Annotated in this window: 45 protein-coding genes and 1 pseudogene (2 of these 46 cut by a window edge); 31 read left to right on the forward strand and 15 right to left on the reverse strand. The window is 72.7% G+C overall.

Annotation, left to right across the window (positions count from 1 at the left end; all coding sequences use genetic code 11):
- The 3 genes from WME98_RS21650 to WME98_RS21660 form a co-directional block, all read right to left on the reverse strand.
- Positions 1-356: the 5' end (the start) of a class I SAM-dependent methyltransferase gene (locus WME98_RS21650; RefSeq protein WP_437953001.1), read on the reverse strand. Its footprint begins 460 nt before the window's first position; only the first 356 of its 816 coding nucleotides appear in the window; its start codon is at positions 354-356; its stop codon lies beyond the left edge, outside the window.
- A 199-nt stretch (positions 357-555) separates the two neighbouring features.
- Positions 556-1,293, reverse strand: coding sequence for a type 1 glutamine amidotransferase domain-containing protein (locus WME98_RS21655; RefSeq protein ID WP_437953002.1), 738 nt, complete (start codon positions 1,291-1,293; stop codon positions 556-558).
- A 264-nt stretch (positions 1,294-1,557) separates the two neighbouring features.
- Entirely contained in the window at positions 1,558-2,556 is a 999-nt protein-coding gene (locus WME98_RS21660; RefSeq protein WP_437953003.1) for an SDR family oxidoreductase, read from the reverse strand.
- Between the two features lie 620 nt (positions 2,557-3,176).
- Here WME98_RS21660 and WME98_RS21665 point away from each other — a divergent pair.
- The 4 genes from WME98_RS21665 (at position 3,177) to WME98_RS21680 (ending at position 5,219) form a co-directional block, all read left to right on the forward strand.
- Complete coding sequence (locus WME98_RS21665; protein ID WP_437953004.1) at positions 3,177-3,554, forward strand: hypothetical protein; 378 nt, start codon at positions 3,177-3,179, stop codon at positions 3,552-3,554.
- 756 nt (positions 3,555-4,310) lie between these two features.
- Positions 4,311-4,541, forward strand: coding sequence for a hypothetical protein (locus WME98_RS21670; RefSeq protein ID WP_437953005.1), 231 nt, complete (start codon positions 4,311-4,313; stop codon positions 4,539-4,541).
- 94 nt (positions 4,542-4,635) lie between these two features.
- Positions 4,636-4,797: a hypothetical protein gene (locus WME98_RS21675; protein ID WP_437953006.1), complete on the forward strand. Its 162-nt coding sequence runs from the start codon at positions 4,636-4,638 to the stop codon at positions 4,795-4,797.
- On the forward strand, positions 4,794-5,219 hold the full coding sequence (locus tag WME98_RS21680; protein ID WP_437953007.1) for a hypothetical protein: 426 nt from the start codon (positions 4,794-4,796) through the stop codon (positions 5,217-5,219). Before WME98_RS21675 ends, WME98_RS21680 begins: the two co-directional genes overlap by 4 nt.
- A gap of 42 nt (positions 5,220-5,261) precedes the next feature.
- On the opposite strand, the gene WME98_RS21685 is transcribed toward WME98_RS21680, so the two are convergent.
- Together WME98_RS21685 and WME98_RS21690 are read right to left on the reverse strand one after the other, a co-directional pair.
- Complete coding sequence (locus WME98_RS21685) at positions 5,262-6,545, reverse strand: adenylosuccinate synthase (protein ID WP_061624336.1); 1,284 nt, start codon at positions 6,543-6,545, stop codon at positions 5,262-5,264.
- A 112-nt stretch (positions 6,546-6,657) separates the two neighbouring features.
- Positions 6,658-7,965: an ATP phosphoribosyltransferase regulatory subunit gene (locus tag WME98_RS21690; protein ID WP_437953008.1), complete on the reverse strand. Its 1,308-nt coding sequence runs from the start codon at positions 7,963-7,965 to the stop codon at positions 6,658-6,660.
- A gap of 345 nt (positions 7,966-8,310) precedes the next feature.
- On the opposite strand from WME98_RS21690, the gene WME98_RS21695 reads away from it, so the two are divergent.
- Positions 8,311-8,967, forward strand: a complete 657-nt coding sequence (locus WME98_RS21695) for an RNA polymerase sigma factor (protein WP_437953009.1) — start codon at positions 8,311-8,313, stop codon at positions 8,965-8,967.
- A 119-nt stretch (positions 8,968-9,086) separates the two neighbouring features.
- Here WME98_RS21695 and WME98_RS21700 read toward each other — a convergent pair whose 3' ends face one another.
- Positions 9,087-9,782, reverse strand: a complete 696-nt coding sequence (locus WME98_RS21700) for an HAD family hydrolase (RefSeq protein ID WP_437334903.1) — start codon at positions 9,780-9,782, stop codon at positions 9,087-9,089.
- 149 nt (positions 9,783-9,931) lie between these two features.
- Positions 9,932-10,831, reverse strand: coding sequence for an Rpn family recombination-promoting nuclease/putative transposase (locus tag WME98_RS21705; RefSeq protein ID WP_437953010.1), 900 nt, complete (start codon positions 10,829-10,831; stop codon positions 9,932-9,934).
- A 128-nt stretch (positions 10,832-10,959) separates the two neighbouring features.
- On the opposite strand from WME98_RS21705, the gene WME98_RS21710 reads away from it, so the two are divergent.
- Together WME98_RS21710 and WME98_RS21715 are read left to right on the forward strand one after the other, a co-directional pair.
- Positions 10,960-12,045, forward strand: a complete 1,086-nt coding sequence (locus WME98_RS21710; protein ID WP_437953011.1) for a hypothetical protein — start codon at positions 10,960-10,962, stop codon at positions 12,043-12,045.
- A 201-nt stretch (positions 12,046-12,246) separates the two neighbouring features.
- Complete coding sequence (locus WME98_RS21715; protein WP_437953012.1) at positions 12,247-13,485, forward strand: phosphatase domain-containing protein; 1,239 nt, start codon at positions 12,247-12,249, stop codon at positions 13,483-13,485.
- A 72-nt stretch (positions 13,486-13,557) separates the two neighbouring features.
- On the opposite strand, the gene WME98_RS21720 is transcribed toward WME98_RS21715, so the two are convergent.
- The 3 genes from WME98_RS21720 to WME98_RS21730 form a co-directional block, all read right to left on the reverse strand.
- A complete protein-coding gene (locus tag WME98_RS21720; protein ID WP_437953013.1) occupies positions 13,558-14,148 on the reverse strand; it encodes a hypothetical protein in 591 nt (196 codons plus the stop codon).
- Positions 14,149-14,243: 95 nt separating this feature from the next.
- A complete protein-coding gene (locus WME98_RS21725) occupies positions 14,244-15,416 on the reverse strand; it encodes an aminotransferase class V-fold PLP-dependent enzyme (RefSeq protein ID WP_437953014.1) in 1,173 nt (390 codons plus the stop codon).
- A gap of 200 nt (positions 15,417-15,616) precedes the next feature.
- The gene (locus tag WME98_RS21730) at positions 15,617-16,369 is read right to left on the reverse strand and encodes a helix-turn-helix domain-containing protein (RefSeq protein WP_437953015.1); all 753 of its coding nucleotides are present in this window, start codon (positions 16,367-16,369) and stop codon (positions 15,617-15,619) included.
- A gap of 42 nt (positions 16,370-16,411) precedes the next feature.
- Here WME98_RS21730 and WME98_RS21735 point away from each other — a divergent pair, with 42 nt between their 5' ends.
- Positions 16,412-17,605, forward strand: coding sequence for a cytochrome P450 (locus tag WME98_RS21735; RefSeq protein WP_437953016.1), 1,194 nt, complete (start codon positions 16,412-16,414; stop codon positions 17,603-17,605).
- 387 nt (positions 17,606-17,992) lie between these two features.
- Complete coding sequence (locus tag WME98_RS21740; protein ID WP_437953017.1) at positions 17,993-18,763, forward strand: hypothetical protein; 771 nt, start codon at positions 17,993-17,995, stop codon at positions 18,761-18,763.
- A gap of 57 nt (positions 18,764-18,820) precedes the next feature.
- Here the strand turns inward: WME98_RS21740 and hisC are convergent, their stop codons facing one another.
- A complete protein-coding gene (gene hisC / locus WME98_RS21745; RefSeq protein WP_437953018.1) occupies positions 18,821-19,903 on the reverse strand; it encodes a histidinol-phosphate transaminase in 1,083 nt (360 codons plus the stop codon).
- A gap of 937 nt (positions 19,904-20,840) precedes the next feature.
- On the opposite strand from hisC, the gene WME98_RS21750 reads away from it, so the two are divergent.
- The 6 genes from WME98_RS21750 (at position 20,841) to WME98_RS21775 (ending at position 29,598) form a co-directional block, all read left to right on the forward strand.
- The gene (locus WME98_RS21750) at positions 20,841-24,782 is read left to right on the forward strand and encodes a protein kinase domain-containing protein (RefSeq protein WP_437953019.1); all 3,942 of its coding nucleotides are present in this window, start codon (positions 20,841-20,843) and stop codon (positions 24,780-24,782) included.
- A 318-nt stretch (positions 24,783-25,100) separates the two neighbouring features.
- Positions 25,101-26,447 (forward strand): phenylacetate--CoA ligase family protein, encoded by a 1,347-nt coding sequence (locus WME98_RS21755; RefSeq protein WP_437953020.1) that lies wholly within the window; start codon positions 25,101-25,103, stop codon positions 26,445-26,447.
- A complete protein-coding gene (locus WME98_RS21760; RefSeq protein ID WP_437953021.1) occupies positions 26,444-27,634 on the forward strand; it encodes a glycosyltransferase family 4 protein in 1,191 nt (396 codons plus the stop codon). The genes WME98_RS21755 and WME98_RS21760 overlap by 4 nt, the downstream gene beginning before the upstream one ends.
- A gap of 271 nt (positions 27,635-27,905) precedes the next feature.
- A complete protein-coding gene (locus tag WME98_RS21765) occupies positions 27,906-28,178 on the forward strand; it encodes a hypothetical protein (protein ID WP_437953022.1) in 273 nt (90 codons plus the stop codon).
- Positions 28,172-28,573: a hypothetical protein gene (locus WME98_RS21770; RefSeq protein ID WP_437953023.1), complete on the forward strand. Its 402-nt coding sequence runs from the start codon at positions 28,172-28,174 to the stop codon at positions 28,571-28,573. Before WME98_RS21765 ends, WME98_RS21770 begins: the two co-directional genes overlap by 7 nt.
- Complete coding sequence (locus WME98_RS21775) at positions 28,570-29,598, forward strand: hypothetical protein (RefSeq protein ID WP_437953024.1); 1,029 nt, start codon at positions 28,570-28,572, stop codon at positions 29,596-29,598. The genes WME98_RS21770 and WME98_RS21775 overlap by 4 nt, the downstream gene beginning before the upstream one ends.
- A gap of 191 nt (positions 29,599-29,789) precedes the next feature.
- Here the strand turns inward: WME98_RS21775 and WME98_RS21780 are convergent, their stop codons facing one another.
- Entirely contained in the window at positions 29,790-31,229 is a 1,440-nt protein-coding gene (locus WME98_RS21780; protein WP_437953025.1) for a sigma 54-interacting transcriptional regulator, read from the reverse strand.
- 485 nt (positions 31,230-31,714) lie between these two features.
- Here WME98_RS21780 and WME98_RS21785 point away from each other — a divergent pair, with 485 nt between their 5' ends.
- The 3 genes from WME98_RS21785 to WME98_RS21795 all read left to right on the forward strand — a co-directional run bounded on the left by WME98_RS21785 (position 31,715) and on the right by WME98_RS21795 (position 38,527).
- A complete protein-coding gene (locus tag WME98_RS21785) occupies positions 31,715-34,264 on the forward strand; it encodes a glucosyltransferase-I (RefSeq protein WP_437953026.1) in 2,550 nt (849 codons plus the stop codon).
- A gap of 300 nt (positions 34,265-34,564) precedes the next feature.
- A complete protein-coding gene (locus WME98_RS21790) occupies positions 34,565-37,489 on the forward strand; it encodes an nSTAND1 domain-containing NTPase (RefSeq protein ID WP_437953027.1) in 2,925 nt (974 codons plus the stop codon).
- Positions 37,490-37,522: 33 nt separating this feature from the next.
- Entirely contained in the window at positions 37,523-38,527 is a 1,005-nt protein-coding gene (locus tag WME98_RS21795; protein ID WP_437953028.1) for a hypothetical protein, read from the forward strand.
- 24 nt (positions 38,528-38,551) lie between these two features.
- Here the strand turns inward: WME98_RS21795 and WME98_RS21800 are convergent, their stop codons facing one another.
- Positions 38,552-39,745: a hypothetical protein gene (locus tag WME98_RS21800; protein ID WP_437953029.1), complete on the reverse strand. Its 1,194-nt coding sequence runs from the start codon at positions 39,743-39,745 to the stop codon at positions 38,552-38,554.
- 269 nt (positions 39,746-40,014) lie between these two features.
- Between WME98_RS21800 and WME98_RS21805 the strand changes: the two genes are divergently transcribed.
- The gene (locus tag WME98_RS21805) at positions 40,015-42,249 is read left to right on the forward strand and encodes a substrate-binding domain-containing protein (protein ID WP_437953030.1); all 2,235 of its coding nucleotides are present in this window, start codon (positions 40,015-40,017) and stop codon (positions 42,247-42,249) included.
- A gap of 149 nt (positions 42,250-42,398) precedes the next feature.
- The gene (locus WME98_RS21810; RefSeq protein ID WP_437953031.1) at positions 42,399-43,610 is read left to right on the forward strand and encodes an L-dopachrome tautomerase-related protein; all 1,212 of its coding nucleotides are present in this window, start codon (positions 42,399-42,401) and stop codon (positions 43,608-43,610) included.
- Here the strand turns inward: WME98_RS21810 and WME98_RS21815 are convergent.
- On the reverse strand, positions 43,568-44,509 hold the full coding sequence (locus tag WME98_RS21815) for a LysR family transcriptional regulator (RefSeq protein ID WP_437953032.1): 942 nt from the start codon (positions 44,507-44,509) through the stop codon (positions 43,568-43,570). The genes WME98_RS21810 and WME98_RS21815 overlap by 43 nt on opposite strands.
- Before the next feature lie 119 nt (positions 44,510-44,628).
- Here WME98_RS21815 and WME98_RS21820 point away from each other — a divergent pair, with 119 nt between their 5' ends.
- Positions 44,629-45,336, forward strand: coding sequence for a FadR/GntR family transcriptional regulator (locus WME98_RS21820; RefSeq protein WP_437334924.1), 708 nt, complete (start codon positions 44,629-44,631; stop codon positions 45,334-45,336).
- Positions 45,333-46,712: an FAD-binding oxidoreductase gene (locus WME98_RS21825; RefSeq protein ID WP_437953033.1), complete on the forward strand. Its 1,380-nt coding sequence runs from the start codon at positions 45,333-45,335 to the stop codon at positions 46,710-46,712. The genes WME98_RS21820 and WME98_RS21825 overlap by 4 nt, the downstream gene beginning before the upstream one ends.
- Here the strand turns inward: WME98_RS21825 and WME98_RS21830 are convergent.
- Positions 46,699-47,781, reverse strand: a complete 1,083-nt coding sequence (locus tag WME98_RS21830; RefSeq protein WP_437953034.1) for a glycoside hydrolase family 11 protein — start codon at positions 47,779-47,781, stop codon at positions 46,699-46,701. The genes WME98_RS21825 and WME98_RS21830 overlap by 14 nt on opposite strands.
- A 293-nt stretch (positions 47,782-48,074) precedes the next feature.
- Between WME98_RS21830 and WME98_RS21835 the strand changes: the two genes are divergently transcribed.
- The 9 genes and pseudogenes from WME98_RS21835 to WME98_RS21875 all read left to right on the forward strand — a co-directional run.
- Entirely contained in the window at positions 48,075-48,329 is a 255-nt protein-coding gene (locus tag WME98_RS21835; RefSeq protein ID WP_437953035.1) for a hypothetical protein, read from the forward strand.
- A gap of 71 nt (positions 48,330-48,400) precedes the next feature.
- A pseudogene (locus WME98_RS21840) lies at positions 48,401-49,165 on the forward strand (STAS domain-containing protein); the annotation flags it as partial.
- A 108-nt stretch (positions 49,166-49,273) separates the two neighbouring features.
- Entirely contained in the window at positions 49,274-50,374 is a 1,101-nt protein-coding gene (locus WME98_RS21845; RefSeq protein WP_437953036.1) for a hypothetical protein, read from the forward strand.
- Positions 50,375-50,668: 294 nt separating this feature from the next.
- The gene (locus WME98_RS21850; RefSeq protein ID WP_437953037.1) at positions 50,669-51,940 is read left to right on the forward strand and encodes a YciC family protein; all 1,272 of its coding nucleotides are present in this window, start codon (positions 50,669-50,671) and stop codon (positions 51,938-51,940) included.
- Between the two features lie 991 nt (positions 51,941-52,931).
- A complete protein-coding gene (locus tag WME98_RS21855; protein WP_437953038.1) occupies positions 52,932-54,050 on the forward strand; it encodes an NAD-dependent epimerase/dehydratase family protein in 1,119 nt (372 codons plus the stop codon).
- Positions 54,047-55,147 carry an SDR family NAD(P)-dependent oxidoreductase gene (locus tag WME98_RS21860; RefSeq protein ID WP_437953039.1) on the forward strand — a complete coding sequence of 367 codons (1,101 nt, stop codon included), beginning with the start codon at positions 54,047-54,049 and terminating at the stop codon, positions 55,145-55,147. Before WME98_RS21855 ends, WME98_RS21860 begins: the two co-directional genes overlap by 4 nt.
- Positions 55,144-56,436 (forward strand): TIGR04295 family B12-binding domain-containing radical SAM protein, encoded by a 1,293-nt coding sequence (locus tag WME98_RS21865; protein WP_437953040.1) that lies wholly within the window; start codon positions 55,144-55,146, stop codon positions 56,434-56,436. The genes WME98_RS21860 and WME98_RS21865 overlap by 4 nt, the downstream gene beginning before the upstream one ends.
- Entirely contained in the window at positions 56,423-57,613 is a 1,191-nt protein-coding gene (locus tag WME98_RS21870; protein ID WP_437953041.1) for a glycosyltransferase family 4 protein, read from the forward strand. The genes WME98_RS21865 and WME98_RS21870 overlap by 14 nt, the downstream gene beginning before the upstream one ends.
- Positions 57,604-57,671, forward strand: the beginning of a protein-coding gene (locus WME98_RS21875; RefSeq protein WP_437953042.1) for a CgeB family protein. The gene runs 1,132 nt beyond the window's last position; 68 of the gene's 1,200 nt are visible here — the first part of the coding sequence; it begins with the start codon at positions 57,604-57,606; its stop codon lies off the right edge, out of view. Before WME98_RS21870 ends, WME98_RS21875 begins: the two co-directional genes overlap by 10 nt.

Here is a 57,671-nt window from a genome sequence, read left to right on the forward strand (position 1 = left end):
ATGAGCACGTAGCGGGCGTGCACCAGATCGAAGCGCGCCGCGTGAAAGTCGAGCTGGCGGATGTCGCCTTCGATGATCCGGACGCCCGGCAGCTGAGAAGCATCCATGAACCCGACATCGAGGTCGACCGCGACCACCTCGCCTTCCTGGCCGACGCGCTCTGCCATCCAGGAGGCCATGGACCCGGCGCCGGCGCCCACCTCGAGGCAGCTCCAGCCGGGACCCATCCCGGACGCCTTGAGCAGGCGCCAGCTGGCGGGGTCGAAGAACCCCTCGATCCGCCGCAGGCGCTCCAGCTCTCGCGCGCGCTCCGAACCCGCAAACGTGTAGCTGTCCTCGGCCATAGGGATGGACATAATAGTCCATTCCGCCGAGGAAGAAGCGAACTTCTCCTCGCCCGGCCCTCCGCCGATTCGTGGAGTGACCTACACGGGGAGCTGTTCGGCCCAGGCTGGACAGCCGCGCTCGTCGCGGCGATATGTCCAGGCGTGAGCCTCCCCGCGGACGCCGCAGGAGGTGGTGGGCCCGCCGACCCGTACGTCCGCCTCGCTCACGTCACGCGAGCGCCCGGCGCAGCGCGAGCACCGCCAGCCCGCCCACCCCGAGCGTGGCCGCGGTGCTCAGGAACTTCCTTGCCGTGGAGGGCGGCGGCAGGAACGCCGTGGCGCTGAGCGCCGCGAGCGGGGGCGACGTGCGCGCCGGCGCCGACTCGGCGGCCAGCGGCGACGTCGCGGCGTGGATCGGCGCGGTCTCGGCGAACAGATCGAGCATCTCGCGCACGAAGGCGGGCAGATCCTGCGGCCCACGGCTCGACAGCCAGTTGCCGTCGCGCACCGCCTCCTCGTCGCGCCAGACGCCGCCCGCGTGCACGATGTCGTCGCGGATGCCGGGCCAGGACGCGAGCTGCCGCCCGCTCACGAGCTCCGCCGACGCGAGCACCCAGGGGCCGTGGCAGATCGTCGCGATCGGCTTGCGGAGGTCGTCGAACGCGCGCACGAACCGGCGCGCCTCCTCGCTCTGGCGCAGGAGATCCGGGTTGATGAACCCCCCCGGCAGGAGCAACCCGTCGTACTCGGCCGGATCCGCCTCGCCGAGCGTCCGGTCCACGCGCACCCGCGCGCCGGGCTCGTGGAGGTTCATCCCGCGGATCTTGCCGTGACGGAGCGAGATGACGTCCACCGTCGCGCCCGCGGCGCGGAGCGCCTTCATCGGCACGGTCAGCTCGATCTGCTCGAACCCGTCCGCCACGAGCGCCGCGATCCGCTTCCCTGCGAGCTTCTTTCGTTCCTTCATGCTGCCCTCAACGGTTGTCGGGTGGGTTTCATGGCAACAGACCATGGCAACAGGCGCGCCAGGACGTGCCTGTTCCTGCTGCCCTGTTGGTCGTCCGGAGACATGTCCCCTCCCACGCACCTAGAGCCGGCGCCCCGCTCCGCAACCGAGGCCAGCGCAGATCCCGTGGGGGCCGCGAGCCCAGCTGCCCGTGTCGCCGCGGCCGACGATGAGGGTGTGTCGTTTTGCGACAGGCGGCCCATGGCGCAGGGGCGGGGCGCGCCGTCACCTCGACGGGAGCAGCCTCGGGCGGAGCCACAGCAGGCCCAGCACGGCGGGCGCGAGGGCGGAGAGGCCGACGATCACGGCGCGCAGGAGCCGCTTCTTGCCGCGCGGCTTCCATCCGCCGCTCACGGCGGTCCCTTCCGGCAGCGGGGTGAACAGGTTGCCGTTCGTCGCGTAGGCGGTGCGGTCGTGCTTCAGGTGCAGCCGGTCGACGCCCCGCGCGAGCAGGCGCTCGGCGAGGCCCGGCGCGACGAGCGACAGCAAGGACAGCTGCCGGGCCGCGCTGCCCACGAACACCTCGCGCCGCGGCCTCCGCGCCAGACGAACGATGGCGCGCGCCACGCGCTCTGGCGGGTACACCGGCGGCATGGCCTTCGGCGTGCGCCCCGTGTAGTTGCCCGCGTGCTGGAAGAACGGCGTGTCGATCGTCGCGGGCAGCACGGTGGAGACGTGGATGTCGCGGGCCCGGAGCACCTGGAGCTCCTGCCTCAGGCTCTGGGACAGGCCGCGGATCGCGTGCTTCGAGGCGACGTAGGCGCTGACGTAAGGCTCGGACAGCCTCGATACCATCGAGCCGACATTGATGAGCACGCCGCTGCCCTGCCGCCGGAACTGGGCCAGGGCGGCGCGGGCGCCGTGGATGTAGCCGAACAGGTTGGTCTCGATGACGCGCCGGTAGGGCTCGGAGGGCGTCTGTTCGAACAGGCCGAAGAGCGTCACCGCCGCGTTGTTGACCCACACGTCGATCCGGCCGAAGGCCTCGGTGGTGCGCCGCGCGATCTCCAGGACGGCGGCCTCGTTCGTCACGTCGGCGGGCACGACGAGCGCCTTGCCCCCGGCCTGCTCGCACTCGGCGGCGAGGTCGCGCAGCGGCTGCTCCCGCCTGGCAGCGAGCGCCACCGCGGCCCCGCGCCTGGCGAACTCCAGCGCCGTCGCGCGGCCGATGCCGCTCGATGCGCCCGTGATCACGACGATCGTATTCCGGAACTTGTCGCGCATGCCTCACCCCCTCTTCTGCGCCCACCCGCGTTGCACGTATGCCCACGCCGTGTTGCGAGCGGCCGCGCGCGGGCGTGGCGTGCGCCGCGGTCACAGGTGGTCGTGGCCCCATGCAAGCGCCGGGCGCGCCGCGTCGAGCCGTGAGGGTGCTTGTGCCGCGCGAGCACCGACGCGCCCGCCTGCGCGGTCGCGTGCCGTCGAGCGCGCCCGCGAGCGCCGGCCGGCGTGAGGAGGCCAGTCTGCGTCCGAGCGCGCAGCGGTGCTCGATCGGGCGCGGCCCGATGCGCCGTTCCGGCGGCGTCTCGATCCCGGCGGCTGGATACGGCTCCAGCATGTCGAGGGTGGGACGCTACGCCGCAGGACCCTCGGGGGCCTCGTGCGCACGGACGCGTCCGCATCGCCGGCGGCTCGGCACGGGCCGCGAACGCAGACGACCTGGGGGACACATCATGCGAAGCATGTTTCTGGTAGTGGTGGCCGCGGTGCCGCTCATGGCTTGCGGGGGCAGCCACGGTCGCGGACAACAGACCTCGCCGGGGACCGGGCACACCGGCGGAGAGACCCCCGGCGGTACCGAGGGAATGGGAACTCCCGGCACGGAGACGACGCCTGGAGGGGAGATGGGAGCTCCGGGAGGAGGCGCCCATGGCGGGGCAGGCACGCAGGGCGGCACGCATGAGTGGGGCAGCGGCACTGGGACGCCGGGCGGGACGACGGGCGGAACCGGCGGGACGCCGGGCGGAACCGGCGGGACGACGGGCGGAACCGGCGGGACGACCGGCGGCTCGGGCACCCACGGGGGCGGCTCTTTTGCGCCGCCGAGCGGCGGGACCGGCACGCCGGGCGGCAGCGGCACCCACGGCGGCAGCGGCACCCACGGCGGCAGCGGCACCCACGGCGGCAGCGGCACCCAGGGAGGCGGCACCCGCACACCGGGCAGCGGCACCCAGGGAGGCAGCGGCACCCAGGGCGGTACGCGCACGCCGGGCGGCGGATGAGCTCGGTGAGCCGGCGCGCCCGCTAGCCCGCACTCCGCCGCACCTGTCGCGGACCGAGACGCCATAGCGCGCTGCTATGCGAACGTGCTCGCTCCGCACGAGGGTCGCGCCGCGATCGCGCCGGCCGATATCGCGTCCGCGGGCACGCCCTTCTCCATCCTCGACCAGAGTAGTGGTCAAATTTGAACATGAAGGCGGGAAGGCGGGAAGACAACATTGATGATCTTCCCGCCTTCCCGCCTTCCCGCCTTCATGTGGACTCTCTCTGGGCAAAGTTGACCACTACCGGCCGCTCGGTCAGGATGCTTTCATATCGCAGGGTATCCTGAGAGCACACGCATGCTGCGCTGCCCTCCATGTTCGTCCCCGAGCTTGGCTGTCGACGACGGATGGCTCTTCGTGCGCGCGGTGGCACGCTGGCACGCTGACACGCTGGCACCGCTGGCACGTGCGTCCGTGGACTCTCACCGTGGCACGGTAATCGGCTGAGCGCCTGCGCGGAACGGATGGCGATCAAGCGCGTCGATGCCGGGCGAGCAAGGGTACGCAGGCTGGTACGTGGGTTGCTCGGGTGCGTGCGCTGGGTGCTCGTAGGTCGCTCGTGTGCCCGTCGCACGTCGATGCGGCGAAGCGCGGCTGACCACGCGAGCGTGGGGCGCAAAGCGAGGCCGGCGCGTGCCTTTCTCGTTCCTGCTTGTAACGCGCGCGCTCCGAACAGAGGACGATTGGGCTGCTGGTGACGGCGAGGAAATTCGTATGGTTCGTATCCGGAAGCTCGTGGGTCTCTCTGGGTCGGCCGTGCCCAGCGCGACGCTCCCGTCGCTCGCGGCCGATATCAAGGACGACGCTGGGGTCGGCTGCGCGGCAGCGCATAGCAACAATACATACGGCCTGCTGCACAACGACTTCGACTTCTTCTCGTGTCTCCTACCCCAGAACAGCCGCATCGATTCGTATCGGGTCGTCGAGAACGACCAGATGGGCTGAGGTGCGGTCATGCGCGCGGGTGCGGTGGTACTTGCAGCGGCGCTCTCGGGCGTCGCGGTCCTGGGCGGCCTGGCTCTCGTGAGCGGAGGTCCCGGTGGAAGAGCTCTTCCACGCGGTTCCGCGGGACCGCATCGGCGGGGCCGCCGCTCGGCGCGTCGGCGAGCCGCTGGGCAACCGCGTCGTCGCCCACTTCGTCCCCAAGGGTCACGACCTGCCCGTGACCGAGCAGCTCGGCACATCGGTGGCAAGCGCATGAGCCCTGGATCGCGTTCTCTCCCTCTCGGCCGAGCTGCCGCGCGCGCCCTGCTCGTCGCGGCCGTCATCGCGGCGCTGTGGGCTTATTTCTTCATGTGGAGGACGGTGAGCATCCGCAGCCACGCGGCGGACAAGACGCTCGTCGTATGGCTAGAGATGGATGGCTCCGCGTCCAGGCAGCTGGTGCTCGACGCTGGCACGCGCGGCTCCACGTTCGTCTGGGGGCGCCCGTCGCGCGATACGTCGCTCGGCGTGTTCGCGCTGCAGAGCAGCGGCTCGGGCCCGATCGGCTCCTGCGGTCATCAGGGCCGGTGGTCACCAGCGTCGGACTATATCGTCATCGTGACAGAGCCGGAGGAAGGGGAGCTGATCGCGTGGTGCGAGCGCGCCTCCACGCTGGACGCGGTGCTCTCCGTCTGGTGAGACGCCGAGAGCCCGCGCCGTCGGGGAGCCGCCCGCTCCCCCTCACGCGAACGCGTTGCGCCGCACGATGGTCGCGTCGCGGTCCGCGCCGACCGACACCACGTCGACCGGCACCCCCGTCTCCTTCTCGACAAGCTCCACGTACTGCCGCGCCGCCGCCGGCAGCTCGGTCATCGAGCGGGCCGCGTCGATCGGCTCGCTCCACTCGGCCACCGGCTCGAGCACCGGCTTCGCCGTCGCGATCTCGTCGATCGGGAACTCCCGCGTCCGCCCCGACGGCGTGTCGTAGGCGACGCACACCTTGAGCTCCGGCATGCCCGTCAGCACGTCGAGCTTCGTCAGCGCGATCCCGTCCAGGCCGTTCACGCGCGCCGCGTAGCGCAGCGCCGGCAGGTCGAGCCAGCCGGTCCGCCGCGGGCGCCCGGTCACCGAGCCGTACTCCCCGCCGACCGACCGCAGCCGCTCGCCCAGCGGGCCGCCGAGCTCGGTCGGGAACGGGCCCTCGCCCACCCGCGTGCAGTACGCCTTCGCCAGGCCGAGCACCCGGCGGATGCGCGTCGGGCCGACCCCGGCGCCCACGCACGCGCCGCCCGCGATCGCCGACGACGACGTGACGAACGGGAACGTGCCGTGGTCGATGTCGAGCAGCGTCCCCTGCGCCCCCTCCAGCAGCACGCGCTCGCCGCGGCGGAGCGCCCCGTCGATGAGCTGCGACGTGTCCGCGAGCAGCGGCGTGATGCGCTTCGCCAGCGGGGTGAGCTCCTCGATGATCGCGTCGAGCGACGGCGGCTCGCCGCCGAGCGCGCGCAACGTCGGCGTCCACGCCTCGAGCGACCGCGAGACCAGCTGCGCCAGCCGCTTCATGTCGCGCAGGTCGCCGAGCCGCGCCCCGCGCCGGGACGCCTTGTCCTCGTAGCACGGCCCGATGCCGCGCTTCGTCGTCCCGAGCCGCGTCCCGTCCGCCGCCGCCGCCTCGCGGAGCGAGTCGACGAGCGGGTGGTACGGCAGGATCAGGTGCGCGCGATCCGACACGAACAGCCGCCCCTGCGTCGAGCAGCCCCGCGCCTCGACCGCGTCGATCTCGGAGACGAGCACCCCCGGGTCGACCACCATGCCCTGCGCCATCACGCACCGGGCGTTTGCGCGGAGAATTCCGCTCGGGATGAGCCGTACGATCAGCTTCTCCCCGCCCACCACCAGCGTGTGTCCGGCGTTGGGCCCGCCGGCGTAGCGCACCACGAGGTCGGCGCTCTCCGTATAAAGGTCGACGACTTTACCCTTGCCCTCGTCGCCCCACTGCGCGCCGACGATCACGATCGCGGTCATTCCGAAGCTCCTCCCGAATCACCTGGCCCGTCCTCGGCCCGCTCGTCCCTCCGAGCGGCTCCGTCCGGGTCCACGTCCGCCTTTACCCCAGGCTCGCGTGCCGAGCGAGCGTCTACTTGCCGCCCGGACGCGGCCCCCTCGTCTTCAGCACGATCGCCTGGGCGGCCGCGGCGTCGTCCAGGCCCGCCGGGACGACGCCCGCCTCGGACCCCGGGCCGCCGGCCGCCCCGCCGCCGCCGGCCGCCGCCTCGACCACGAGCGCCCCGTCCCGCTCGCGCACCAGGTGCGAGAACCGCCAGGACAGCGCGTACCCCTCCGGATCCTGGTCCGGCGCGTGCGTCACGACCGGGACGCCGAGCCCCCGCAGCGCCGCCGCGAGCGGCTCGGCGCGCTCCGCCCGCATCGCGAGGAGCACCCGCAGCGCCGGCTCGTCCGCGGCGCCAGCGACGTCGCGCGCCCACGCCACCGCGTCGAGGTTCAAGCCGAAGCCGACGGCCGGCATCGGCAGCCCGAACCGCGAGAGCAGCATGTCGTAGCGCCCGCCCGCCGCGATCGGCTCCCCCGGGCCGTCGGCGAGCACGTGGAAAATTGCGCCCGTGTAGTAGGCGAGGCCGCGGAGCTCGCCGAGGTCGACGCGGAGCGCCGGGCCGAGCTCCGGGCTCTTCCGCGCCGCGTCCCACAGCGCGCGCAGCTCGGCGAGCGGCGCCTCGGCGGGCGTGCCGGCGAGGAGGCGGCCGGCGCGCTCGAAGACCAGGGCGCCGTCCGGGTCGGCCTCGCCGCCGCCCGCGAGGTCCGGGAGCGCGGCGATGGCGGCGACGATGCGGCGCGGGACGTCGGTCGCCCGCGGGCCGGCGAGCACGGCGGCGAGGCGCGACGCGTCCTTCAGCTCGAGCACCTCGGAGAGCTCGGCCGCGAGTCCCGCCGGGACCGCGTCGAGCAACGCGCGCGCGATCATCGCGTGGCCGAGGTCCACCACGACGTGCTCGAGGCCGGCCTCCCGCACCGCGGAGGCGGCGAGGCGGAGGATCTCCAGGTCGCCGCCGAGCGCGCCGACGCCGTACAGCTCGACGCCGGCCTGCGGGATCTGCCGGTGGCGCCGCGCGCGGCCCTGGCGCCGCCTGAGGACGGTGCCCTCGTAGCAGAGGCGGATCGGGCGGGGCGCGTCGGCGAGCCGCGTGGCCACGAGCCGGGCGATCTGCGGGGTCATGTCCGGGCGCAGCGCGGCGACCTCGCCCGACTCGGGCTCGATGAAGCGCAGCACGTCCGCGGCGTCGAGGGTGCCGAGGCCGCGCTCGAGCACCTCGGCGAACTCGAACGCGGGCAGCGCGACCGGCTCGTAGCCGTGCAGGACGAAGTGATCGAGCACGCGCTTCGCGAGCGCGCGGCGGCGCCGCGCCTCCTCCGGGAGGAGATCGCGCATGCCGGCGGGCAGCGGGTGCGCAAGCGCGCGGGGCGGCGCGGATACGGACGGCGCTGGCCGGTCCATTTCGGGCGTCGGAGCGTGGCGGTCTTCCCCTCGGGGGGCATCCCATCGCGGAGCGTCGCTGGACATGGTGGCCCCGCTTATACCGGCTGAGCACGCGGTGCGCACGCGGCGCGCACGTCCGTTGAGCTTGCCGTGGCAAGCGGTTTGCTGATCGGAGCGCACCACCGGGCCCGTGGGCCGGAAGCGCACGCGGCGCCCTCGACGGAGAGATGGCTCATGGCTCTGACCGCCGTTCCGACCGATGTTCCGAGCGCCACCACGAGGCCCGAGACTCCTCTGGTGCCGTGCGGTCTCACCCCGCCGGGCGCGGTCGGTCCGCGCCCGGCGCCGCGGGCCGCGAGCGCGGGCCCGCTGGCCGAGGTGATCGGCAGGGCGAAGGAGGGGGACCGGGAGTCGCTCGACGAGCTCACGCGGCTCATCCGTCCGCACGTGGAGCGGCAGCTCGCGCGCTACCCGGTGTCGGACGAGGATCGGCTCGACCTCGTGCAGTCGACGCTGCTGCAGGTGGTGCGGACGATCCGCTCGTTTCGCGGCGACTCGAGCTTCACGACGTGGCTGTTCCGGGTGACGGCGAACGAGGCGCTCATGCTGATGCGGTCGCAGCGGCGGCAGCGCGCGCGCATCGTCGAGGGGCTCGATTTCGAGGAGCTCGGCCTGCTCCCGACGATGCGCAGCACCATCGGCGAGGACGACGCCGCGTCGGCGGCGGAGCGGGAGGCGTACGTCCGCGAGGCGCTCTGCGAGCTGCCGGAGGACTACCGCGACGTGGTGCTGGCGCACTACCACGAGGATCTCGGCCTGCAGGAGATCGCGCAGAAGCTCGCGGTGAGCGAGAGCGCCGTGCGATCGCGGCTCCACCGCGCGCGCGTGCGGCTGCGCGCGATCCTCAACGCGACCGCGTTCGGCCGGGAGATCGCCGAGGGCGTCGCGGCCTGAGGGGCGGCGCGGGCGGAAAGGCCGCGCGGGCGGAAAGGCCGCGCGCGGGCGGAAAGGCCGCGCGGTGGAAAGACCGCGCGGGCGGATAGGCCGGGCGGGCGGAAAGGCCGCGCGCGGCGCTAGCGCAGGACGGAGATCCGGGCGGTCGCGTCGCGCCAGCGGCGGAGGACGTCCCAGAGCTCGTTCAGCGTGCGGAGGATCACATCGGGGTGGGCGCTGAGCAGCTCCTGCTCCGAGGCGAAGCCGCCGAGGACGGCGATCGACCGCGCGCCTGCGCGGCGCGCGCACTCGATGTCCTGGGGGCCGTCGCCGACCATCACCATCCTGCGCGGCTGGATGCCGAGGAGCTCCGCGAGGTGGAGCAGCGGCGCGGGCGACGGCTTCTTGTCGGCGACGTCGCCGCCGGCGACCACGGCGTGGAAGCGCGCGCCGACGCCGAGCGCGGCGAGCACCGCGTCGGTGGTCGAGCGCGGCTTGTTGGTGCAGACGCAGAGCGAGAGATCGCCGACGTCCGAGAGCTTCTCGATGATGTCCTGCGCGCCCGGCATCCAGCGCGTGAAATCGAGCGGGTGCCGCTCGTAGTAGGCGAGGAAGTGCCGGAGGACCTCATCGGCGTCGTCGGACGACTCGGGGAGCCTGGCCGCGCGCGCGCACAGCGCGCGGGCGCCGTCGCCCACGTACCGGACGATCACCTGCCCCGGCAGCGGGGCGCGCCCCGTCGCCTCGAGCGCATGGTTCACCGCCGCCACGATGTCGCCTCGGCTGTCGATCAGCGTGCCGTCGAGATCGAACACGACCGCTGTAGGAGCCATCATCGCCCCGGAGCCTACGCCGGCGCCCTCGCTGACGGAAGGTGTGGCGAGCGCCGAGGTCACAGCTCCCGGGAGTGAAATGTGGCGGGACGATTCGAGCGCAGCTGCCGCGCTACGGCTGAGCTCGCGGGGGGGCCGCACGGTCCCGGCGCTCAGGGGTCCCAGCCCTGGCGCGCCTTGATCCGGGCGAGCAGCGCCGAGAGCCCCGCCGCGTCCAGCGCCGCCATCTCCTGCCGCCGCGCCTCGGTCAGCGCGATCCCCAGGACCTCGCAGAGGGCCTCGATGCCCTGCCGGAGTCCCTCCTCCTGTCCCTCCCTCCGGCCTTCCGTCCGCGCCAGCGAGAGGGCCCCTCGCTCGTCCTGGAGCGCCATGCCCGCGCGGAGGTAGGCCTCCCACTCCTCCTCGGTGAAGCCGGCGGTCCTCGCGGCCTCGAGCGCGTCGACATAGGGCGGCTGCGCGAGCACCTCGGGGACCATGGTCAGGTTCTCCGCCTCGCGGAAAAAGTAGGCCCACCTCTCGACGACCGTCTGCGGCGGCCGGCTCACGTCGTACTTGGGCAGCTCGAGGAACACGAACTGGAGCTGCCCGAGGCCCCGCTCGCCGCCGTGCTGTTCCTGCATGCGCCAGCGGCTCAGCATCGGAACGCGACGGCCCTCGCCGCTCGGCCAGAGCTCGAAATCGCAGATCGTGATCCCGATGATGTCGTTGAGCTCGGGGTAGAGCTGGCCCCGGCCGAGCTGGCCGACATAGGCCTTCGCGACGTTGTACACCACGCGCTTCTCGAAGCCCTCCACGTTGAGCACCTGCATCTCGACCATGTACGTGACCCCGCGCGCGTCGCGGCATTTCACGTCGACGATCGAGTGCTTGAGCTCGGCGACCGCGGGGCGCTGCTCCGGGGCGAGCAGCTCGACCGACACGATACGGTGCGGCTCGTCCAGCTCGAGCAGCCCGTTCAGGAGCGCGACGATCAGGTCCTTCTGCTCCTCGCTGCCGAACAGCCTCTTGAACACGAAGTCGGTCTTGGGATCGGCGAAGACGGGTCGCGCCATCGGGCACCTCGGGCCGGCCGCGCCGCGGGGCACGCCGGCGGCGAAGGATACCGCGTCCTCCCGGGCCCGGAAGCAGGTCGCGCGGGCCTTGGGCCGGCGCCACGTCGGGGCGTAGACTGACAGGCACCATGGACGGTGCGGCACGCCTGCTCGCGTGGTTCCACGAGGCCCTCGCGCGCCACCAGCCGGACGACGCGGTCTCGTTCATGGAGGCGCAGGCGCGCTTCACCTCGGTGCTGCAGGGCCTGATCGCGGTGGAGCGAGGCGGCGGGATGCTGTTCGGGATGGTCCTCGTCGGCGAGCACGTCGACGCGCTCGTGCGCGCGGCGCTCCCGGCGCTCGGGGAGACGGCGCAGGCCTTCCGCGCGCACTTCGAGCGGCGCTACGGCGAGCGCGGCCGCAAGGAGGTCGCCCGCATCGCCGCCGACCTCCGCTACGCGCCGTTCCTCGACCGCGGCCCCCTCCGCCCCGACCCGGCCGTCGACGAGGCGCTCGCGCAGCTCATCGACGCTTGCCTCGACCCGCGCCGCGCCGCGCCCGACGCGGACGGGCGGGGCGCGGCGCCCGCGGACGACCGGCTGGAGGACACCCTCCGCAGCGCCCTGGTGCGGGGCAGCTTCGCCTCCTCCGCGCCGCGCGCCGGCTGGTCCGTCGCGGTGAAGACCCCCTCTCCGGAGCGCCGGCGCGAGGTGGCCGAGGTCGAGGCGCAGCGCGGGGCGCTTCACCCGCAGATCGAGGCGCTCTATGCCGCCATCGACGGCCTCGCCCTCCTCGACGCGGGCGGCGCGCCCTCCCGGGTGCCGTGGCCCGCGGCGCTCCCGCCGGCGGCGATCGTCGTCCTGTCGCCGCTCGCGCGGGGGACCGTCCTCCGCAAATCGACCTCGTCGAGCAGGATGGGAGCGATGGAGCTCCTCACGCTCGCCCGGCTGCCGGGGCACATCGTGCACACGGAGTCCGACCGCGGCGTCGAGATCGAGCTCACGGTGGCCATGTACCTCGCGGTTCGCGCGGGGACCGCGGAGATCTACCTGACCGCCGGCGACTACGCTTCTCCGGCGCACTTGCTCGCGCCCGATCTCGTGAGCTTCCTGCGCGCGCTCCGCGGCGCGGGGCCGCGCCTCGACGGCGTCCTCGTGGCCCTCTCGGAGGTGCTCGGCGGCGGCGCGTCGGCCCTCGCGGAGGTGCTCCGCGGCCGCGCGCCGGCGGTCGAGTGAGCCCCGGCGGCGGGTAGTGGTCAACTTTGCCCAGAGAGAGTCCACATGAAGGCGGGAAGGCGGGAAGATTATTAAGGTTTTCTTCCCGCCTTCCCGCCTTCATGTTCAAATTTGTCCACTACCCGGCGGCGCGCCCTCGCGGCACCGCGGGATCTCCGGCCGGACAGGGCGCCGGCAGATGCCTTATCCTGCGGGGGCGCCATGACGATCGACGCCACCCCCGACGCGCCCATCCCGTCGGTGCTGCCGAAGCTCGACGAGATCCGGCAGCGCATGGCCTCGCACACCGACCGGCGGGACGAGCGGCGGATCCTCGAGATCCTCGCCGGAGCGACCGCCGCCGAGCTCGACGAGCTGCTCGTCCTGCTCGACCTGCCCGCGCTGCTCGGCGACCTCGACGATCGCCTCCTCGGCCCCGACAACCGCACCGCGCTGCTCGAGCTCTTGACCGCCGAGCGCCTCGGCGACCTCGGCGTCCCGGCGCGCGCCGCGCTCGCCTCGGCGCTGCAGCGCGGACGCACGGGCCGCCGCGACGAGCAGGCGCTGCGCCGCCTCTGGCTCGGCACGCGCGGCGCCGACGTCACGCGGCTCAAGAACGCGCTCGACGGCCGGGGCCGCTACCACGACCTCCACCAGCTTTTTTATCACGACATCGACGACGACGACCTGCGCGAGGAGCTCCTCGCGCACGTCGCGGCCGAGGCCGTCCCGACGGGCGAGGTGAAGATCCTCTCCGACATCGACGACACCTTCTATGCGAACTGGATGGACGCGCGGTATCCGAAGAAGACCGTCTATCCCGGCGTCCTCCAGTTCTACGCGGAGCTCGACCGCGGGCCGGGCCCGGAGCCCGGGCGGGCCGGCGACCTGACCTTCGTCACGGCCCGCCCCGGCGACCGCCTCGGCCTCGTCGAGGACGCGACGCTGAGGGCGCTCGCCGCGCGCGGCCAGCTCGCCGCGACCGTGCTCGCGGGCTCGTTCACGCGCCTCATCGGCAATCGCGCGATCGCGGAGAAGAAGCTCGAGAACTTCCTGGAATACCGGCGGCTGTACCCCGAATACGGCTTCGTCTTCGTCGGCGACAGCGGGCAGGGCGACATCCATTTCGGTCAGCGGATGCTCGAGCTCGCGCCGGAGTCGGTCCAGGCGATCTTCATCCACGACGTCGTCGCGACGCCCGAGCGCGCGCGGCAGGAGCTCGCGGTCTCGGGCGTGCACCTGTTCGACACGTACGTCGGCGCGGCCGCCGTGGCGCTCGAGCGCGCCCTCGTCGGCCCGGAGGGCGCGGCGCGCGTGGCCGAGGCCGCGCTCGAGGCGTTCGCCGCGATCCCGTTCCCGTCGCACGACGGCCGCGAGCCGCGCCGCCTCGAGATGGCGCGCGACCTCGCGCGGCTCAACGAGCTCCTGCCGCCGTCGCTGCGGATAGCGACGAGCCTGTGAGCCGCGCTCCGAGGGACTCGAGCTCGACGCGAGGAGGGAAGACGGCGACGTCGTCCTCCTCGAGGTGAACGATCAGGGGATGTTGAAAAACTCCTGACAGCAGCCCTTCTTTACCCCGCACGGGTCGGGCAGGGCTTCTTGACAGGTCCCGACCTCCACGCTGTTGACGAGGCAGACGCACGTCGTCGTGCCGCCAGCGGGCGTGTCGCACCGCATCTCGTGCCGCTTGCCCAGGCACGTGGCCTCGCACGAGCACGTCGTCGCGCCGTCCTCGCCGCCTCCGCCGGAGCACAGCTCGCCGCCGGCGCATCCGTGCGTCTCCATGCACGTCTCCAGCGCGACCATCTGCTCCTGGCACGAGGGGGGCACGTCGCGCGGACACGTGGAAGCGTAGGGCAGGGCGCACGTGAAGAGCACGGCGGCCTTGTCCTCGCACAAGCCGCCGGCGTCCTCGATCCGGTCGTCGCAGAAGTCCTCGCAGTCCGACTCCTGAGGTTCGCAGCCGCTCGCATTGCGAGCGTTGCAGAAGTTCATGCACGCTTGCTTGGCATCCAAGCCGTCCGAGCCGCCCGAGCCGGCGCCACCCGACCCCACAGGCTCCTTGTCGTCATCGGCAGAGCCGCACGCCGCGAGCAGGCCCATCGCGCTCACGCACAGCGTCATCCCAAGGTCATTCAGAAGGTTCCGCATCGCGCGATGCTAGCCGGGGCCGCGCGCGCGGAGAACGCCGAGCAACAAGCGGACGCCGCGCCTCCCCCTCAGGCCGCGCCGACCGCGGCGACGAAGCGATCCACCTCGGATTCGTCGTTGTAGTAATGGACCGAGGCGCGCACCAGATCGGGAATCCCGCGCGCCTCGAAGTCGAGCAGCGTCCCCGCCGCGGTCGACACGCTGACGTGGATCGCCTGGGCGCCGAGCCGCGCCTTGACGGCCGCGGCGTCCTCGCCGTCCCGGGTGAAGGTCACGATGCCGCAGCGCTGCTCCCCGAGATCGCGCACGGCGACCCCGGGGAGCTCGGCCAGCCGCGCGCGCAGGCGCTCGGCCAGCGCGCAGACCCGGTCGCGGATCGCGGGCAGGCCCAGCCGGAGCGCGTACTCGGCCGCCGCGCCGAGCCCGAGCCGCCCGGCGACGTAGCTCTCCCAGTTCTCGAAGCGCCGGGCGTCCGGCCGCAGCTCGTACCGGCCCGGCGCGGTCCAGGTGGCCGCGTGCAGGTCGAGGAACGGCGGCTCCAGCCGGTCGAGCAGCGCGCGCCGCACGTAGAGGAAGCCGGTGCCGCGCGGCCCGCGCAGGTACTTGCGACCGGTCGCCGACAGGAAGTCGCAGCCGATCGCCTCGACGTCGATCGGCAGCTGCCCCACCGACTGGCAGGCGTCGAGCAGGAAGGGCACGCCCGCCGACCTGGCCCGGCGGCCGATCGCCTCCGCCGGGTTGACCAGCCCGCCGTTCGTCGGCACGTGGGTGATCGCGATCAGCTTCACCCGCTCGTCGAGCAGGCGATCGAGCGCGGACAGCGAGACCGCGCCGCGCTCGTCGCTCGGGATCGGGACGATCTCCGCGCCGGTACGCCGCGCGACCTGCAAGAACGCGATGTAGTTCGAGGCGTACTCGGCCCGCGCGGTCAGGATGCGATCGCCCGGGCCGAAGCGGAGCGAGTAGAACGCCATGTCCCAGGCGCGCGTCGCGTTCTCGACCAGCGCGATCTCGTCCGGCGCCGCGCCGATGAGCCGCGCGACCGACCCGTACACCGCCGCGAGCCGCTCGCCCGCCTCCGCCTCGGCCTCGTAGCCGCCGATGGCCGCCTCGCGCCGCAGGTGCTCGACCACCGTGTCGACCACCGCGGCCGGGGGCAGCGACGACCCCGCGTTGTTGAAGTGCAGGACGCTGGCGCAGGCCGGGGTGTCGCGGCGCAGCGCGGCGATATCCATCGTCATGACGTCATCTCCTCGCCAGGCCGACACGCTGCCGGCGGCAGTGCTCAAAATGGAACATGAAGGCGGTAAGGCGGGAAGAAAAGATCAATGATCTTCCTGCCTTCCCGCCTTCATGGGAACTCTCTCCGGGCAAACTTGAGCACCACGCTGCCGGCAGGGCAGCACCACGTCAATCGCAGAGGCCGCCGCCGGGCGCGGGCTCACTGCATCAGCCCGGTGCGCAGCTCGGTCGGGGAGTAGCCGAGCATGCGGCGGCAGGTCCGCGAGAAGTGCGCGAGGTCGGCGAACCCCGCGGCGTGGGCGGCGCCCGTCGCGTCGAGGCGGGCGAACGCCGCCAGCGCGACCAGGAGCCGGCGCCAGAGCTGGAAGGTGCGGATCGGCACCCCCACGTCGCGCACGAACAGCGCCTGCAAGTGCGCCTCGGAGATCCCGGCGTGCGCGACCGCGCGCCGCCGGTCCCCCGCCGGATCGCGCAGCGCCTCGAGGACGCGGGCGACGCGCCCGTCCGGGGCGCGCCTCGGCGACTCCTGCGCGAGCCAGGCCGCGATCTCCCGGGCGAGGCCGTCGAGGACGTCGGGGCGCGACAGGGACGCGCGGTGCGCCGCCACGGCCCCGTCGACGCGCGCGAGGAGGCGGCCCTCGAGCGGGCAGGCCCCGCCGCGCTGGCGCGTGTAGCCCGCCACGTACGGCGTCACCTCGGGGTCGTAGAGGAGCCCGATCGTGGGCCCGGGGCACGAGGCGGCGTGCCACTGGTCCGGGGGCACCACGACCACGCGCCCGCGCACGACGCCGCCGCCCGGCTCCGGCGCGGTCACCGTGACGTCGCTCTCCAGCCCGACCAGGACCGCCGCGCCGTGCTCGGCGTGGAGGGACGACGCCATCGCCGTCGAGGCGCGCACCGCGAAGGACTCCGCGATCACGGCGCCGATCCGGGATTCGTTCAAGCGGCCCACGCCCTCGAATCCTACCGTGGCTCGCGACGGAGGTCGTGAGCGATGAACCTGTTCTCGGACGAGATGCGCCGAAACCCTTACCCCCTGTACGACCAGCTCCGGAGCAGCTCTCCCGTGCTCCACTATCCCCCCTCGGACACATGGATGATCTTCGACTACGACGGGGTGAAGCGGGCGCTCCACGACCATGAAGCGTTCAGCTCCGTCGTGTCGCCGCCGGGCAACAGGACCTCCGAGTGGCTCCTCTTCATGGACCCGCCGCGCCACGCGAAGCTGCGCGCCCTCGTCCAGCGCGCCTTCACCCCGAGGGCCGTGGCGGCGCTCGAGCCGCGCGTCCGCGAGCTGTCGCGCGGGCTCCTGGACCGCGCGATCGAGCGCGGCGAGATGGATCTGGTCGAGGGCTACACGGTCCCGCTCCCCCTGCTCGTCATCTCCGAGATGCTCGGCGCGCCGATCGAGGACCAGCCGCGGTTCAAGCGCTGGAGCGACGTGATCCTCGACCTCAGCACCACGGTCTCGGGCACCGAGGCGGGGGCCCGGGCGATCGCCGCGTTCACCGCGGTGAGCGCCGAGATGCAGGCCTACCTGAGGGGCCTCATCGCGGAGCGGCGGGAGGCGCCGAGGGACGATCTCCTGACCCGGCTCGTCGACGCCGAGGTCGACGGCGAGCGGCTGGGCGAGGACGAGATCCTGGGCTTCTTCCAGCTCCTCCTCGTGGCCGGCCACGAGACGACCACGAACCTGATCGGCAACGCCGTCCTGTGCCTGCTCGAGGACAGGGCCGCGCTCGCCCGCGTCCGGGCCGAGCCCGAGCTCCTGCCCGCCGCGATCGAGGAGGTCCTGCGCTACCGCTCGCCGGTCCAGGCGATGTTCCGCGTGACGAAGCGCGACGTCCCGATGCACGGCCAGGTGATCCCGGCCGGCAAGCCGGTGCTGGTGATGATCGGCTCGGCGAACCGAGATCCGCAGCAGTTTCGCGATCCCCACCGCTTCGACATCGCGCGCGATCCGAACCCGCACGTCGCGTTCGGGCACGGGCTCCACTTCTGCCTCGGGGCGCCGCTCTCGCGCCTCGAGGCCAGGATCGCGCTGTCGGATCTCGTGACGCGGCTCACGGACCTCCGGCTCGCGAGCGACGCGCCGTGGGAGCCGCGCCGGGCGATCCACGTGCTCGGCCCGACCCGCCTGCCGATCCGCTTCGCGCCGGGGCCGCGCCTCGACCGGTCCGAGACGTAAGCGCCCCTCCACGCGCGGAGCGTCCGGCAGACCTCAGGTCTGCCGGCCTGATGCCTGCGGGCCGCACCCGCTCCGCCGCGCGGTCCGGCCGGAGCGGCCGCGCCTCGACGGCCCGCCGGTCCGGCGGGCCGCCGGGCGCGTCCAGCGCGGCGCGTGGCGCCCGCGGCGGCGACCCATGCGCCGCCGACGGCACGATCGCGGGTCGCTCGCGACGCCTCCCACCCCTGGCACCGCCATTGCTCAACCTCGCTGACGCCGGTGCGGCGCGCTCGACGCGGCGGCGACGGCGCGGCCCTCGGCGGCGCTCTCGTCGCGCGCGGCGCGAGGGCGCCGGCGAACCGCCGTCCCGTCGCCGAGGCGGCCGACAGGACAGGCATCGAGGAATCCATGAGCGAGCAGACCTCCATCAAGGTCGTTGTTCCACGCGAGATGACGCCGGACGAAAAGCAGATCCTCGTCGACGAGCTCTATGCCCTCCGCCGCCGGATCTTCGAGGGCGCGCAGCGGAAGCGGAGCTTCGCCAGCCACGTCGTCGAGGCCGGCGCGGAGCACGGCGCGATCGTGCTCCACCGGGGCGCGGGCGGTCAGCTCGTCGGCTATTTCGCGGTCGAGATCCTCGAGCGGGAGTCCTCCGGCGCGACGGTCGCGATCTTCCGCGGCGAGTCCGGCGCGCTCGGCGGGCGCTCCGGCGGCGATGGCGCCCTGCGCCTCGTCGGCGATGTCGTCCTGCGGCTCGTCCTGGAGCGGCTGATCCGCTACATGCTCGCCCACCCGGGTCGACCGGTCCATTGCCTGTGCTCGCTCGCGCACCCGTCGAGCTACGCGCTGTTCTCGCGGTTCGTCGACATCACCCACACGGGCCCGGTCGAGAGCCAGGTGGCGGGCGCCGACGCGCTCATGGCGGAGCTCGCCGCCTCGTTCGATCTCGAGTCGAGCGAGCATGGCAGCCCGCTCGTCTTCGAGGCCGGGCGGGCGGACGAGCCCGCCGACGACTGCGGCTTTCTGCACCTCTACGAGAACCCGTCGGTCCGTTGCTTCGTGTCGGCGCACCCCGGCACGGCGGAGGGGCGCGGGCTGGTCACGCTCGTGCCGCTGAGCCTGGGCGGCATGGTGCGCGCGGCGGCGCGCTATGCGGGGCCGGCGTCGAAGCGCGGGTAGGGGGCGCCTCGCCGAGCGCGCTTCAGCGCGCCCGGCGGGCCGGCGCTCCCGAGGGCATCACTTCAGCGCGTCCGCCAGGCTGTCGAGGAAGCGCTGGTTCTCGCGCTCGGTGCCGATGGTGACGCGCAGGCTGGTCGGCAGGTTGCCGAACGGCCGCACGATGACGCCCTTGCGGAGCAGGGCGTCGTAGACGGGGCGCGCTGGCCGCCCCACGTCGACGAGCACGAAGTTCGCCTGGCTCGGCGCCACCGACAGCCCGAGCCGGGTGAGCTCGCGCGTGAGCCGGTCGCGCTCGCGGAGGTTCAGCGCGCGGCTGTTCCCGACGTGCTCGGCGTCGTCGAGCGCCGCGATGGCGGCCGCCTGCGCGATCGCGCTCACGTTGAACGGCGCGCGCGTCCGGTTCATGTAGTCGATGAGCTTGGCCGGGCCCACGGCGTAGCCGACGCGGAGGCCGGCGAGGCCGTAGATCTTCGAGAAGGTGCGCACGACGAGGAGCCGCTCGCGGAGGTGGCGGAGGCGCATGGAGTCCGGGAAGTCCGGCGCGTCGGTGTACTCGATGTACGCCTCATCCATGACGATGACGACCTCGGGCGGCACCTCCTTGAGCAGGCGCTCGACCGCGCCGCGGCTCACGTGCGTGCCGGTCGGGTTGTTCGGGTTCGCGACGAAGAGGAGGCGCGTCTTCGGGGTGACGGCCGCGGCCATGGCCTCGAGGTCGTGGCGCAGGTCCCGCAGCGGCACGGCGGTGAACGGGACGCCGTACGCGAGCGCGGCGAGCTTGTAGACGACGAAGGCCGGATCGCCGAAGACGATGTGCGACCCCGGCGTCGCGAAGGTGTGCACCATGAGGTCGAGCAGCTCGTTCGAGCCGTTGCCCTGGACGACCTCTTCCATGGCGACGCCGTGGATCGCCGCGAGCCGTTCGCGGAGCCGGTAGGCCGACGCGTCCGGGTAGAAGTGCATGTTCGCGATCTCCCGGCGCGCCGCCTCGACGGCGCGCGGGCTCGGGCCGAGCGGGTTCTCGTTCGAGGCGAGCTTCACGGCGTCGGTCACGCCGAGCTCGCGCGCGAGCTCCTCGATCGGCTTTCCCGCTTCGTAGGGAGCGAGCATCTCGACGGTAGGCAGAACAAGCGCAGACATGGGTCCGCACGGTATCACACCTACGACGCGCCGCGCGAGCGTGCGGCGCCATGCGCCAGCCCGGCGCGGTCGCCGAGGCGGCTGCCGGGAGGTCGATGAAGGGCGCTGAGATGTGCGAGGGAAGAGCTCAACGCAAAAAATGCGGAGGCGTGAAGGCGCAAAAAAGAGAGGGGAGATTTAACGCAAAAGCGCAAAGGCGCAAAAAAAGAGAGGGGGATTTAACGCAAAGGCGCAAAGGCGCAAAGGCGCAAAAAAGAGAGAGGGGAGATTTAACGCAAAGGCGCAAGGGGGCAAAAGGGAGTTGCTTGCCAGAGCGGGGAGCATCGGGGCTGGTACGGCCATCCTGGTGAAGGCATCTCCAAGGACATCAAGGGCGCATGCGATGAGCTCCCAACATCCAGGACGACCGTGCCTGTCTCGTCGTCGCTCATCCCATCCCGCCTTTTTGCGTCTTTGCGCCTTTGCGCCTTTGCGTTGAAATCTCTCCCTCTCGACCATCTCAGCGGCACGGTGAGACCCTCCGCGGGAGCCCTCCGCGGGAGATCGAGACCACTCAGCTCGCGACGGAGCCCCCCGCGCCGACCCCGGGACACCTCGGAAGCCGCTCCACACCCCGATCCGTGAGCACCGGAGCACACATAGCGTCATTTTGTAGGCCGCTCTGTAAACGGCGGGGCACACGTAGTGTCATTTTGTAGGCCGTTCTGTAAACGGCGGGGCACACGTAGTGTCATTTTGCAGGCCGCTCTGTAAACGGCGGGGCACACCTGGCGTCCCTCCCCGCAGCCCCGCGGTGTTCCTCGCCGCTCCTCCCACCTCCCCACGGCTCCACCGCCCTCCGCTCCCCGCGCGCCAGGGCCGCCGGCGGCCCCGTCCCGCGCACGGGCGCCGGGATCTCGCCTCTCGGTCCGCCCTCCGTGTGATACTCGCCGTCCCGATGAAACCCGGGGACATCGTCGCCGACCGCTTCCTGATCGAGCGCCTCGCCGGGTCGGGCGGGATGGGCTCCGTCTACCGCGCCCTCGACCGGCACACCGGCGAGACCGCCGCCCTCAAGGTCATGTCCGGCCGCGGCCTCGAGCACAGCGAGCGCTTCGCCCGCGAGGCGCAGGTCCTCGCCGAGCTCAGGCACCCGGGCATCGTCCGGTACATCGCCCAGGGCGCCACCGAGAGCGGCGAGCCGTGGCTCGCCCTGGAGTGGCTCGAGGGCGAGAGCCTCGCCGACCGGCTCCGCCGCCGCGGGCTCACCGTCGCCGAGAGCGTCACCCTCGGCCTCCGCGTCGCCGAGGCCCTCGCCGAGGCCCACCGCAACAACGTCGTCCACCGCGACCTCAAGCCGAGCAACCTCTACCTCGTCGACAAGTCGGTCGAGCAGGTCAAGCTCCTCGACTTCGGCATCGCGCGCCTCACCTCGCTCGCGCCCCTCACCATGACCGGCGTCGTCATGGGCACCCCGTTCTACATGGCGCCCGAGCAGGCGCGCGGCGAGCGCGCCGTCGGGACCGCGGCCGACGTGTTCGCCCTCGGCTGCGTCCTGTTCCACTGCCTCACCGGACGCCCGCCGTTCGTCGGCGACGACATCCACACCGCCCTCCTCCGCGTCGTGCTCGACGAGGCGCCCCGCCTCCGCGACATGCGCGCCGACATCCCCGAGAGCATCGACGCCGCCGTCGCGCACATGCTCGCCAAGGACCCGGCCCAGCGGCCCGCGAACGGCGCCGCCGTCGCCCTCGAGCTGCTCCGCGTCGGCGAGATCAAGAGCACCCCCCCGGCGCCCGTGAGCCGGCGCGCGAGCGCGCTCACGACCGGCGAGCGGCGGACCGTCTGCCTGATGCTCGCCCGGGTGGGCCAGCCGGAAGCGCCGGCCTGGCAAGGGCCCACCATGCCGATGACCCTCCCGATGACCATGCCCCTCGCGCGCACCGTCTCGGAAGACGAGGTGAAGCGCGTGGCCACCCGCTTCGGCGGGACCCTCCAGACGCTTGCCGACGGGCTCCTGCTCATCACCCTCGAGGGGCGCGGCCTCATCACCGACCAGGCGGCGCGCGCGGCCCGGTGCGCCCTCGAGGTGCGCGACCTCCTGCCCGGCGTGCAGATGGCCCTCGTCGCGGGCCGCGGCTCCGCCGACGACCGCCTCCCGATGGGCCCGACCATCGACCGCGCCGTGCGCCTGCTCGACCGCGCCGACGGCGGCTCCGTCCGCCTCGACGAGGTGATGGCCGGCCTGCTCGACGCCCGCTTCGACGTCGGCGGCGACGCGACCGGCCTCGTGCTCCGCGCCGAGCGCGACCTCGTCGAGGCGGCGCGCACCCTCCTCGGCCGGACGACGCCGTTCGTGGGGCGCGACCACGAGCTCGCCATCCTCGACGCCGTGCTCGACGAGTGCCTCTCCGAGCCGACCGCGCGCGCCGTGCTCATCACCGCGCCCGCGGGCCTCGGCAAGAGCCGGCTGCGCTACGAGTTCCTCCGCCGCGTCGAGGAGCGCGAGCAGCGCGTGCAGGTCTGGCTCGGCCACGCCGACCCGATGAGCGCCGGCTCGCCGTTCGGGATGCTGCGCCAGATGCTCCGCCGCGAGGCCGGGCTGTCCGGCGGCGAGCCGCAGGAGGTCCGCGAGCAGCGCCTCCGCGCCCGCGTGGGCCGCACCCTCTCGGGCGGCGACCTCGCCCGCGTGACCGAGTTCCTCGGCGAGGTGGCGCGGATCCACTTCTCCGACGAGGGCCGGGTCGAGCTGCGCGCGGCGCGCAGCGACCCGATGCTCATGGGCGACCAGATCCGCCGCGCCTGGGAGGACTTCGTGCTCGCCGAGTGCCGCGACGAGCCGGTGCTCCTCGTGCTGGAGGACCTCCAGTGGGGCGACGTGCCCACGGTCAAGCTCATCGACGCGGCGCTCGCGCTCCGGGACCAGCCGCTCATGGTGCTCGCGCTCGCGCGGCCCGAGGTCGAGGCCGTCTTCCCGAAGGTGTGGGTCTCGCGCGGCGTGCAGGAGATCCGGCTGCGCGAGATCGGGCGCCGGGGGAGCGAGCGGCTCGTGCGCGAGGTGCTCGGCGACGCGGTGACGCCCGACCTCTGCGCGCGGCTGTGCGAGCGCGCCGGGGGCAACGCGTTCTACCTGGAAGAGCTCATCCGCGCCGCCGCCTCGGGGCGCACCGAGGCGCTCCCCGAGACCGTGCTGTCCATGGTGCAGGCCCGCCTGGAGTCGCTCGACGGCGAGGCGCGGCGCGTGCTCCGGGCCGCGAGCGTCTTCGGCCAGAAGTTCTGGCGCGGCGGGCTGATGGCGCTGCTCGGCGGCGAGCGCCGGGCGCCGCAGGTCGACGGGTGGCTCGCGGTGCTGGTCGATCGCGAGCTCATCGCGCGCCGCGGCGAGGGGAAGTTCAGGGGCCACGACGAGTACGCCTTCCGGCACGCGCTCGTGCGCGAGGCGGCGTACGCGACGCTGACCGACGCGGACCGCGCGCTCGGCCACCTGCTCGCCGGCGAGTGGCTGGAGGCCGCGGGCGAGCGCGACGCGGCGCTCCTCGCCGACCACTTCGAGCGCGGCGGCGACGCCGAGCGGGCGGTCATCTGGTTCCGGCGCGCGGCGGAGCAGGCGCTCGGGGCGAACGACTTCCGCGCCGCCATCCAGCGCGCCGAGCAGGGCGCCGCGAGCGCCGAGGTCGACGGGGAGCTCTTCGCGGCGCTGCGCCTCGTCCAGGCCGAGGCCCACAAGTGGCTCGGCGAGGCCGCCGAGGCCGAGCGGTGCGCCGTGATGGCGATGAACGGCTTCCCGCGGAAGAGCGCGCTCTGGTACGCGGCGGCCGCGGAGGCGGCGTCGATGCGCGTGCGCCTCGGCATGGGCGAGAAGCTCGCGGACCTCGTCGACGAGCTCCGGGGCGGGCGGCCGAGCGGCGAGCGCGGCGGGCCGCCGGAGCTGCTCGACGAGGCGACCGGCGCCTCGGTGAGCGCGCTGGCGCGCATCGCCGGGTCGCTCCTGCACGGCGGCCAGTACGCCGCCGCCGAGGAGATCGTGCAGGAGCTCGCGCGGGTGGCGATGCCGCTCGCCGAGCGGGACGCGGCGGTGGCGGCGCGCCTCCACGCGCTCCGCGCGTCGCAGGCGCTCTGCTACGGCGACCCGGCGGCGTCGCTGGAGTGGACCGAGCAGAGCATCCCGGCGTACCTCCAGACGGGCGACATCAGGAACGCGTGCCTGAGCCGGGTGAACGCGGCGCACTGCCTCGTGCAGCTCGGGGCGTACGGCCGCGCCGAGGCGGAGCTGCGCGACGCGCTCGCCGAGGCGGAGCGGCTCGGGCTCTACAACGTGGCGGCGTTCGCGAAGCAGAACCTGGGGCTGCTCTGGATCCAGCAGGGCGATCTCGGCGCGGCGCGCGCGGTCACGGCCGAGGCGGTGGAGGCGTTCGCGGCGCAGGCGAACCGGCGGCAGGAGGCGCGGTCGCGCGCCTACCTCGCGGCGATCCTGACCCGGCTCGGCAGCCTGGGGGCGGCGGACAACGAGGCGGGCGCGGCGGTGGCGATGCTGGCGCACGTGCCGACGCTCCAGGCGCTGGCGCTCGCGGTGCGCGCGCGGGTGCTGCTCGAGCAGGGCCGCGCCCACGAGGCGCTCGAGGCGGCGCGGCGCGGGCTCGGGCTGCTCGTGTCGGTCGGCGGGACCGAGGAGGGCGAGGCGCAGATCCGGCTCGTGTACGCCGAGTCGCTCCGGGCCGCCGGCCACCACGACGCGGCGCGCGAGGCGATCGCGGTGGCGATGCAGCGGCTCGTCGCGCGGGCGCAGTGGATCCGCGACCCGGCGCGGCGGCAGAGCTTCTGCCAGGCGGTGCCGGAGAACTCCAAGACGTTCGCGCTGGCGGCGCTCTGGCAGCAAGAGGCGGAGCCCACCTTGCAATGAGGCGCCGAGTCGCGGGCCGCGCGCCGCGCGCCGCGTGCCGCATCGACGTGCGACGAGCCCGCTCGCCCGTCCCCGCTGCGCGGCCGGCCGCGCGGTGTTGGCCGGCCGCGCAGCGTCGACGGAGCGCCGCCCGTAGCGGGTGTGTGGTTTCGCCGGCGCTGGAACAGCCGTGATCGGAAGTCCATCCACGACACCTCCGTTACCCTCGTGAGAGCGCACGAAACGCGCGCGCCGCGGCGGCCGCGGCAGCTTGACTGTTTGTCGGAGCTCCGAAAGAATCGTCCGTCGGTAGATATGTATTCAGTACTCTTCCGGAACGTGCTGTTTCCCGTTTACGAGACGAAACTCCGAAGGAGGGCGACGCTGACATATCTCGATGAGCTGAAGCGGTCCCAGTGGCGGCCGGAGAGCGAGCTGCGCGAGCTCAACTGGCGAAAGATGCTGGCGACCCTCCGCTTCGCCGAGGAGAAGGTGCCCTTCTACCGGCGCCGCTTCGCGGAATACGGCGTGCGGGTGAAGGACGTGCACGCGCCCGCGGATCTCGTGCGCTTCCCCGTCCTGACCAAGGCCGATCTCCGCGCGCACGGCGGCGAGCTCATCGCCGAGGGCTGGAACGGCAAGCTCTTCAGGAGCGGCACGGGCGGATCGACCGGGGAGCCGGCGCAGTTCTTCTACGATCACACCACGTACGAGTGTCGTCAGGCCGCCGCCCTGCGCGCTGACGCGTGGGCCGGCGGGCGCATCGGGGACAAGGAGCTGTACATCTGGGGCATACCGACCCACGAGCCTCGATGGAAGAAGGTGAAGCGCACGCTGCACGAGGCGTTCCTCCGGAAGAAGACGGTCAGCGCGTGGAACCTGGCGGAGGCGCGGCTCGCGGGGGTGGTGGACGAGATCCTCCGCTACCAGCCGAACCTCATCGTCGGGTACACGAGCCCGCTCTACTACACGGCGCGCTACGCGCTCGAGGCGGGGCGCAGGCTGCCGACGCCGAAGGGGATCATCGCGACGGCGGAGCGGCTCTTCCCCCACCAGCGCGAGGTCATCGAGAAGGCGTTCCAGGCGCCGGTCTACGATCGCTACGGATGCAGGGAGATGATGCTGATCGGCGCGGAGTGCGAGCGCCGCGAGGGCAAGCACCTCAACATCGAGAACGTCTTCGTCGAGGTCCAGTGCGGCGGCCGGCTCGCGCGGCCCGGCGAGCCGGGGGAGGTGATCCTGACCGACCTCCTGTGCCGGTCGATGCCGCTCATCCGCTACAAGAACGAGGACGTGGTGGTCGCGGCCGACAAGTCCTGCTCGTGCGGCCGCGGGCTGCCGCTGCTCGCCTCGGTCGAGGGGCGGGTGCTCGACATGATCGTCGGGCCGGACGGCCAGCTCCTCTCGGCCGTGTTCTTCCCCTACTTCTTCAAGGACAACCCGACGGTGGAGCGGTACCAGGTCCACCAGGACAAGTCGCGGGCGATCACGATCCGGATCGTCCCCAGCGCGGGTTACCAGCCGGAGACGTCGCAGGCGATCGAGCGCGATCTGCGCCGGTTCCTCGGCGACCGGGCGGACATCCGGGTGGAGCTCGTCGACGAGATCCCGGTCACCTCGGGCGGCAAGTTCCGCTTCACGGTGTCCGAGGTGCCGATCGAGTTCGGGCGCGAGGCCGCGGCGTGAACGGTGCCCCCGAGGTCCGGCCGGCGGGCGGCGAGGGGCCGCGCGCCGCGCCGGGCCAGCCCGCGAAGGTCGCCCACGTCGTCCTTTCGCTCAACGTCGGCGGGCTCGAGCGGGTGGTGCTGCGGCTGCTCGAGCGGACGGCGCGCGACCGGTTCGCGCCGATCGTGTGCGCGCTGGAGGAGCCCGGCGCGCTGGCCGAGGAGCTCGCGCGGCTCGGCGTGCCGCTCGTGGTGCTGCCGCGGCGGCCCGGGCTCGACCCGGGGCTGCCGGTGCGGCTGTCGGCGTGGCTGCGGCGCGAGGGGATCCGGCTGGTGCACACGCACAACCCGGGGCCGCACCTCTACGGCGCGCTGGCGGCGGGCCTCGCGCGGGCCGCGAGCCTGCCGGGGCGGGGCGGGGGGCCGCGCGTCATCCACACGAAGCACGGGCGCAACTACCCGAAGCAGAAGCGGAAGGTGCTGGTCAACCGGCTGGCCGCGGCGCTCACGGACCGGGTGGTGGCGGTGAGCGACGACGCGCGCGCGGTGGCGCTCGAGGTGGAGCGGGTCGATCCGGCCAAGGTGGTGACGATCCTGAACGGCGTGGACACGGACGTGTTCCGGCCGGGCGACGCGGGCGCGGCGCGGGCGCGGCTCGGGGTGCCGGCGTCGGGCTACCACGTGGGGTGCGTCGCGCGGCTGTCGCCCGAGAAGGACCACGCGACGCTGCTCGCGGCGTTCGCGCGGCTCCGGGAGGTGCGGCCGGACGCGCACCTGACGCTGATCGGCGACGGCCCGCTGCGGCCGGCGCTCGAGGAGCAGGCGGCGCGGCTCGGGCTCGGCGGGGCGGTCGCGTTCACGGGGACGCGCGGCGACGTGGCGGAGCTCTTGCCGGCGTTCGACGTGTTCGCGCTCGCGTCGCTGACCGAGGGGATCTCGCTGACGCTGATCGAGGCGGCGGCGGCGGGGCTGCCGATCGTGGCGACGCGGGTGGGGGGCAACCCGGAGATCATCGAGGAGGGGTCGACGGGGCTGCTCGTGTCGCCGGGGGCGCCGGAGCCGCTGGCGGCCGCGCTGGAGGCGGTCGCGGTGCGGGAGGACCGGGCCGCGATGGGGATGCGCGGGCGGGCGGCGGTGATCGAGCGGTTCGGGGTGGACCAGATGGTGCGGGCGTACGAGGAGCTCTACGCCGAGGTGCTCGGGGGGTAACTCCGCAGCGCACGATACCGAGCGTCTGCTTCATAGGAGAACGCCCGGGTCGGTTTCGTCCTCGCAGAAAGAGGTTGTTGGTGGTGGTGTGCAACGGCTCGTCGCTGAGCCTGGTGATTGCCGGCGCCGCCGCAGGCGAGGGGACCACGAGGGTCGACGTTGCGGGCGCCATGCTCACAGGATGCCTTTCGCTTGTGCTCCGTGGCCCGAGGGACGTCTTGTCCGGCGATGCGGCGCGGTATAGCCTCCGTCACGCTCAGGAGGGAGGCGTATGAGACGTCTGCATGTCGCCGTGCTCGTTCCGCTCGTCGCTGGCTGTTCGATCCTGGACCCAGAAGATCGCGCGGAGCTGAGGCGTCAGATTGCGGCGATGCCGCACGACGAGCTGATGGAGATGAAGCGCTGGACCATGCACGAGCTGGCGAAGGAATGGTTGGAGACAAGGGACGAGAACGACCAGGTGGGCAAGGTAGTGTGCCGCGACAACGAGGGTGGCTATGGAGCGGATGGTACGATCGTCCGAATAAGTACATCACCGTGGTAGATATGCTCTCCTGTCTCAGGGGGAAGCCCAATCTTCCGAACTATCTCTTTTGCGCTGAAGAATTTGCGTCGTGGGTCGTCCCTGACGCGAAGAATGAGATCGAGAAGTTGCTGCCCGCGTATACCGAAATCGAGTGCAAGTACGTGTGGGATTCTCGATATGAGCCCGAGAAGGTGGATCCGAAGATGGTCGATATAGATGCGATCGAGTCGGATGATATCATCCAAGCCATGATCAGCCTTCCGGGGCCGCCTCCAGGGTGGGCCATTCCTCGGTTCGCGCCGCTCCTCTGCCCGCTCGGCGCAGGGGAGGGCTGGGGATGCCCTCCCAGACCGTCCGACTCGTTCCCCACGGGCGGAGAGCCGACAGACCCTCCTGGCGGGGATCAACCGTGAAACGTTATCTCGTCGCGCGCGAGGCGGGCAATGGGGCGGTCATGTTCATGACCAAGGATCCACGAAAATGGAAGTCTTACCTCCAGAACCTGGGCGAGGTGTGTGGCACGGCATGGCGAGACGATCTGTCAGAGGAGGAGCGCGCGTGGGCCGAGGCGCACCGGAGAGAGTTCAACCACTGGGTCGACGGCAGAGCCGCCCCGCCGTGGCCGATGCTGATCGCCGCCGTGAAGCGCGCGTTCGTTGCCGGCTATGGGGCTCTCGAGCGAAAGCCCACCACAGAGGCCGAGGCGCTCGCGCGCCTGGACAGGACCTATCTCTGGAAGCTGCTGACGGCCGAGGATGTGGCCCAGGGCCACGGCCCCGAGGCGCTCCGCGCCTTCCAGCGGGGCTTCCGGCTGGGACGAAGCGAGAGACCCTTCTCCACGAAGAGGAACATCCCCCGGATGGTGGATCCTCCCTATCACTGGTACCGCCAGCAGGCGGAGGCGAACTTGCCGGGACCGAGCGCAGCTCGCGAGCGAGCCCTCGTGGCCGCATGGCGCGCGAGCGGCGCGAGTCGCGAGGACGTGGAGGCGAGCCAGCGAGCACTGCGCGAGCTCCACGCGAGCGCCTGGCGCAGTGATGTGCCTGAGGAGGATCGCGCGTGGGCCGAGGCGTACCGCGAGACGTGCGCGCACTGGGTCACCGTCCACCGGCGCGACGCGGTGGCGCAGAGCGCCTACGAGGCCTATCTCCGGAGCAGCGACGGAATCCTCGACGGGGAGCCTGCGCCCCCTTGGTCGAAGCGGCGCCACCGCGACTCGGAACCGTGGCGGTTCGTTGCAGATCGCGTCGAGGACGCGCCCGAGGGCGAGAGCGAGCTCGCGACGGCCGAGGCGGCCGCGCGCGAGTTCTGGGACGCGCGCTGGCGGGAGGCGCCGCCGTGGGACGGCGACCCGGCCCAGGCGCACTGGCTCGCGGCGGTCCGCGCTGCGCGGATCACGTCGGCGGCGATGGCCGACCATATCCCCAAGCCCTATTAGGCACGCGAAGATGCCCGTTGTCGCGGTCTTCCGCCTGCGCGACGATGGGCGAGCCGGCCGCCTGGTGGGAATACGCGAGCTTCTTGAATGTGCTGCCGGGGGATATCGGAGCGCGATCTCCGGTAGACGTCACCGCAGCGAACGCGCCGCGCCGGCGCCGGGCGCGCTCTCTCCGCCGCCCCGAGGTGAGCTCACCCCTCGGCTTCCTCGTCCCCGCCCGCCGCGCGTCGCGCGAGCCAGCGGCGGAGCTGGTTCCTGTGCATGCCGAGCGCCCGGGCCGCGCGCGTCACATTGCCCTGCTCACGGCGCAGCGCCGCCTCGATCTCCTCCTCGGCGGGCCACGACGCGGCCCGTCGCGAGGGCCGCTCCTCCGCCGCCGGCCGCGGCGCCCGCGCGGCGTCCTTCGCCGCCGTGCCGGTGGCGCTGCCGGACACGACCGCCGGCGTCCCGGGGAAGGCCAGCTGCCCCGCCGACGGGGAGAGGTGATGGTCGTGCACCACCGAGCTGCCCGCGAGGTGCGCCTCCTGCGCCGCTGCCCGGATCTCCGCGGTGAGCTCTCGAATGTTCCCTGGCCACGCCCGCAGGAGGCACGCCTCGATCAGCGACGCATGCGCCCGAGGGGGCGCGCTCGCCTCGGCGCGCGCGCCGGCCGCCGCATGTCGCAGGGCCGCATCGACGAGCCACGGGACGTCCTCCGGTCGCTCCCGGAGCCGCGGCATGCGGACCGAAGGCCGCGCGATGCGGAAGAAGAGATCGTCGCGCAGCTTCCCGGCGGCCACCTGCGCCCGCAGGTCCTTGTGGGTCGCCGAGACCAGCGCGAAATCCACCTGCACGGGCCGTGACGCCCCGAGCGGGAGCACCTCCTTCGCCTCCAGCGTCCTCAGGAGCTTCGCCTGCACGCCGAGGTCGAGCTCGGCCACCTCGTCGAGGAAGAGCACCCCGCCGCGCGCGGCCTGCACGTACCCTTCGGCGTCCGCCGCGGCGCCCGAGTACGCCCCCTTGCGGGCGCCGAAGAGCAGCCGCTCGGCCAGCCCCGCGGGGATGGCCGCGCAGTTCACGGGGACGAACGGCCCGTCGCGCCGCGGGCCGAGGGCGTGGAACGCCCGCGCCGCGTGCTCCTTGCCCGTTCCGCTCTCGCCGGCGACGTGCAGCGTCGCCCCGAGGCGCGCCGCCCGGTCGATCGCGTCCCACGTGCGGGCGAGGGTCGCCCCGAGGATCGTGCCGCCGGTGCGCGAGACCCCCGCGCGGAACGGCTCGACGTCGGCCAGGAGCAGGAACACCGACCAGCCCGTGCGCACGATCCGGAAGTCGGCGCCGGCGCGCGCGCCCATCAGTGGGACGCCGTCGAGCCAGGTGCCGTTCCGGCTGTCGAGATCCTCGACCCGCCACGCGCCGCCGGTCCAGCGCACGCGCGCGTGCCTTCGCGACATCCGCTGGTCGTTCAGGTGCACACCCGCGACCTCGCACCGCCCGAGCTCGATTTCGCCGTCCTCCAGCGGGAGCACGTCGCAGCGCGGGCTGTCCACCGAGAAGATGAGCAACAGCCCGGGTTTCGGCTCCTTGGGACCGAGTTGCTCGGAGGGGAGGCCGGGCGCGTCGTCCAGGGTCGTGTTCCGTGCGGGGAGCACCACGTCCCCGCGGAGTGTAACGCGGGTCTCTCGTCCGGTGCAGAGGGCACCGGCCGCGATCGACGAGCCTCCGCGCCGTTGCTGCAATGCGGCGCGCGCGCAGGATGCCCGGTGGCCGGCCCGTGTGCCCGCCCATGTGCCCGGCCCGTGTGCCCGTGCCCGCGCGCGAGCCATCCGACGTGCCAGCGCGCGGAACGCGGCGCTCGGGGCTCGTTTCTATGCCGGCATCTATGGCACATGGATTGCTTTGGACCTGGGCAGGTCCATGGAGGGGTATGTCGTCCGCGCGGCGCCGGGCCAGCGGAGGCTCGCCGGTCCTCGAAGGAGCTTTTCTTGCGAGCGCAGCTCGAGTGTTGGCCGCCGGGCGCGGCGAATGATCCAGCGCGACGTTCCCTCGCGTGCCAGGGGCGCGTCGGGTATCCGGCCTTCGTCGGCGTAGAGCATGGAGGCCGGCTCGTAGAGGCACATCACCGGAGGCGTTCTGAGCCATGAAACGACATCTGTTGTGGATGTGGAGCATCCTCCTCGCAGCGCTCGCGGTCGCGTGTGCGAGCGACATGTCCACGCCCTGTGGAGACGGCTACTGCCTTGCGGACTACACGTGCCGCACCCCGATTGTCGGAGCGCCGCGGTGCGTCTCGCCCGACACGCCGCGCGACGCCTGCGGCAACGGGATCCAAGAGCTCGGCGAGGAGTGCGACGAGGGCGATGTCGAGCCGGGTGACGGATGCGGCGCGAGCTGTCGTTGGGAGGTCTGCGGCAACGCGATCCTCGATCCCGGTGAAGAGTGCGACGAGGGCGATGTCGAGCCGGGCGACGGGTGCAGCGCGAGCTGCCGGCGGGAAGTCTGCGGCAACGGGATCCTGGAGAGCGGCGAGGAGTGCGACGAGGGCGATGTCGAGCCGGGCGACGGATGCGGCGCGAGCTGCCGGCGGGAAGTCTGCGGCAATGCAATCCTCGACCCCGGTGAAGAGTGCGACGAGGGCGACGTCGAGCCGGGCGACGGGTGCGGCGCGACCTGCCGGCGGGAGGTCTGCGGCAACGCGATCCCCGATCCCGGCGAGGAGTGCGACTGTGGCGCCGATGCGGTCGCGCCCCGGGACCCGTTATGCCGCGACCGCCAGAACGCGCCCGCTGGTGGGCTGTGCCGCCCGGACTGCCGGCTTCATTGCGGTGACGGCGAGAAAGCAGAAGAGGAGATGTGTGATCCCGCTGCTCCAGCGACCGTCTCCTGCGTGGATCTGCGTTTTGACTTCGGTCGCCCCGGCTGTGCGCGTGCTTGCGACTCGCTGGACGTCGAGGGCTGCGGCGAGTTCGGGTGGCGCTTCATGCATACGCCGTCCGAGTTGCCCCTTACAAGCGTGTGGGGCAGCGGGCCCAAAGATATCTACGCCGTCGGGTGGCACTCCCTGCTGCACTACGACGGCACCTCTTGGACACAAAACTTGTTGTCGCCCGGGATGCACCTGTTCGATGTGTGGGGCAGCGGTTCGAGGGACATTTTTGCCGTCGGATCCTCCGATTCCGGGAGGTTCGTCGCTGGGCTGCATTATGACGGAAGCTCCTGGACACCGATGAATTTGCCGGTCACTTGGCCTGGGGAGCTTTACGGCGTGTGGGGCAGCGGTCCGAGCGACGTCTTCGCCGTCGGATTCTCCGGTCTCGAGGCCGCCGGCGCTGTGCTGCATTATGACGGCAGCTCCTGGACATCGATGGATTTGCCGGTTGCTTTGCCGGACTACGCGGCTCTCCTAGGCGTGTGGGGCAGCGGTCCGAGCGACGTCTTCGCGGTTGGGAATGCGGGGATGTTGCTGCACTATGACGGCAACTCCTGGACGCAGATGGCTCTGCCGGTCACTTTGCCGGACAACGTGAATCTCTCCGGTGTGTGGGGCAGCGGTCCGAGCGACGTATTCGTCGTCGGGGATCCGGCCATCGCGCTGCACTATGACGGTAGCTCCTGGGTACAGATGGATTTGCCGGTCGATGCGCCTCTTGCTGACGTGTGGGGTGGCGGGGCCAATGTCTTCGCCGTCGGACACCCCGGTGTCGTGCTGCACTATGACGGCAGCTCCTGGACGCGGATGGTATCGCCGATAGATAGCCCTCTTCGGGGTGTGTGGAGTGGCGGCGCCAATGATGTCTTCGCCGTCGGCGGGGACGGCGTCGTGCTGCATTTTGACGGCATGGCGCGGATAGAGCTAGAGCTGCCTTTCTCGGCCCCTGCACTGTACGGTTTGTACGATATGTGGGGCAGCGGTTCGAGCGACGTCTTCGCCGTCGGGAACTTGGGCATGGTGCTGCACTATGACGGCAGCGTCTGGACCTCGATGGCTCCGCCGGTCGATGTTTCGCTCAGCGGCGTGTGGGGCAGCGGTCCGAGCGACGTCTTCGCCGTCGGGGACGGGGGCACGGTGCTGCACTATGACGGCAGCGCCTGGACCTCGATGGCTTCGCCGGTCGATGTACCTCTTCACGAGGTATGGGGAAGCGGTCCGGGCGACGTCTTCGCCGTTGGAGATTCGAGCGCCTTGCTGCACTATGACGGCAGCGCATGGACCTGGACCTCGATGCATTGGCCGGTCGCTGTGCCTCTTCACGACGTATGGGGCAGCGGTCCAAGCGACGTATTCGCCGTCGGAGATGCGGGCGTCGTGCTGCACTATGACGGCAGCGCCTGGACCTGGATGCCTTCGCCGGTCACTGTTTCGCTCAGAGGCGTGTGGGGCAGTGGTCCAAGCGACGTATTCGCCGTCGGGGACGGGGGCACGATGCTGCACTATGACGGCAGCGCCTGGACCTCGATCGCTTCGCCGGTCTATGCGCATTTCATGGACGTGTGGGGAAGCGGTCCGAGCGATGTCTTCGCCGTCGGGGACGGGGGCACGGTGCTGCACTTCGACGGGGTATCCTGGCTGCCCGTTGACTTGGACCCTCTGGATGTGGTGGCTATATGGGGCACCTCCACCAGCGACGTGTTTTTCCTCGGCGAGCAGGGGCGCAGCTATCGGCTCGTCCGGACGCCGCTCCGTCCTTGAAGGCGGAGGACGGAGGCTCGCCTCGGCCGGCTTCGTTCAGCGATGGACGCCCTGGAGCATCCCCCAACGCCCCCGGGCGTCGCCGCAGCCGGTCCATCGCCTCCGCAAGGGCCACGTTCCCGGCCCACGGCCCTGGACCTGTGAGGCGCGCGCAGCGACATTGGCATGAGCCCGGAGAGCGGAATATCCTTCGTGCCCGTGATGGACGCCCGCGGCAGCGGTTCCGACGACGAGGAGGCCGTCACCCCGCCGCCGGGCCGGAGGGGGCGTCCGCAGGCGAGACAGGGAGTCGGCCTATCGATGACCCTGGTCACCGAGGCGCCGCCGCGCACGGCGTCGACCGCCTACGAGCCGCCCACCGACGAGCGCCCCGCCGGGACGAGCGGCGCTCCGCGACGAGCGCCGCAGGCGCCGCCCGTCGCCGCCGGGACGTTCCTCGGCCACTACGAGCTCATTCGCGAGCTCGGCCGCGGGGGCATGGGCACGGTCTTCCTCGCCCGCGACGTCCGGCTGGGCCGGCTCGTGGCGATCAAGCTCGTCACCACGCTGACCGGCCACCGGCTCGACCGGTTCCTCGTCGAGGCCCGCGCCACCGCGCGCTGCAAGCACGAGAACATCGTGACCATCCACGATGTCAACGAGCACGGCGGGCACCCCTACATGGTGCTCGAATACATCGAAGGCCAGAGCCTCCGCGCGTGGATGACGCAGCGGCGCCCGGCTGGCGCGGCGAGAGGCGCTGCCGCCACCCCGCTATCGACGAGCGCGGCGGTGGAGGTGATGGTGCCCGTGGTGCGCGCCCTCGCGTGCGCCCACAAGCTCGGCATCGTGCACCGCGATCTCAAGCCGGAGAACATCATGCTGGAGGCGTCCGGCGCCATCAAGGTGCTCGACTTCGGCATCGCCAAGCAGCTCGACGCCGACGCCGCCTCCGCGCGCGACGAGCGCGCTCCCCACGCGCCCACCGATGCGATGGGCGCGCTCCCCCTGACGCGCGACGGCGCGGTCATGGGCACGCTCGCCTATATGTCCCCCGAGCAGCGGGCCGGCGAGGAGATCGACCACGCCACGGATATCTGGGCCGTCGGGATCATGCTGCATGAGCTCGTGACCGGCGCGCACCCGTTCGAGGAGGCGGGGGCGCCCGGCTCCGCGCGTCCCGCCGCGCTCGACGCGCCGGTCCGGGCGCTCGGCGGGGCGCGGGGCGACCTCGGCCCGCTCGGCCCGATCATCGAGCGGTGCCTGCGCTGGCAGCGATCCGAGCGCTTCGCCTCGGCCCAGCAGCTCCTCGCCGAGCTCACGCCGCTCCTGCCCGGGCGTCGCGAGATCGTCCTCGGCGCCGCCGAGAGCCCTTTCGCCGGCCTGTCGGCCTTCCAGGAGGTCGACGCCGATCGCTTCTTCGGCCGCGAGGACGACATCGCCGGCATGGTCGCGCGCCTGAAGAGCCAGCCGCTCCTCGCCATCGTCGGCGCCTCGGGCGTGGGGAAATCGTCGCTGGTGCGGGCGGGGATCATCCCGGCGCTCAAGCGCTCCGGGGCCGGGTGGGCGTCGCTCGTCCTGCGGCCAGGCCGCGAGCCCATGGCGGCGCTCGCCGATCTGCTCGGCCATCCAGCCCTCCGGGAGGAGGCCGAGGCCAAGACCGAGGACGACGCGCCCGCGGCGCTCGCCCGCGATCCCGCGCGCGGCCAGCGGATCGAGCGGCTGCGCGCCGAGCCGGGCTACCTCGGCGCCGCGCTGCGCGCGTGGTCCGCCCGGAACCAGCGCCGCGTCGTGCTGTTCGTCGATCAGTTCGAGGAGCTCTACACGCTCTCGTGCGACGCGCGCGATCGCGCCGCCTTCTTCTCGTGCCTCGAGGGCGTCGCCGACGACGCCTCCTCGCCCCTGCGCGTCATCCTCTCCACCCGCTCGGACTTCATCGAGCGCGTCGCCGAGGATAGGCGCTTCATGGCGGGGGTGACCCGCGGGCTCGTGTTCCTCTCGCCCATCGGCCGGGAGGGGCTGCGCGACGCGCTCCTGAAGCCGATCGAGGCGGCGCGGTACGAGATCGAGGACCCGGCGATGGTCGACGGCATCCTCGATGTGCTGGAGACGACCCACGGCGCGCTCCCCCTCCTGCAGTTCACCGCGGCCAGGCTGTGGGACATGCGCGACCGCGAGCGGCGGCTCCTGACGCGGGCGAGCTACGAGGCGATCGGCGGCGTGGCCGGCACGCTGGCGAGCCACGCCGACGCGGTGCTGGCCGGGCTCGGCGGCCGCCAGGCGAAGCTCTGCCGCGCCATCCTCGAGCGCCTGGTCACGCCCGAGCGCACGCGGGCCATCGCCAGCCTGGAAGAGCTCCGCGAGCTGCCCGGAGACGGCGATCCCGGCGAGCTCGAGAGCGTCGTCCACCTGCTGGCCGACGCGCGGCTCCTCGCCATCGAGACCGGGCGCGACAACGCCGGCAGCCGGGTGGAGATCGTGCACGAGTCGCTCATCGAGCGGTGGCCGACGTTGCTGCGCTGGCTCGACGAGAACCAGGAAGACGCCGTGTTCCTCGACAAGCTGCGCGCCGCGGCCCGGCAGTGGGCGTCGAGCGGCGGCGCCGACGACCTCCTGTGGCGCGGCAAGCTCGCCGAGGAGGCGCGCCGCTTCCGGGAGCGCTCCGAGCGCCGGCTGCCCGAGCGCGAGCAGCGCTACCTCGACGCCGTGATCGGGCTGGCCGGCCAGGCGCAGCGCAGGAAGCGCAACCTCATCGTCGGGACCATCGCGAGCCTGGCCCTCCTGGTCGTCGGGGCCACCGCGGGCATCGTCACGGTGGTGCGCCAGAACCGGGTCATCAGCGCGCAGCTCGCGGACATCCGCCGGACCGAGGACAGCCTCGAGGAGGCGCTCGCGCGAGAGACGGCGTCCCGGCAGGCCGCCGAGCACGCGAGGATGAGCACGGAAGAGCAGCGGAAGCGGGCGGAGCTGCTGCAGCGAGAGGCCGAGGAGGCCAGGGACAGGGCCGAAGCCGAGGCCGAGCGGGCGCGCGCCGCGGCCGGCGAGGCGCGGACGGCGCGCGACGAGGCGCGGACATCCGAGGTCGAGGCGCGGCGCGCCAAGGCCCAGGCCGATGACGAGCGGGCCAGGGCCGGCGTCGAGGCGCGGAGGGCCAAGCAAGCCGCAGACGACGAGCGACGCAGCAAGGAAGAGCTGGAGCAGCTCATCCAGCGCTCCGTCGGGCGGATCCGGGACCGCTTGAGGTAAAAAGCGCTCCGGGGGATCATCGAACCATCCCCCGTGCAGAGGACGCCGACGAGCACGCGCGCCGCGATCTGTTCATGGCTCTCGATCGCGGTGCTCGCGTCCCGGGCCGCGCCCGCGTGGGCTCAGGCCGAGGCGGCGTTGCCCCCCTGGCATGAGGGCGTCCCCGAGGAGCGCAAGCAGGCGGCGCTGGAGCTCTTCATGCAGGGGCGGGACCTGCACCGAAGGATGGTGCTCGGCGACGCCAAGAAGAAGTACGAGGAGGCGCTCGCCCTGTGGGAGCACCCGGATCTCCGGTTCTATCTGGGCAGGGTGCTCAAGATGATGGGGATGCCGCTGCTCGCCTACGAGAACCTGCGCCTGTCCCTCCGGTGGGGGCCGGCGTCGCTCGATCCGGAGGACCTTGAAGAGGCGCGCGCGCTGATGAAGGAGCTCGTCGAGCGGGAGCTGGCCGTCGTCGAGATGCGCTGCGATGAGCTCGGCGCCGCGGTGCTGCTCGACGGGAGGCCGTGGTTCGTCGGCCCGGGGTCGGCGCGCCGGTTCGTGACGCCGGGAGAGCATGTCATCAGCGCGCGGAAGGAGGGGTATTTCCCCCTCGTCGAGCCCGTCGTCGTGCTCGCCGGGGCGCACGCCTCGGGCGCGCTCACGCTGAGCGCCGACGGCCTCGTCACGGTGCGCCGGTGGGCCGCCTGGAAGCCGTGGGCCGTGGTCGGGGCCGGCGCGGGCCTCGGGCTGGCGGGCGCGGTGTTGCGCTGGCAAGCCGACGAGCACATGGAAGCGGCGGAGCAGCAGTTCGAAGACACGTGCACGTCGAGCTGCGCTCCGACGACGACGGACACGACCAGCCGGGGGCTCACGGAGAGCCGCGTCGCCACCGGCCTGTTCATCGCCGGCGGCGCGACCCTGGCGGCAGGCGCGGTCCTCGTGTTCCTCAACATGCCGCGGACGTATCGCAGCGAGGATCGAGGCGGCGTGGAGCTCCGGATCGAGCCCGCGGCCTCGGGCGCGATCGCCGGGCTGTCGGCGCGGCTCTCCTTTTGAACCGCTTTTGAACCGCCTAAATGCCTATTCGCTCGGATCGAGCTCGATCCCGGCGGTCCACGCGCCGCCCTTCCCCTCGTCGCGCAGGGTCGCCCGCCCCGCGGCGACGTCGAGATCGAGCGCCGGATCCCCGCCGTTCTGGGTCGTGTTCCCGTCGTGGACGCGGACGACCCGGCCCTCCTCCACCGCGCACCCGGACATGCCGGTGGTGCCGGCGCCGTAGAGCATGCGGCCGCCGCACTCGATGCGCGTGCGGCACTTGTCGGACCGTGGAATCCACGAGGAGCGCAGCGCGCATTTCGCGCCCGCCTTCACCGGGCTCGGGCCCGTGGTCTCGGTGACGCGCGCCGACCGGCGCAGCGCCTTCCCGGTGGCGTCGAGGAGCGGCTCCCCGCCCACGGGCGCGCTCTGGGGAGACAGCGTGAGCTCGACGCGGTACGCGGGCGCCGAGTCGCGCCAGACCGCGCCGGTCCGGCCGAGGCTGTCGAGCGACACCTCGGCCCGCTCCCCCGCGCGCGTTCCCTTGTCGTCGTAGGAGAGCGCATAAACATAGGTTCCGGGCGCCGCGCCCCGGTCCTCCTCCACGCCGCTGCGGAACATCGACATGCCATTGAGCGGATCGCTCGATCGATAGATCGCCCTCCCGCCGCAGACGACGTCGAGCGCGGGCACGCGGAGGTCGTCGCCCGAGCTCGTGAGCTTCGCCTCGACGGTGCACGGCGCGCCGGCCGAGAGGGGGAGCCCCGTGGCGCGCGCCACGGTCGCCTTCCACGTCGCGGTCCGGGTCGCGAGCGGCTTCTCCGGGGCGGGCGCGGCCGGCTCCGGCGGCGGCGGCGCGGGCTCGGGCGGGGGCGCCGGAGACACGGGGACGGGCTCCGGCGGCGGGGCCGCGACCGGCCGCGGCGGGCCGTTGATCGCGTAAGACTCCGGCCGCCTCATCGCGTAGCCCGCGACCATGGCGCAGAACCCGACGCCCGCGATCGTCGCCAGGACCGGCACGATCAGCGAGCGCTTCGGCCCGCCCCGCAAATCGTCGAGCTCGCGGCCGAGCTGGTCGAGCACGCGGCGGGCCTCGTCCATCTGACGCTCGAGCTGCTCGACGCGCGCCGCCCGGCCTTCGTCCCCCTGATCCTCGAGCTCCTTCCTGGCCGACGCGAGCTGCTCCTCGAGGCTGTCCACGCGCCCGCGCAGCGCGTCCCGTTCGTCGCGGTACCGCATCGCACAACGATAGCACCCGCGGCTCGCCCGACGCGCGGGCGCGCGGCTCGCCCGACGCGCCGCCGGCGGAGCGCCTCGCGCCGCGGGGCGCTCCGCCGACGGCGCGGCAATCGTGGGGCGGCGGTGTCCGCGGTCTGACGGTTCGCCGCGGATTCCGCGGCAGAATGCCAGACTTCTCGCCCGGGCCCCCGGTCCAGCGTGTACGCTGGAAGGGTCCGCAGCCGTCGTGGGGAGGGCGACCAGGGGTTGACAGCAGGAGGCCGTCAGAAATGGGTCAGGGTCGCCAGCGCAGTGGAGTGCCGTTGCCGGAGCAGTGGGGTGATCTGCCCGGCACCGCGTCGCGGCGGGCCAGGGGAACCTCCGGCGCAGCGGGCCGGGCCGACGTCCCGCGCGGAGCGGCCAGCCCTCGCACCATCGGCGTCGTCGCCCCCTTCCTCTCCGGCGCGTTCTGGGGCCCTGTCCTGATCGGCATTCACGAGGCGGCGCAGCAGCGCGGCCATCGCACGCTGGTGCTGCGCGGCACGCCGTCCGAGGTCCAGGCGCCCTCGCTCGGGGGGGAGCAGGTGGACGGGTGGATCGTCATCATCGAGTTCGACGGCCTCTCGGAGCTCGCGCGCGCGGGGGTCCCGTTCATCACGCTCGGCGCCCGTCCCGCCGACATCGTCTGCCCGGCCGTGCTCCCGGACAACCACGGCGGCGTCCGGAGCGCGGTGCTCCACCTGATCGAGCACGGGCACCGGCGCATCGCGTTCGTCGGCAATTTCGCCGCGTACGACGTGCGCGAGCGCCGCGACGCCTACAAGGACACGCTCGCCGAGGCGGGCATTCCCTTCGATCCCGATCTGGTCATCCCGTGCGATAACAACATGTACAGCGGCGGCCGGGCCGTCGCGCCCGAGCTCCTCGCGCTGCTGCCCGGGTGCACGGCGGCGGTCTTCGGCACGGACAAGAACGCGCTCGGGATGATGTCCGCGCTGAAGGCGGCGGGCGTCCGCCTCCCCGAGGATTTCGCGATCATCGGCTTCGACGACGTCGCGGAGGCGCAGAGCGCCGATCCGCCGCTGAGCACCGTGCGCCAGCGGTTCGAGATGATGGGGAGCGCCGCGTGCGAGCTCATCTTGACGATGATCGCCGGCGAGGCATTCCCGGCCGAGGGCGTGCGCACGGCGAACGCGCTGATCCAGCGGAGCTCGTGCGGATGCAATGTGATCCAGAACTTCCTCGACGCGAGGGACGAGGCGCTCGAGGACGGCGACGTCGACGCCGTCGCCCGGCAGCTGGTCGAGCTCTTGATCCTGCCCCGGCCGCTCCCGCCCGACACCCCGCCGACCGACGTATGGCCGGCGGTCACGCGGGTGGTCGACATGTATTTCTCGGCGCTCCGCGGCGCCGCGCCGGCGCCGGCTGCCGAGCTCGAGCGCGCTTATCGGGAGGCGGTCGACATCACGCCCGATCTGGGCGCCCTGCTGGCGACGGCGCGGCTCCTCGGCCAGCTCCCCGAGCGGCGCCGCGCGCCCCTGGACGCCGCGGCCAGGCGCCGGGTGGACGACTTCCTGGAGCTCGCGCGCCTCGCGATCGCGCGGGCCCGGCTCGCGGCCGAGACGCAGTATGTCCACCAGCTCGGGGTGCTCGCGAGGACCAATTACGAGGTGAGCTTCGCCCTGCTCGGCGGCACTCAGCAGGAATACCGGTCGCTCTCGTGGCTCGAGACGACCACGGTGGTCTGGGGCTGCCTTGCCTTATGGGACGATCCGGCGGCGCGCGCGGAGCTCGTCATCGCCGGCGCGTACAGCCGCGACGGCGGCCCCGTCCCCCCGGACGGCAGCCGCTGCCGGCTGGAGGCGTTCCCGCCGGAGACGATGCTGCCGCCCTCGGCGGCGGACGGCACGTATTCGGTGTTTCTCTTGCCGATCCGCTCTGCCCAGCGCGATTGGGGGATATTGGCGCTCGTCGGCCCGACGATCGTCGCGATGACCGGCGACGAGGGCACGGTCGCGATCTGGGGGACGCTGCTCGGCGCGGCGCTGGAGCGCGACGCGCTCGTGGCGTCGCTGTCGGCGCAGCACGTCGACCTGCAGAAGGCCTATGCGAGCGAGCGCGCGCTCTCGGAGACGGTGCGCGAGCTGGGTTGTCCGCTCATCCCGCTGCTGCCCGGCGTGCTGCTCGTGCCGCTGATCGGGATGATCGACGGCGGCCGCGCCCAGCAGGTGCTCGAGAAGGTGGCCGAGGGGGTGAGCCGGCACGAGGCGCTCCGCGTGCTGCTCGATCTCACGGGCGTGCCGTTCGTGGACGCCCAGGTCGCGCATTCCCTCGGCATGACCAGCCGCGCGGCCGCCATGCTCGGGGCGCGGGTCTATCTGGTCGGCGTGCGGCCCGACATCGCGAGGAGCCTCGTCGACGTCGACCTCGGCGCGCTGGCCACGTTCTCGTCGCTGTCGGCGGCGCTCCGGGAGCTCGCGCCCGCGGGGGGGCGCTCGCTCAAGACTTGGCGGGGCGCGCGCTAGCGCGCAATCTCGTGGTGCGACCGGACGCCGGGGCGGCGCGCGGGTCGAGCCATCCTCAACGAAACGCTGAAACTGTTTCCGCGTGCCGTCGCTTGTCCGGCAGGGCGCGCTCCTCAAGCATGGAGGACCACCACGACGAGGAGACAAGCATGCATCGGTTTGCCCATCTCAAGCTCGAGCTCGCGAGCCTGACCCTGGCCGCGGGCGCGGCCCTGGTCGCGGGCGCGGCGGCCTGCGGCGCCAGCGCCATCCCGGCGCGGCCGCCGCAGCCCGCGCTCGAGGTCTATGCTCGGCTCGACGCGACCGGCGTCGGCGGCATCACCCAGATGCCCGACGGCCGGGTGATCATCGGCTTTCACCCGCTCTACAAGCCCGAGGTGCAGGTCGCGCTGCTCAACCCAGACCGGGAGTCCACCACACCGTACCCGAGCGCGGAGTGGCAAAGCTGCAAGAACGCCGACGGCAGCTGGAAATCCGAGTTCAACGCCTGCCTGGACTGGGTGCTCGGCCTGCACACGGACCAGAACGGCGTCCTCTGGCTGCTCGACTCGGCCAAATCCACGGACAAGGCGGCGGGGCGCCCGGCTGGCCTCGTGCCCAAGCTCGTCGGGTGGAACACCCACCAGAACAAGCTCGAGCGCGTCATCCCCATCTCACCGGAAGCCACCCTCACCGAGTCGCAGCACAACGACTTCGTGGTGGACCTGAAGCACAACGTGATCGTGGTCGCCGATGAGGCCATCGGCGAAGGCTCGGGCGGCGTCGGCGACAAGGCGGCGCTCGTGGTGGTGGACCTCTCCACCGGCGACAGCCGGCGCCTCTTGCAAGGCCATCCCAGCGTGATGCCCCTGAAAGAGCCCATCCGCTGGGACGTGGGTCGACCGACGAGCGGCGCCGTCGACCTGTACGTGGGCGTGGACGGCATCGCCCTCGACACGAAGAGCGAGTGGCTCTACTTCGCCCCGCTCAACGCTTACAAGATGTACCGGATCCGGATGAGCGACCTTCTGGACACGTCGCTCACCGCCGCGCAGCTCGGGGCGAAGGTGGAGACCTATGCGGACAAGCCCTTCAACGGCGGCCTGACCATCGACCGGGACGACAACCTGTACCTCACCGAGGTCGGCGAGCGCGCCGTGGGCGTCATCCCGTCGGGCACCCGCAAATACGAGCGTCTGGTGAGCGACCCGGGCATGGTCTGGCCGGACGGCGTCACCTACAACAGCGACGGCGCCATGTACACCGGCGCGGCGCAGCTGTCCCTCACCGGCGCGCTCCAGGCCGACGGCGTGGCCAGGAACAAGGCGCCCTACCTGGTCTATCGCTTCAAGCCCCTGGCGCCGGGCACACCGGGCTTCTGAGGCGAGAGGTCGCGGAGCTTCGCCGCGAGGAAGTCGACGAGGGCGCGCACCCGCGCCGGCACGAAACGATGGCTCGGCAGGATGGCGTTGAGCGGATAGGGCTCACCCTGCCAGCCGGGCAGCAGGCGCACAAGACGGCCCTCGCGCAGATCGTGCACCAGATCCAGCTCGGATTTGTAGAGCAGGCCGGCGCCGGCGAGGGCCCATTGGTGGGCGATGGCCGCGTCGTCGGCGTCGCGGTCGCCGTCGACGCGCACCTCGGTCCATGCGCCGCCCTTCTCGAAGCGCCAGGCCACATGCCGCTTGTGGTTGACGTGGAAGGTCAGGCAGTTGTGCTGGGCCAGATCCTCGGGCGAGCGCGGCGGCTCGTGCCGCGCGAGGTACGCGGGGGAAGCGCAGAGCACGCGGCGCGTCGTGGAGAGCGCCCGGGCCACCAGCCGGGAGTCGCTGAGCTCGCCATAACGCAAGGCCAGGTCCACCACGTCGCGCATTACGTCCTGCACGCGGTCGGTCACGGACAGGGCCAGGCGCACGCCCGGATGGGCCGCCACGAACTCGTCCAGCCAGGGCAAGAGCACGCTGCGCGCGAGATCCGACGGCGCCGCCACGCGCACCGTGCCCACGAGCGAGCGGCGCTGCGACGCGAGCTGCGCCTCGCCTTCTTCCAGGAGCTCGAGCGCGCGGGAGGCGTAGTCCAGGAGGATCTGGCCCTCCGGCGTCAGGCGCAGCGCGCGCGTGGACCGCTCGAACAGCCGCTCGCCCAGCTGCGCCTCCAGCCGCTTCAGCATGGCGCTGGCCGCGGCCGGCGTGACGCCCAGGACCCGCGCCGCCGCCGTCAGCGTCCCGCGGCGGGCCGTCTCCACAAGCACGCGCAGATCTTCGATGTTCTCGATGCTCACGTGGATAGTTTCGCCCGAGGAGCGCTCCGGGGCGAACCCCAAGCTGGCCGGCGGGAACGCCAGATTTTGCCTTGACCGCGCCGATAGCCGAAAGTACGTTGGTCTGACCAAAGGACAATATGACCAACGTGCCACGCTTCCGGACCGTGTCCCGTTCGGCGATCTACGTCGACGTCGCCGACCAGATCCGTGACGCGATCCTCAATCGCTCGCTCTCGTCGGGCGAGCGCCTGCCGCCCGAGCGCGAGCTCGCTCAGCAGTTCGGGGTCAGCCGCGCGACGATCCGCGAGGCGCTCCGCCACCTCCAGGCGCAGGGGCTACTCGCGTCGCGCGGGCGGACCTCGCCGATGCAGGCCGCGAGCCCTGACGCGGCGGTCGATCGCTTCTGCGAGGCGCTCACCCACGTGGTCCAGCTCCGGAACGTGTCGCTCCCGGACCTCATCGAGCTTCGCGTCGCGATCGAGACCGCCGCAATGACCCGCTCGGCGGCCGCGCCTGTCGCCGCTCACCTCGATGAGGCGCGCGCCGCGCTCGAGGAGATGGCGCGGGAGCATATCTCGCCCACCGATTTCTACGACGTCGATATCGCGTTCCACGCCGCGCTGGTCGCGGCTTCTGGCAACCAGGCGCTCTCCCTCGTGATGGTCGCGGTCAAGGACAGCATCCGGCTCCACCTCGAAGAGGCGCTGCGGGCGCGCTCGTTCGCGGCGATCCGCCCGCGGGTGGTCGAGGAGCACCGGGCGCTCTTGCGCGCGATCGAGCGCGGTAACGCGAAGTCGGGCGCGACGCTCCTCAGGGCGCACCTCTCGGAGTTCTACGGCACATGAGCCCGCTCGATGAGCTTGCCCTCACGCTGCGCGATGGCCTCGTCACGGATCGGGACGTCATCGAGGGGTATCGCCACGACAAGGCCCTTTGGGCGCCGGGCGGCTGGCCGCTCGCCGTGGCGCGGCCGTCCTCGACCGCCGACGTGCAGGCGCTGGCGCGGTGGGCGACCAAGCACCGCATCGCCCTGGTGCCGCGCGGCGCCGGGACCGGGGTGGCGGGCGGGGCGACCGCCACCGACGGCTGCGTGGTGGTGAGCTTCGAGCGCATGAACCGGATCCTCGTGATCGACGAGGCGGCCATGCTCGCCGTCGTCCAGCCGGGGGTGCTCAACGGCGAGCTCAAGGCCGCGGCGCAGGAACGGGAGCTGTGGTATCCGCCCGACCCGTCGAGCTACGCCATCTCGACGATCGGCGGCAATGTCGCCACCAACGCCGGCGGCCTGTGCTGCGTGAAATACGGTGTCACGTCCGACTACGTGCTCGGCCTCGAGGCGGTGCTCGCGGACGGGACGGCGCTCCGCACCGGCGGCCGCAGCCGCAAGGACGTCGCCGGCTATGATCTGACGCGGCTCCTGGTCGGCTCCGAGGGCACCCTCGCGCTGATCACCGAGATCACGCTGCGCCTGCGGCGGCGGCGCCCGCCGGCGACCACGCTGGTCGCGACGTTCGGGTCGCTGGAGGCTTCGGGGCGGGCGGTCGCGGCGATCGTCCGGTCGGTCGACGCGTCGATGCTCGAGATCATGGACCGCACGGCGATCCGCGCCGTCGAGCGCTTCCGCCCGCTCGACCTCGACACCGAGGCTGCCGCGATGCTCATCGCGCAGAGCGACGCTCCCGGGTCCGCCGAGCTCTCCTGCATGCAGGCGGCCTGCGAGGCCGCCGGCGGGACGGTGATCGCCACCACCGAGGACGAGGGCGAGGGGCAGATGTTGCTCACCGCGCGCCGCCTCGCGCTCACGGCGCTCGAGCAGCTCGGCACGGTGCTCGTCGACGACGTCGCCGTGCCGCTGCCGCAGCTGCCGGAGATGTTCCGTCGAATCGAGGCGATCGTCGCCGCGAGGCAGACCACCGTCGCGACGGTGGCGCACGCGGGCGACGGTAACCTTCACCCTCTGGTCGTGTTCGATCGAAGCGACGCCGCTGCCGAGGCGCGCGCGGTCGCGACCTTCAACGAGGTGATGGCGCAGGCGCTCGATCTGGGCGGCACGATCACTGGCGAGCACGGCGTCGGCACGCTCAAGCGCGGCCTCCTCACACGCCAGCTCGGCGCGGCGTCGCTCGCGCTGCACCACCGCATCAAAGATGCTTTCGACCCGGGCGGCATCCTCAACCCCGGAAAGGTGATCGCGCCCGCCGGAACGCTCATTTCACGGTGAACTTCGCCGTCGTGAACTTGACCGTGCCGCTGTTGTTCTGGGCCTCGACCAGCAGCTTGATCTCGTGCAGATTCCCCAGGGGGAGGCCGAGCGCTTCCCACTTGGTGAAGTGTTCGGAGACGGAGATGGTGCCGCACGTGCGCGCCGTCCGCCGGATGCTGAAATACTGATCGAACGTCGCGCTCGGACCCGTGATGGCCGGCTTGTTCACGCGGGTCTTCTTCCACACGTCGTAGGTCTCGCCATCGGCGGTGAGCGTGCCCACCTCGTCCCGCGGCGTCCCGTCGGAGGAGAAACCTGCCGGCTTTTCGCTCCCCCAGTCGTCGAGGATGTAGAACTCGCGCAGCGGGTTGACGGTCCAGCCGTAGATACCGATGTACGTCAGGCCGCCGTCCTCCTCCGTCTTGGTATGCGCGAACTCCGCCGAGATGGTGCCGATCTGGGTGTGCTTCTGGGTCTGGTTGTAGTCGAGCCCGACGCGCGCCAAGAAATCCTCGACGTTGTTCCATTCCGCGCTGAACGTGGCGTCGACGCTGTGCACGGTCATGCAGCCCGACCCGCCGCCTTCCGCCCAGAGCTCGAAACCGTAACCATTGCCCGCATCGCCTCGGCGGTTCGAGCAATACTCCATGCCTCCGGTCAGGGGGGGCGCCGGCGGGCAGGCGTCCACGCTGCCGCCCGTGTCCCCGCCGCCGTCGCCGGCGGAGCCACCGCCGCCCGTCGCGCCGCCCGCGCCACCGAGCCCACCGCTGCTGCTGCTGCTCGCGTCGCCGCCCCCCGTGACGCCTCCGGTTGCGGCGGTACCGCCCGCGCCCCCGGCGCCCGGTTGACCACCGCTTCCGCCTCCGCCGGTGGATCCTGCGATCGATCCGCCGCTCCCGCTTGCGTCCTTCCCCTCCCCGGAGCCGGCGCAGCCCGTGAAGGCCGCGGCAGCCAGGCAAGCGGCGAGGGTACCCTGCGACCAACGGGACGGGACGATAACGTTCATGTGCGGAGCATGCCGGTTATGCACATTTTGATCAAGCGAGGCGAACCGTCGAAAGAATAGCTCGTCGTCGGGTTGCCGCATCGGGCAGAAGTTTCCATGTGAGCGCGAACATCACTTCACTTCGTCGCTCCCGACACTGCCGAGCGAAGACCATAAGGTCTGTCTGAGCAAAGCATCGTTTCCACCGGCGGCTACAACGGAGCCGCCGCGAAGCGGCGCGGGAGCCCGGCCATCCCGGCCGGACTTCGGGCGGGCGAAACGAGGGCACCGCTGCGTTCCACACCGCCCACCCGAGATCGGCTAGGGATGGCGCTGGCCTCCGGGCCGGAGGCTCAGCGGGATGGGGTCAAGCAGACCCGGGGGGGAGCGCGACGATGGGTCAGGGCGGGCGGGACAGCGGCGTCGCGGTGCCGGAGCAGTGGGGCGAGCTCCCCGGCGACCCGGGGCAGGGCTCGGGACGAGGGGCCAGCTCCCTGCATCCGGCGCGCAGCACCCACCCGCCCGCGCGCCGCACGACCGCGCCGCCGGTCCAGGGCGCGGCGCCCGCCGCCGCGGGCCGCCCGGTCACCGTCGGCGTCATCACCCCCTTTCTCGACGGGTCGTTCTGGAACCCCGTCCTGATGGGCTGAAGGCGGCGGGCGTCCGCATCCCCGAAGATCTCGCGATCGTCGGCTTCGACGATGTGGTGGAGGCGCAGGGCGTCTGGGAGGACCCGGAGGCGCGCGCGGGCCTCGTCGTCGCCGGCGCCTACAGCCGCGACGGCAGCCCGACCCCGCCGATCGGCAGCCGCTGCCCGGTGGAGGCGTTTCCGCCGGCGGACATGCTGCCGCCCTCGGCCACCGACGGCACGTACATGGTGCTGCTCTTGCCGATCCGCTCCGCGCGGCGCGACTGGGGGATCCTGGTGCTCGTCGGCCCGACGCACGTCGCGATGGCCGGCGACGAGGGCACGGTCGCGATCTGGGGGACGCTGCTCGGCGCGGCGCTGGAGCGCGACGCGCTCGTGGAGTCGCTCTCGGCGCAGCACGCCGATCTGCAGAAGGCGTACGCGATCGAGCGCGCGCTCTCGGAGACGGTGCGCGAGCTCGGCTGTCCGCTCATCCCGCTGCTGCCCGGCGTGCTGCTCGTGCCGCTGATCGGGATGATCGACGCCGGCCGCGCCCGGCAGGTGCTCGAGAAGGTGTCCGAGGGGGTGAGCCGGCACAGGGCGTTTCGCGTGCTGCTCGACCTCACGGGCGTCCCGTTCGTGGACGCGCAGGTCGCCGACACGCTGGGGTTGACCAGCCGCGCGGCCGTGCTGCTCGGGGCGCGGGTCTACCTGGTCGGCGTGCGTCCCGAGATAGCGATGAGCCTCGTCGGCGTCGACCTCGGCGTCCTGGCCACGTTCTCGTCGCTGTCGGCGGCGCTCCGCGAGCTCGCGCCGGCGGGGAAGCGCGTGCGCAAGGCGGCGCGGCGGGCGCGGTGAGGGCGGCCGCGGCCACGATGTGGTCGAGGCCGCGCGCTCCCGCGCCGCTGTGCCTGGCGCGCGGCGGGGCGCCTTGACGCGGCGAGACGCGGCTGGCGTAATCGAGCGATGCTCGCCGTGCACTGCCCGCGTTGCGGGCGTCCTGCGCCGGTATCGCTCGCCAGCCCGGATCTCATGGAGTGCGCGGCGTGCCACTACCGCGGTCCGCCGCCCGCGGAGGCGGCGCAGGGCCTGCGCGCCGCGGCGCACGTCGTCTTCCAGACCGACGCTCGCCGGCGCCAGCTCTCGGACGCGCTGCGGCGGATGCTGGTCGCGGCGTCGCGGCGGCACGCGCGGCTCCTCGTGGTGTTCTCGCTCGCGTCGGTGCCGATCACGGCGCTCGCCGCGATCATCCTGCTGGGGGTCTGGGTCAGCCCCGATACCGAGGGGAACCTGGTCACCGGCGGCATGGTGGTGGCGGCGTGGCTGGGCACGGTCGGGACGGGCGCGGCCGTGCTCGCGCTCGTGCGCCGGCGGCAGCGGCGGATCGAGGAGGCGTGCGCCGCGCGCCCGCCGGCGGCCCCGGGCGAGCCGGCGGCGTGCCACGTGTGCGGCGCGCCGCTCGGCGGCGGCGACGGTGCGATCGCGCGGTGCGGCTTCTGCGCCGCCGACAACCTGATCGCGCCGGCGGTCCTCGAGCGCGTGCGCGCGCGGCAGGTGGTGATCTTGCGGTCGTTCCAGCAGGCCGTGAGCGCCGAGCTCGCCTCGTTCGACCGCGCGACGTCCGGCGCCGCCGCTGCGGTCGTGGCGACCGCGGTGGTGGTCCCGATCGCCGCGTTCGTCCTCGCCGTCGCCGCCGTCCTCGTGGGCGAGTCGCGGCGGCGGCCGATCGACGCCACCGTGCGCTACGCGGCCGTCAGCACTCCGGTTGGGCAGTGCATCGGTAAAATTGTGCCAAAAGCGGATGGCGGTACGGTTGTGCGGTTCGGGGGGTTCCGGCGCGCGGAGCTGCCCGAGGAGCAGGCGATCGCGCCGGGGGCGCCGGTCGAGGCGGTGTCGCCGGGGGCTCTCGTTGGCCGCTTCGTGACGGCGAAGCAGGGGGCCGGGGTCGTCGAGGGGGTGTTTCTGTCGCCGCTCACGGGCAACTCCGCCGAGGTGAAGCGCGACGACGGGACCTCGTTCACGAGCAGCGTCGCCGGGCTTTGCCTGAGCGGCGTGCTGTCGAGGTGATCCGTCACCGTTTCGTGCTCTTCCGTCTCGTGCTGTTCCGTTTCGTGCGCGTGTCCCGCAATGGACCTCGATGGGGCGATTGCCGTCCATCGAGAGATGCCCTGCGCAATCCGTCGTGACGGCGCTGCTCGCAGTGCCGGCAGGCTTTCGACGGTCGATCCTGCGCGGCGGTGCGGGGGGCTACGGCGCGCTGGCTACGTAGGGAGAAGTTAGTTGTTCCGTGCCGGCGCCCTCCACGTATAGTGGGGGTGGTTGGGTCGGACATCGTTGGGATTCACACCCGGTGGAGACAAGATGAGCCAAGGTGGCTGGGGCGGGGGATCAGGAGGCGGTCAGGGCGGTGGTGGTTACGGTCAGCCACCGGGCGGCGGCGGTTACGGCCCACCGCCGGGGCAGCCGGGGGGTGGTTACGGCCAGCCGCCGGGCCAGCCTGGCGGCAGCTACGGCCAGCCGCCGGGGCAGCCGGGGGGCGGCTACGGTCAGCCGCCGGGCCAGCCGGGGGGTGGTTACGGCCAGCCGCCGGGGCAGCCGGGGGGCGGTTACGGTCAGCCGCCGGGGCAGCCGGGGGGTGGTTACGGTCAGCCGCCGGGGCAGCCGGGCGGTAGCTATGGCCAGCCCCCGGGCGGCAATTACGGTCAGCCGCCGGGCGGTAGCTACGGTCAGCCCCCGGGGGGCGGCTATGGCCCGCCTCCTGGCGGCGGGCCTCCTGGCGGCGGGCCTCCTGGCGGCGGCTACGGCCCGCCGCCCGGCGGCGGCGGCTACGGCCCGCCGCCCGGCGGCGGCGGCTGGGGCCCGCCTCCTGGTGGCGGCGGCTGGGGTCAGCCGCCTGGCGGGGGGTTTGGTGCGCCTCCTGGCGGTGGGGGCTACGGTCCGCCGCCGGGCGGCGGCCCTTACGGTGCGCCGCCTGGCATGGGCGGCCCGACGTCGTGGGGAGCGGGAGATGCCGCGTCCTTCGGCTGGGAGCGGGTGAAGCGCGATCCCGCGGTGATCATCGGCGCTGTGGCCGTCGTCGGGCTCGCGGCGGGCTTCCCCAACTTCATCGGTGGCGGCCTCCAGGCGGCGCTCGCGAGCGACGCGCCGGCCGCCGGATCGGCCATTCAGGTCCTCATGCAGCTCTTCGGCTTCGTGGTGGGCAGCTACTTCGCCGGAGGTCTGTCCAATCTCCTCCTGAAGGTGGCGCGCGGCCAGCCGTACGCGTTCAACGACATCCTCGGCGGCGGGCGGTGGTTCATGTCCATCCTGGGCGCCCAGATCTTGACCTCTCTGGCCATCGGCGTCGGCATGGTCCTCCTGGTCGTCCCCGGCGTCATCCTCGCGCTCGGCTTGAGCATGACGAACATGTGCATCGTCGATAAGAACCTGGGCGCCGTCGACGCGATGAAGGAAAGCTGGCGAATCACGACCGGACACAAGGGCGGCATCTTCGTCTATGGCCTGCTCGTCTTCGCGCTCGTGGTGGCGGGCATGCTCGCCTGCTGCGTCGGCACGCTCGTGGCCGGGCCGATCGCAGCCCTCGGTTACACGTACATCTACCTGCGCCTGACCGGCCAGCCGACCGCAAGCTAAGCCTCGGCGACGCCCGTCCGCCCCTCCCCGGACACCCCGAAGCCCGCTCTCCTCCAGCGCAGTCCCCGTCGATGTTCGGAATGCCGGACCCTGGCCGTCCGGGCTGAACGCCCCGCGCTGGGCGCTTCAGCTCCGCTTCACCCGAGCTCATCGCCGGTTGCGTGACGGCGGTGGGGTGAGGAGCGGGTTGGACCCGCCTGAAGCGAGCAGAGTTTCGAACCGCCAAGGGGCCAAGGACGCCAAGAAGAAGGCAATGTCTTGGCGTCCTTGGTGCCTTGGCGGTTTATTTCTCGCTCGAACAGGTGATCGGTGTTCTCGAGAGGTTTTCGCTCGGGCTCCATGCAGACGTCGTCCGCCTCTCGTCCCACATCTCCCGTCTCCCGTCCCCCGTCCCCCGTCCCCCGTCTTCCCTCTTCCGTGCTCGTCCTTCGTGCGCGTGCGCGTGCGCGTGCGCGCTGATTCCGGGGGAATCGCGCACGGGTAGTGGTCAACTTTGCCCAGAGAGAGTCCACATGAAGGCGGGAAGATTATTAAGGTTTTCTTCCCGCCTTCCCGCCTTCATGTTCCAAATTGACCACTGCACGCGCACGCGCACGCGCACGCGCACGTGCACGGAAGAGGGAAGACGGAAGAGGGAAGACGGAAGAGGGAAGACGGAAGAGGGAAGAGGGGAGACGGAAGGCGGAAGACGGAGGGCGAGTGAGAGGCGAGAGACGGGGGACGGCGTACCCTCCGGCGCCTCCGGACCCCCGCTAAGGCCCGCGCCGCCCCGAGTTCCCTCTCGAGACAAAGCACCTCCGATCGGTTTGCGACCCCAGAGACCGCATGTTAATCGGTGTCCCCTCGGAGACTCCAGCGCAGCGAGGCGCGGAGCCGGGGGGAGATCGCGGCGCGCGGACGCTCTGTCCGCCGCGCCGTCCTGCGCCGCCCGCTCGCGAGGTGCTCTCTCTCTCGCCGCCCGCTGCTCGTCCAGACCGGAACGGAGCATGATATGCCTGACCATGTCCTGATCACGGGTGGCGCCGGATTCATCGGCTCCCACCTCGCCGACGAGCTGCTCCGCGCAGGCCACCGCGTCCGCGCCCTCGACTGCCTCGTACCCCAGGTCCACGGCCCCGACCGGCGCCGCCCCGCGCACCTCGACCCGGCCGTCGAGCTCATGGTCGGCGACGTCCGCGACCGCGACGCCGTGAGGCGCGCCCTCCACGGCGTCGACGCGGTCGTCCACCTCGCCGCCGCCGTGGGCGTCGGACAGAGCATGTACCGCGTCGAGCGGTACACGTCCGTCAACACCGTCGGCACCGCCGTGCTCGCCGAGGCCCTCGCCGAGCAGCCGGTGCGGAGGCTCGTCGTCGCCTCCAGCATGAGCGTCTACGGAGAAGGCCTCTACCGCCGGGCCAGCGGCGAGCTCGTCGCCCCGCGCAGCCGGCCCGTCGAGCAGCTGAAGCGCGGCGCCTTCGAGATCTGCGCCGCGGACGGCGAGCCCCTCGTCCCCGTGCCGACGCCCGAGGACAAAATACCCGCCCTCGAGTCCGTCTACGCCCTCTCCAAGTACGATCAAGAGCGGCTCTGCTTCATCGCCGGTCGCGCCTACGGCATCCCCGTCGTCGCGCTCCGCCTCGCCAACGTGTACGGCCCGCGACAGGCGCTCTCCAACCCCTACACCGGCGTGATCGCCATCTTCGCCTCGCGCCTGCTCAACAACCGCCCTCCGCTCGTCTTCGAGGACGGGCTCCAGCAGCGCGACTTCGTGAGCGCGCGCGACGTCGCCGAGGCCTGCGCGAAGGCGCTCGCCGAGGACGCCGCCGCCGGCAAGGCGCTCAACATCGGCACCGGCCGCCCGCGCTCCATCCTCGACGTCGCCGAGGCGCTCTGCAAGGCGCTCGGCAAGCGCGAGATCGAGCCCGAGATCACCGGCCGGTGCCGCGTGGGCGACGTCCGGCACTGCTTCGCCGACACCCGCGAGGCGCGGCGCGTCCTCGGGTTCGCGCCGTCCGTCCCGTTCGAGCGCGGGCTCCTCGAGCTCGCCGGCTGGATCGAAGGGCAGATCGCGCGCGACGGCGCCGCCCAGGCGCGCGCCGAGCTCGAGGCGAGGGGGCTCTCGCTGTGAAGCCGCCCGTCCTCATCACCGGAGGGGCCGGCTTCATCGGCTCGAGCCTCGCCGATCGGCTCCTCCGCGAGGGGGAGCCGGTCCTCGTCCTCGACAACCTCTCGCGCGCCTTCGTCGAGCGGAACGTCGATCTCCTCCGGGAGCGCCACGCCGACGGCGTGGAGGTCCTCCTGTGCGACGTCCGCGACGAGCAGGCCGTGAGCGACGCCGTGCGGCGCGCCTCGTTCGTCTTCCACCTCGCCGCGCAGGTCGCCGTCACGCGCAGCGTCGCGGACCCGGCGCTCGATTTCGAGGTGAACGCGCGCGGCACGCTCAACGTGCTCGAGGCGCTCCGGAGGCTCGATCGCCCGCCGCCGCTCCTCTTCGCCTCGACCCACAAGATCTACGGCGCGCTGGCCCACCTCCCGCTCGAGCGGCGCGAGGACCGGTACCAGCCCCTCTGCGAGCGCGCGCGCGACCACGGCATCTCCGAGGCGCAGCCGCTCGATCTGCGGAGCCCCCACGGCTGCTCCAAGGGCGCCGCCGACCAGTATGTCCTCGACTACGCCCGCACCTTCGGCCTCCGCGCCGCGGTGCTCCGGATGAGCTGCATCTACGGCCCCCGGCAGTTCGGCAACGAGGACCAGGGGTGGATCGCCCACTTCGTCGCGCGCGCCATCCGCCGCGACCCGATCACCCTCTACGGCGACGGGCTGCAGGTCCGCGACGCGCTGTTCATCGAGGACCTCGTCGACGCCCTCCTGCTCGCGCGGCGCGAGCTCGAGCCCGCCTCGGGGTGCGCCTTCAACATCGGGGGCGGCCCGGAGAGGGCGGTGAGCCCGGTCGAGCTGCTCGATCTCATCGCCGAGCTCGACGGCCGCCGCCCGGTCGTCTCGCTCGCCGCGTGGAGGCCGGGCGATCAGCGCTACTACGTCTCCGACTGCCGCGCGTTCCAGGCGCTCACCGGCTGGACGCCGCGCGTCGCGCTCCGCGACGGGCTGCGCGCCCTCTATCAATGGCGCCTCGGGGTCGAGGAGCGCCTCGGGGCCGTCTACGGGGACGTGCCCGCGTCCGTCCGGCTGAGCCGCGCGGACCGGCGGCTGGGGGTCGCCTCGTGAAGGTCGCGCTGGTCAACCCGCCCTGGCGCTTCGAGGGCAGCGTCTACGCCGGCTGCCGCGAGGCGCACCTGCCGCTCGAGCTCGGGTACGCGAAGGCGCTGCTCGAGCGCGCCGGCCACGAGGCCGCCCTCATCGACGCGCAGGCGCGCGGGATCGACCTCGGCGTCGTGCGCGCCGAGGTCGCCGCGCTCCGCCCGGACATGACGGTGATCACCACGGCGCCGAGCTACCTCCTCTGGCGCTGCCCGCCGCCCGAGCTGCGCGTGCCCATGGCGGCCGCCGCCGCGCTGCGGGGCCACGGCGGCCTGCTCGTCGCGGTGGGGCCCCACGGCTCCGCCACGCCGCGCGCGGCGCTCCGCAAGCTCGGCGTGGACGTCGTGGTCCTCGGCGAGTGCGAGGAGATCCTCGTCCTGCTCGCGGGCGCGACCGAGTCGCGCTTCTGGCAGATCCCGTCGATCGCCTACCGCAGGAACGGCGTCGATCACGTGCAGGGCGGCCCCTACGCCGCCTGCATGAGGGCGCTGCCGCCCCTGCGATGGGACGCCGCGACGATCGCGCGCCACGCCCACCACCACCACCGCTTCGACGCCGTGCCCGACGGGCCGAGCGCCGAGATGGAGACCTCGCGCGGCTGCCCCCACCCCTGCGCCTCCTGCGCGGCGGCGCGCCTCCGCGACAAGCCCCGGCGGCGACCGCTCGCGACCGTGCTCGACGAGCTCGACGCGCTCCTCGCCCAGGGCGTCCGCCACGTCTACTTCATCGACGAGCTCTTCCTGCCCGACCGGGCGCTCCTTGAGGCGCTCTGCGCGCGCGACGTCGTGTTCGGCGTCCAGCTCCGGATCGACGCCTGGTCGCGCGAGATGCTCGACCTCCTCGGCCGCGCGGGCTGCGTCTCGATCGAGGCCGGCATCGAGCGCGCCTCGGCGGACGGGAGCGACGCGCCCGGAAGGCGGCGCGGCGCGTCGGTCGAGGAGCTCACCGGGCTACTCGTCCACGCCCGGCGGAGCGTGCCGTTCGTCCAGGCGAGCCTGAGCCACGCGGACGCCGACGACCCGGCCGAGGCGGCGTCGTGGCGGCAGCGCCTGCTCGGGCTCGGCGTGTGGGCGAACGAGCCGGTCCCGATGTTCCCGTACCCCGGCTCTCCGGCGTACGCCCGGCGGTGGGGCGCGCCCGACGACGGCGCCTGGGAGCGAGCGCACGCCCATTACATCGCCGAGCACCGGGCGCTCAGCGACCTGCAGGACGGCCCGCCGCTGCCGCTCTCGGAGCTCGAGCATGGCGCGTGGTGACGGCGACCTCTCCGGCGCGGCGGCGCCGCGGCCCGGCCGGGTGCTCATGACGGCCGACACGCAGGGCGGCGTGTGGACCTACGCGCTCGAGCTCGCCGCCGGGCTCGCGCGCGCCGGCGTGGCCACGGCGCTCGCGGTCATGGGCGGGCCGCTGGCGCCCGCGGCGCGCGCGGCCGCGGCCGCGATCCCGGGGCTCGAGCTCGTCGAGAGCGCCTACCGGCTCGAGTGGATGGACGACCCCTGGGACGACGTCGCGGCCGCGGGCGACTGGCTGCTCGACCTGGAGGAGCGGACGCGCCCCGACGTCGTCCACCTGAACGGCTACTGCCACGCCGCCCTGCCGTTCCGGGCGCCGCGCGTCGTCGTGGCGCACGCCTGCGTGCTGTCGTGGTGGCGCGCCGTCCACCGACGGCCGGCCCCGGTCCGGCACGACGTCTACCGGGCGCGCGTCGCGGAGGGGCTCCGCGCCGCCGAGGCGGTGGTCGCGCCGACCGCGGCCATGCTGAGCGCCCTCGCGGGCGAGTACGGCGCGCTCGGCCTGGGGCGCGGCCACGTCGTCCCGCACGCGCGCGACCGCCGGCGGTTCGCGCCGGCCCCGAAGGAGCGGTTCGTCTTCGCGGCCGGCCGGCTCTGGGACGAGGCAAAGAACCTCGCGGCGCTCGAGAAGGTCGCGCCGCGCCTCCCGTGGCCCGTGCTCGTGGCCGGGAGCGACGTCGCCCCGGGCGGCGTCGGCCGCCGCGCCGGGGAGAGCCTCTGCTCGCTCGGGTGGATGAACGAGGGCGAGCTCGCGTGGTGGATGGGCCGCGCCGCGATCTACGCCTTCCCGGCGCGGTACGCGCCGTTCGGCATGTCGGTCCTCGAGGCCGGCCTCTCCGGCTGCGCGCTCGTGCTCGGCGACCTGCCCAGCCTGCGCGAGCTCTGGCGCGACGCCGCGGTCTACGTCCCCGCGGACGACCCGGGCGCGCTCCGCGGCGCCCTCGACCAGCTCATCCAAGACGCCGCGCGCCGCGAGGCGCTCGGCGCGCTCGCCCGCCGGCGCGCGGTGCGCTTCAGCCCGCACGCCATGGCCCGCCGCTACCTCGAGGTCTACGCCGTCGCGCGCGCGGCCCGGCCGGAGGCCGCCTCGCGGGCCTGCCCTCCCTCGACGCCCACGCCTTGCGGGACACCATGCGAATAGCCCTCTTCTGTCACTCCTTGCTCTCCGACCGGGACCACGGGCACGCGCACTTCCTCCG

This window comes from Sorangium sp. So ce296, from assembly GCF_051529605.1.
Lineage (GTDB): Bacteria > Myxococcota_A > Polyangia > Polyangiales > Polyangiaceae > Sorangium > Sorangium cellulosum_D.

Coding starts and splice junctions, on each gene's coding strand:
- WME98_RS21655 (WP_437953002.1), bottom strand. CDS start 1,293: ATGAAGGAACGAAAGAAGCTCGCAGGGAAGCGGATCGCGGCGCTCGTG.
- WME98_RS21660 (WP_437953003.1), bottom strand. CDS start 2,556: ATGCGCGACAAGTTCCGGAATACGATCGTCGTGATCACGGGCGCATCG.
- WME98_RS21665 (WP_437953004.1), top strand. CDS start 3,177: ATGGGAGCTCCGGGAGGAGGCGCCCATGGCGGGGCAGGCACGCAGGGC.
- WME98_RS21670 (WP_437953005.1), top strand. CDS start 4,311: ATGGTTCGTATCCGGAAGCTCGTGGGTCTCTCTGGGTCGGCCGTGCCC.
- WME98_RS21680 (WP_437953007.1), top strand. CDS start 4,794: ATGAGCCCTGGATCGCGTTCTCTCCCTCTCGGCCGAGCTGCCGCGCGC.
- WME98_RS21685 (WP_061624336.1), bottom strand. CDS start 6,545: ATGACCGCGATCGTGATCGTCGGCGCGCAGTGGGGCGACGAGGGCAAG.
- WME98_RS21690 (WP_437953008.1), bottom strand. CDS start 7,965: ATGCGCGATCTCCTCCCGGAGGAGGCGCGGCGCCGCCGCGCGCTCGCG.
- WME98_RS21700 (WP_437334903.1), bottom strand. CDS start 9,782: ATGATGGCTCCTACAGCGGTCGTGTTCGATCTCGACGGCACGCTGATC.
- WME98_RS21705 (WP_437953010.1), bottom strand. CDS start 10,831: ATGGCGCGACCCGTCTTCGCCGATCCCAAGACCGACTTCGTGTTCAAG.
- WME98_RS21710 (WP_437953011.1), top strand. CDS start 10,960: ATGGACGGTGCGGCACGCCTGCTCGCGTGGTTCCACGAGGCCCTCGCG.
- WME98_RS21715 (WP_437953012.1), top strand. CDS start 12,247: ATGACGATCGACGCCACCCCCGACGCGCCCATCCCGTCGGTGCTGCCG.
- WME98_RS21720 (WP_437953013.1), bottom strand. CDS start 14,148: ATGACGCTGTGCGTGAGCGCGATGGGCCTGCTCGCGGCGTGCGGCTCT.
- WME98_RS21725 (WP_437953014.1), bottom strand. CDS start 15,416: ATGACGATGGATATCGCCGCGCTGCGCCGCGACACCCCGGCCTGCGCC.
- WME98_RS21735 (WP_437953016.1), top strand. CDS start 16,412: ATGAACCTGTTCTCGGACGAGATGCGCCGAAACCCTTACCCCCTGTAC.
- WME98_RS21740 (WP_437953017.1), top strand. CDS start 17,993: ATGAGCGAGCAGACCTCCATCAAGGTCGTTGTTCCACGCGAGATGACG.
- hisC (WP_437953018.1), bottom strand. CDS start 19,903: ATGTCTGCGCTTGTTCTGCCTACCGTCGAGATGCTCGCTCCCTACGAA.
- WME98_RS21750 (WP_437953019.1), top strand. CDS start 20,841: ATGAAACCCGGGGACATCGTCGCCGACCGCTTCCTGATCGAGCGCCTC.
- WME98_RS21765 (WP_437953022.1), top strand. CDS start 27,906: ATGAGACGTCTGCATGTCGCCGTGCTCGTTCCGCTCGTCGCTGGCTGT.
- WME98_RS21785 (WP_437953026.1), top strand. CDS start 31,715: ATGAAACGACATCTGTTGTGGATGTGGAGCATCCTCCTCGCAGCGCTC.
- WME98_RS21790 (WP_437953027.1), top strand. CDS start 34,565: ATGACCCTGGTCACCGAGGCGCCGCCGCGCACGGCGTCGACCGCCTAC.
- WME98_RS21800 (WP_437953029.1), bottom strand. CDS start 39,745: ATGCGGTACCGCGACGAACGGGACGCGCTGCGCGGGCGCGTGGACAGC.
- WME98_RS21805 (WP_437953030.1), top strand. CDS start 40,015: ATGGGTCAGGGTCGCCAGCGCAGTGGAGTGCCGTTGCCGGAGCAGTGG.
- WME98_RS21810 (WP_437953031.1), top strand. CDS start 42,399: ATGCATCGGTTTGCCCATCTCAAGCTCGAGCTCGCGAGCCTGACCCTG.
- WME98_RS21820 (WP_437334924.1), top strand. CDS start 44,629: ATGACCAACGTGCCACGCTTCCGGACCGTGTCCCGTTCGGCGATCTAC.
- WME98_RS21825 (WP_437953033.1), top strand. CDS start 45,333: ATGAGCCCGCTCGATGAGCTTGCCCTCACGCTGCGCGATGGCCTCGTC.
- WME98_RS21830 (WP_437953034.1), bottom strand. CDS start 47,781: ATGCGGCAACCCGACGACGAGCTATTCTTTCGACGGTTCGCCTCGCTT.
- WME98_RS21835 (WP_437953035.1), top strand. CDS start 48,075: ATGGGTCAGGGCGGGCGGGACAGCGGCGTCGCGGTGCCGGAGCAGTGG.
- WME98_RS21845 (WP_437953036.1), top strand. CDS start 49,274: ATGCTCGCCGTGCACTGCCCGCGTTGCGGGCGTCCTGCGCCGGTATCG.
- WME98_RS21850 (WP_437953037.1), top strand. CDS start 50,669: ATGAGCCAAGGTGGCTGGGGCGGGGGATCAGGAGGCGGTCAGGGCGGT.
- WME98_RS21855 (WP_437953038.1), top strand. CDS start 52,932: ATGCCTGACCATGTCCTGATCACGGGTGGCGCCGGATTCATCGGCTCC.
- WME98_RS21870 (WP_437953041.1), top strand. CDS start 56,423: ATGGCGCGTGGTGACGGCGACCTCTCCGGCGCGGCGGCGCCGCGGCCC.